Annotated in this window: 58 protein-coding genes and 1 pseudogene (1 of these 59 running past the window's edge); 27 read left to right on the top strand and 32 right to left on the bottom strand. The window is 45.6% G+C overall.

Annotated elements, in window-relative coordinates; translation table 11 throughout:
• From QT973_RS15580 to ubiG, 4 genes are all read right to left on the bottom strand, one after another.
• Nucleotides 1-175, bottom strand: partial view of an alpha/beta hydrolase gene (locus QT973_RS15580; RefSeq protein ID WP_333339653.1) — the 5' portion only. Its footprint begins 563 nt before the window's first position; the window shows 175 of its 738 coding nt (coding positions 1-175); it begins with the start codon at nt 173-175; the stop codon falls past the left edge of the window.
• Nucleotides 176-325: 150 nt separating this feature from the next.
• A complete protein-coding gene (gene fldA, locus QT973_RS15575) occupies nt 326-838 on the bottom strand; it encodes a flavodoxin FldA (protein WP_333055432.1) in 513 nt (170 codons plus the stop codon).
• A 162-nt stretch (nt 839-1000) separates the two neighbouring features.
• Nucleotides 1001-1327 carry a cupin domain-containing protein gene (locus QT973_RS15570; protein ID WP_333055435.1) on the bottom strand — a complete coding sequence of 109 codons (327 nt, stop codon included), beginning with the start codon at nt 1325-1327 and terminating at the stop codon, nt 1001-1003.
• Nucleotides 1328-1806: 479 nt separating this feature from the next.
• Nucleotides 1807-2652: a bifunctional 2-polyprenyl-6-hydroxyphenol methylase/3-demethylubiquinol 3-O-methyltransferase UbiG gene (gene ubiG / locus QT973_RS15565; protein WP_333055436.1), complete on the bottom strand. Its 846-nt coding sequence runs from the start codon at nt 2650-2652 to the stop codon at nt 1807-1809.
• Nucleotides 2653-3024: 372 nt separating this feature from the next.
• Between ubiG and QT973_RS15560 the strand changes: the two genes are divergently transcribed.
• Nucleotides 3025-3756 (top strand): TIGR04283 family arsenosugar biosynthesis glycosyltransferase, encoded by a 732-nt coding sequence (locus tag QT973_RS15560; RefSeq protein ID WP_333055437.1) that lies wholly within the window; start codon nt 3025-3027, stop codon nt 3754-3756.
• A gap of 14 nt (nt 3757-3770) precedes the next feature.
• On the opposite strand, the gene QT973_RS15555 is transcribed toward QT973_RS15560, so the two are convergent.
• The 6 genes from QT973_RS15555 to QT973_RS15530 all read right to left on the bottom strand — a co-directional run bounded on the left by QT973_RS15555 (nt 3771) and on the right by QT973_RS15530 (nt 7311).
• Nucleotides 3771-3926, bottom strand: a complete 156-nt coding sequence (locus QT973_RS15555; RefSeq protein WP_333055438.1) for a hypothetical protein — start codon at nt 3924-3926, stop codon at nt 3771-3773.
• A 455-nt stretch (nt 3927-4381) separates the two neighbouring features.
• A complete protein-coding gene (locus QT973_RS15550) occupies nt 4382-5068 on the bottom strand; it encodes a DivIVA domain-containing protein (RefSeq protein WP_333055439.1) in 687 nt (228 codons plus the stop codon).
• Entirely contained in the window at nt 4951-5529 is a 579-nt protein-coding gene (gene coaD / locus QT973_RS15545; RefSeq protein ID WP_333055440.1) for a pantetheine-phosphate adenylyltransferase, read from the bottom strand. Before coaD ends, QT973_RS15550 begins: the two co-directional genes overlap by 118 nt.
• 216 nt (nt 5530-5745) lie before the next feature.
• A complete protein-coding gene (locus QT973_RS15540; RefSeq protein ID WP_333055441.1) occupies nt 5746-6573 on the bottom strand; it encodes a M15 family metallopeptidase in 828 nt (275 codons plus the stop codon).
• Nucleotides 6574-6798: 225 nt separating this feature from the next.
• Nucleotides 6799-7023, bottom strand: coding sequence for a helix-turn-helix transcriptional regulator (locus QT973_RS15535; RefSeq protein ID WP_333209019.1), 225 nt, complete (start codon nt 7021-7023; stop codon nt 6799-6801).
• Between the two features lie 75 nt (nt 7024-7098).
• Complete coding sequence (locus QT973_RS15530; RefSeq protein WP_333209017.1) at nt 7099-7311, bottom strand: helix-turn-helix transcriptional regulator; 213 nt, start codon at nt 7309-7311, stop codon at nt 7099-7101.
• A gap of 237 nt (nt 7312-7548) precedes the next feature.
• Here QT973_RS15530 and QT973_RS15525 point away from each other — a divergent pair, with 237 nt between their 5' ends.
• Nucleotides 7549-7989, top strand: a complete 441-nt coding sequence (locus QT973_RS15525; protein WP_333209016.1) for a hypothetical protein — start codon at nt 7549-7551, stop codon at nt 7987-7989.
• An 82-nt stretch (nt 7990-8071) separates the two neighbouring features.
• Here the strand turns inward: QT973_RS15525 and QT973_RS15520 are convergent, their stop codons facing one another.
• The 3 genes from QT973_RS15520 to QT973_RS15510 all read right to left on the bottom strand — a co-directional run bounded on the left by QT973_RS15520 (nt 8072) and on the right by QT973_RS15510 (nt 10586).
• Nucleotides 8072-8254, bottom strand: coding sequence for a hypothetical protein (locus tag QT973_RS15520; protein ID WP_333209014.1), 183 nt, complete (start codon nt 8252-8254; stop codon nt 8072-8074).
• 6 nt (nt 8255-8260) lie between these two features.
• Nucleotides 8261-8443: a hypothetical protein gene (locus QT973_RS15515; RefSeq protein WP_333209012.1), complete on the bottom strand. Its 183-nt coding sequence runs from the start codon at nt 8441-8443 to the stop codon at nt 8261-8263.
• Between the two features lie 61 nt (nt 8444-8504).
• On the bottom strand, nt 8505-10586 hold the full coding sequence (locus QT973_RS15510) for a hypothetical protein (protein ID WP_333209010.1): 2082 nt from the start codon (nt 10584-10586) through the stop codon (nt 8505-8507).
• A gap of 264 nt (nt 10587-10850) precedes the next feature.
• On the opposite strand from QT973_RS15510, the gene typA reads away from it, so the two are divergent.
• Complete coding sequence (gene typA, locus QT973_RS15505; RefSeq protein WP_333209008.1) at nt 10851-12641, top strand: translational GTPase TypA; 1791 nt, start codon at nt 10851-10853, stop codon at nt 12639-12641.
• 73 nt (nt 12642-12714) lie between these two features.
• Complete coding sequence (locus QT973_RS15500) at nt 12715-12942, top strand: hypothetical protein (protein ID WP_333055450.1); 228 nt, start codon at nt 12715-12717, stop codon at nt 12940-12942.
• A gap of 52 nt (nt 12943-12994) precedes the next feature.
• Here the strand turns inward: QT973_RS15500 and QT973_RS15495 are convergent, their stop codons facing one another.
• A complete protein-coding gene (locus tag QT973_RS15495; RefSeq protein WP_333055451.1) occupies nt 12995-13120 on the bottom strand; it encodes a hypothetical protein in 126 nt (41 codons plus the stop codon).
• Between the two features lie 858 nt (nt 13121-13978).
• On the opposite strand from QT973_RS15495, the gene QT973_RS15490 reads away from it, so the two are divergent.
• Nucleotides 13979-14263, top strand: a complete 285-nt coding sequence (locus QT973_RS15490; RefSeq protein WP_333055452.1) for a hypothetical protein — start codon at nt 13979-13981, stop codon at nt 14261-14263.
• Nucleotides 14264-14430: 167 nt separating this feature from the next.
• The gene (locus QT973_RS15485) at nt 14431-15624 is read left to right on the top strand and encodes a JmjC domain-containing protein (protein ID WP_333055453.1); all 1194 of its coding nucleotides are present in this window, start codon (nt 14431-14433) and stop codon (nt 15622-15624) included.
• Here QT973_RS15485 and QT973_RS15480 read toward each other — a convergent pair.
• Both QT973_RS15480 and QT973_RS15475 read right to left on the bottom strand, forming a co-directional pair.
• Nucleotides 15579-16427 (bottom strand): hypothetical protein, encoded by an 849-nt coding sequence (locus QT973_RS15480; protein WP_333055454.1) that lies wholly within the window; start codon nt 16425-16427, stop codon nt 15579-15581. The genes QT973_RS15485 and QT973_RS15480 overlap by 46 nt on opposite strands.
• Nucleotides 16428-16517: 90 nt before the next feature.
• Complete coding sequence (locus QT973_RS15475; protein WP_333055455.1) at nt 16518-17576, bottom strand: M10 family metallopeptidase C-terminal domain-containing protein; 1059 nt, start codon at nt 17574-17576, stop codon at nt 16518-16520.
• 401 nt (nt 17577-17977) lie between these two features.
• Here QT973_RS15475 and QT973_RS15470 point away from each other — a divergent pair, with 401 nt between their 5' ends.
• Nucleotides 17978-18121, top strand: a complete 144-nt coding sequence (locus tag QT973_RS15470) for a hypothetical protein (protein WP_333209005.1) — start codon at nt 17978-17980, stop codon at nt 18119-18121.
• A gap of 511 nt (nt 18122-18632) precedes the next feature.
• Here QT973_RS15470 and QT973_RS15465 read toward each other — a convergent pair.
• Nucleotides 18633-18884, bottom strand: a complete 252-nt coding sequence (locus QT973_RS15465; protein WP_333391656.1) for a hypothetical protein — start codon at nt 18882-18884, stop codon at nt 18633-18635.
• 142 nt (nt 18885-19026) lie between these two features.
• Here QT973_RS15465 and QT973_RS15460 point away from each other — a divergent pair, with 142 nt between their 5' ends.
• From QT973_RS15460 to QT973_RS15450, 3 genes are all read left to right on the top strand, one after another.
• Nucleotides 19027-19992: a ParA family protein gene (locus QT973_RS15460; RefSeq protein ID WP_333391654.1), complete on the top strand. Its 966-nt coding sequence runs from the start codon at nt 19027-19029 to the stop codon at nt 19990-19992.
• Entirely contained in the window at nt 19989-20435 is a 447-nt protein-coding gene (locus QT973_RS15455) for a hypothetical protein (protein WP_333391652.1), read from the top strand. Before QT973_RS15460 ends, QT973_RS15455 begins: the two co-directional genes overlap by 4 nt.
• Nucleotides 20436-20503: 68 nt before the next feature.
• Nucleotides 20504-21880, top strand: coding sequence for a DPP IV N-terminal domain-containing protein (locus tag QT973_RS15450; protein ID WP_333314858.1), 1377 nt, complete (start codon nt 20504-20506; stop codon nt 21878-21880).
• 141 nt (nt 21881-22021) lie between these two features.
• Here the strand turns inward: QT973_RS15450 and hpsL are convergent, their stop codons facing one another.
• A complete protein-coding gene (hpsL, locus tag QT973_RS15445; protein ID WP_333055460.1) occupies nt 22022-23686 on the bottom strand; it encodes a hormogonium polysaccharide biosynthesis protein HpsL in 1665 nt (554 codons plus the stop codon).
• A 412-nt stretch (nt 23687-24098) separates the two neighbouring features.
• Here hpsL and QT973_RS15440 point away from each other — a divergent pair, with 412 nt between their 5' ends.
• Nucleotides 24099-24800, top strand: a complete 702-nt coding sequence (locus QT973_RS15440; RefSeq protein ID WP_333055461.1) for an alpha/beta hydrolase — start codon at nt 24099-24101, stop codon at nt 24798-24800.
• A gap of 282 nt (nt 24801-25082) precedes the next feature.
• Here QT973_RS15440 and QT973_RS15435 read toward each other — a convergent pair whose 3' ends face one another.
• The 4 genes and pseudogenes from QT973_RS15435 to QT973_RS15420 all read right to left on the bottom strand — a co-directional run bounded on the left by QT973_RS15435 (nt 25083) and on the right by QT973_RS15420 (nt 30741).
• Complete coding sequence (locus QT973_RS15435) at nt 25083-25979, bottom strand: CoA-binding protein (RefSeq protein ID WP_333055462.1); 897 nt, start codon at nt 25977-25979, stop codon at nt 25083-25085.
• 72 nt (nt 25980-26051) lie between these two features.
• A pseudogene (gene iscB / locus QT973_RS15430) lies at nt 26052-27324 on the bottom strand (RNA-guided endonuclease IscB).
• Nucleotides 27325-27655: 331 nt separating this feature from the next.
• A complete protein-coding gene (locus QT973_RS15425; protein ID WP_333055463.1) occupies nt 27656-28885 on the bottom strand; it encodes a succinate--CoA ligase subunit beta in 1230 nt (409 codons plus the stop codon).
• Nucleotides 28886-29223: 338 nt separating this feature from the next.
• Nucleotides 29224-30741, bottom strand: coding sequence for a glycosyltransferase family 2 protein (locus QT973_RS15420; RefSeq protein ID WP_333055464.1), 1518 nt, complete (start codon nt 30739-30741; stop codon nt 29224-29226).
• A gap of 246 nt (nt 30742-30987) precedes the next feature.
• Here QT973_RS15420 and ebsA point away from each other — a divergent pair, with 246 nt between their 5' ends.
• From ebsA to QT973_RS15395, 5 genes are all read left to right on the top strand, one after another.
• Nucleotides 30988-31362, top strand: a complete 375-nt coding sequence (gene ebsA / locus QT973_RS15415) for a type IV pilus biogenesis protein EbsA (RefSeq protein ID WP_190737140.1) — start codon at nt 30988-30990, stop codon at nt 31360-31362.
• A 1655-nt stretch (nt 31363-33017) separates the two neighbouring features.
• Nucleotides 33018-34115, top strand: a complete 1098-nt coding sequence (locus QT973_RS15410; RefSeq protein ID WP_333055465.1) for a phosphotransacetylase family protein — start codon at nt 33018-33020, stop codon at nt 34113-34115.
• Nucleotides 34116-34360: 245 nt separating this feature from the next.
• The gene (locus QT973_RS15405) at nt 34361-34864 is read left to right on the top strand and encodes a DNA recombination-mediator protein A (protein WP_190744281.1); all 504 of its coding nucleotides are present in this window, start codon (nt 34361-34363) and stop codon (nt 34862-34864) included.
• A 15-nt stretch (nt 34865-34879) separates the two neighbouring features.
• Nucleotides 34880-35296 carry an MAPEG family protein gene (locus QT973_RS15400; RefSeq protein WP_333055489.1) on the top strand — a complete coding sequence of 139 codons (417 nt, stop codon included), beginning with the start codon at nt 34880-34882 and terminating at the stop codon, nt 35294-35296.
• Between the two features lie 138 nt (nt 35297-35434).
• Complete coding sequence (locus QT973_RS15395) at nt 35435-35926, top strand: YajQ family cyclic di-GMP-binding protein (protein WP_333208994.1); 492 nt, start codon at nt 35435-35437, stop codon at nt 35924-35926.
• A gap of 91 nt (nt 35927-36017) precedes the next feature.
• Here QT973_RS15395 and QT973_RS15390 read toward each other — a convergent pair whose 3' ends face one another.
• From QT973_RS15390 to QT973_RS15370, 5 genes are all read right to left on the bottom strand, one after another.
• Nucleotides 36018-37664 (bottom strand): mucoidy inhibitor MuiA family protein, encoded by a 1647-nt coding sequence (locus QT973_RS15390; RefSeq protein WP_333208992.1) that lies wholly within the window; start codon nt 37662-37664, stop codon nt 36018-36020.
• A gap of 63 nt (nt 37665-37727) precedes the next feature.
• Complete coding sequence (locus QT973_RS15385; RefSeq protein ID WP_333055468.1) at nt 37728-38327, bottom strand: Uma2 family endonuclease; 600 nt, start codon at nt 38325-38327, stop codon at nt 37728-37730.
• 103 nt (nt 38328-38430) lie between these two features.
• Entirely contained in the window at nt 38431-39321 is an 891-nt protein-coding gene (locus QT973_RS15380; RefSeq protein ID WP_333055469.1) for a methylenetetrahydrofolate reductase, read from the bottom strand.
• 110 nt (nt 39322-39431) lie between these two features.
• A complete protein-coding gene (trpS, locus tag QT973_RS15375; RefSeq protein WP_333055470.1) occupies nt 39432-40442 on the bottom strand; it encodes a tryptophan--tRNA ligase in 1011 nt (336 codons plus the stop codon).
• Nucleotides 40443-40594: 152 nt separating this feature from the next.
• Nucleotides 40595-41794: an HlyD family efflux transporter periplasmic adaptor subunit gene (locus QT973_RS15370; RefSeq protein ID WP_333208989.1), complete on the bottom strand. Its 1200-nt coding sequence runs from the start codon at nt 41792-41794 to the stop codon at nt 40595-40597.
• 387 nt (nt 41795-42181) lie between these two features.
• On the opposite strand from QT973_RS15370, the gene QT973_RS15365 reads away from it, so the two are divergent.
• From QT973_RS15365 to QT973_RS15355, 3 genes are all read left to right on the top strand, one after another.
• Entirely contained in the window at nt 42182-42409 is a 228-nt protein-coding gene (locus QT973_RS15365) for a secretion protein HlyD (protein ID WP_333055472.1), read from the top strand.
• A gap of 169 nt (nt 42410-42578) precedes the next feature.
• Complete coding sequence (locus QT973_RS15360) at nt 42579-42761, top strand: hypothetical protein (RefSeq protein ID WP_333055473.1); 183 nt, start codon at nt 42579-42581, stop codon at nt 42759-42761.
• 135 nt (nt 42762-42896) lie between these two features.
• Nucleotides 42897-45107 (top strand): peptidase domain-containing ABC transporter, encoded by a 2211-nt coding sequence (locus QT973_RS15355; RefSeq protein WP_333055474.1) that lies wholly within the window; start codon nt 42897-42899, stop codon nt 45105-45107.
• A gap of 439 nt (nt 45108-45546) precedes the next feature.
• Here QT973_RS15355 and QT973_RS15350 read toward each other — a convergent pair whose 3' ends face one another.
• Nucleotides 45547-45939, bottom strand: a complete 393-nt coding sequence (locus QT973_RS15350) for a Fur family transcriptional regulator (RefSeq protein WP_333055475.1) — start codon at nt 45937-45939, stop codon at nt 45547-45549.
• A 143-nt stretch (nt 45940-46082) separates the two neighbouring features.
• On the opposite strand from QT973_RS15350, the gene purS reads away from it, so the two are divergent.
• The 3 genes from purS (at nt 46083) to QT973_RS15335 (ending at nt 48383) form a co-directional block, all read left to right on the top strand.
• Entirely contained in the window at nt 46083-46367 is a 285-nt protein-coding gene (purS, locus tag QT973_RS15345; RefSeq protein WP_333055476.1) for a phosphoribosylformylglycinamidine synthase subunit PurS, read from the top strand.
• A gap of 318 nt (nt 46368-46685) precedes the next feature.
• Complete coding sequence (gene purQ / locus QT973_RS15340) at nt 46686-47387, top strand: phosphoribosylformylglycinamidine synthase subunit PurQ (protein ID WP_333055477.1); 702 nt, start codon at nt 46686-46688, stop codon at nt 47385-47387.
• Between the two features lie 192 nt (nt 47388-47579).
• The gene (locus QT973_RS15335) at nt 47580-48383 is read left to right on the top strand and encodes a DUF4058 family protein (RefSeq protein WP_333055478.1); all 804 of its coding nucleotides are present in this window, start codon (nt 47580-47582) and stop codon (nt 48381-48383) included.
• A gap of 101 nt (nt 48384-48484) precedes the next feature.
• Here QT973_RS15335 and QT973_RS15330 read toward each other — a convergent pair whose 3' ends face one another.
• A complete protein-coding gene (locus QT973_RS15330; protein ID WP_333055479.1) occupies nt 48485-49051 on the bottom strand; it encodes a hypothetical protein in 567 nt (188 codons plus the stop codon).
• A 130-nt stretch (nt 49052-49181) separates the two neighbouring features.
• On the opposite strand from QT973_RS15330, the gene QT973_RS15325 reads away from it, so the two are divergent.
• On the top strand, nt 49182-51491 hold the full coding sequence (locus QT973_RS15325; RefSeq protein WP_333391650.1) for a calcium-binding protein: 2310 nt from the start codon (nt 49182-49184) through the stop codon (nt 51489-51491).
• A 319-nt stretch (nt 51492-51810) separates the two neighbouring features.
• The gene (locus QT973_RS15320) at nt 51811-52068 is read left to right on the top strand and encodes a hypothetical protein (protein WP_333391648.1); all 258 of its coding nucleotides are present in this window, start codon (nt 51811-51813) and stop codon (nt 52066-52068) included.
• A 251-nt stretch (nt 52069-52319) separates the two neighbouring features.
• Here QT973_RS15320 and QT973_RS15315 read toward each other — a convergent pair whose 3' ends face one another.
• A complete protein-coding gene (locus QT973_RS15315; RefSeq protein WP_333055482.1) occupies nt 52320-53243 on the bottom strand; it encodes a M23 family metallopeptidase in 924 nt (307 codons plus the stop codon).
• A gap of 304 nt (nt 53244-53547) precedes the next feature.
• On the opposite strand from QT973_RS15315, the gene QT973_RS15310 reads away from it, so the two are divergent.
• On the top strand, nt 53548-54768 hold the full coding sequence (locus tag QT973_RS15310) for an HhoA/HhoB/HtrA family serine endopeptidase (protein ID WP_333055483.1): 1221 nt from the start codon (nt 53548-53550) through the stop codon (nt 54766-54768).
• A 318-nt stretch (nt 54769-55086) separates the two neighbouring features.
• Here the strand turns inward: QT973_RS15310 and QT973_RS15305 are convergent, their stop codons facing one another.
• The gene (locus QT973_RS15305; RefSeq protein WP_006635907.1) at nt 55087-55434 is read right to left on the bottom strand and encodes a DUF760 domain-containing protein; all 348 of its coding nucleotides are present in this window, start codon (nt 55432-55434) and stop codon (nt 55087-55089) included.
• Nucleotides 55435-55476: 42 nt separating this feature from the next.
• Nucleotides 55477-55992, bottom strand: coding sequence for an SMC-Scp complex subunit ScpB (gene scpB, locus QT973_RS15300; protein WP_333055484.1), 516 nt, complete (start codon nt 55990-55992; stop codon nt 55477-55479).
• A 309-nt stretch (nt 55993-56301) separates the two neighbouring features.
• On the opposite strand from scpB, the gene QT973_RS15295 reads away from it, so the two are divergent.
• Both QT973_RS15295 and QT973_RS15290 read left to right on the top strand, forming a co-directional pair.
• Nucleotides 56302-56700, top strand: coding sequence for a hypothetical protein (locus tag QT973_RS15295; protein ID WP_333055485.1), 399 nt, complete (start codon nt 56302-56304; stop codon nt 56698-56700).
• 179 nt (nt 56701-56879) lie between these two features.
• Nucleotides 56880-57098, top strand: coding sequence for a hypothetical protein (locus QT973_RS15290; protein ID WP_333055486.1), 219 nt, complete (start codon nt 56880-56882; stop codon nt 57096-57098).
• Nucleotides 57099-57671 lie beyond the last annotated feature (573 nt).

Genomic DNA, 57671 nt, shown 5'->3' with positions numbered 1-57671 from the left:
AGTGATGTAGTAGCTCAACAGCGACATCTAAAGAGCAAGCTTCATCTTCCGTTTGTTCGTATTCCCATATTTGTATTGGTACTGAATGATTTAAGTAGTTAATGAGAGAAATATCGAATAATTGCAAACTCGGACTGGCACTTAGCCATAGCACATCATCTGAAGTATATCTCATCACTTTTAAGTTAGAAAAGGGAGCTATTAATAATTTTAACTGGTTCCCAGACTCTTCTTGGGAACCGATGTCCAAAGGCTTTGCATCGCGGAGTAAAATTGGAGGCAGATCCTGGTAACGAGTAATTGCAAAACCTGCCCACCATTAATCCTAGATCCCAAATTCTGTCTTGAGTTGAGATACCCAAGATTTTACCCGTGCTTCCGTCAGATCGGATTGGTTGTCTTCATCGATCGCAAGACCAAAAAATTTGCCATTAACTACCGCTTTAGATTCATTAAAATCATAGCCGTCTACCGGCCAATAACCAACAGTTTCGCCGCCCTGTTCCGTGATTTTCTCAGCCAAAACCCCCATTGCATCCATAAAATTATCCGGGTAGCCCTCTTGGTCGCCAGTTCCCAAATAAGCCACCTTTTTGCCGCTAAAATCAATATCATCAAGTTCTGGGAAAAAGCCTTCCCAGTCGCTTTGCAGTTCGCCGATATTCCAAGTCGGACAAGCGATAATCAGACATTCGTATTCAGCAAAATCATCATTTTCAATGCTGCCTATCTCGTGCAAAGTCACGATATCGCCACCAAATTCATCCCGAATCATTTCAGCCACAGACTCAGTTTTGCCAGTTGTAGTTCCGTAGAAAAGACCAATTGATTTCGACATTGTTACTCCGAAGGTAGAAGTTGACAGGGTTTGAGATTTCTTTTTTTTGAGTCAGGATTTGGCATTTCCTGCCTGCAATTCATGCAAAAACAGTAGACGCGATTGTGGCAAACCTGAGAAATCAGGGAGTCAAGACAGCAAGGACACTGTTTTTTCATTGGGTTAAATTTGAAAATTCATCAACCAAGCTGACTCGCTCATATCTGGGTCTGCTTCTCCGTCAATTAGTAACAGATTCAGCGTCGTTTGTACTTTTAGACTGCGCGGGATGCCTGCGGGTACAAACACAAATACTCCGGGTTTTAAAGTGACTGTTCGATCGCACACCGTGAGAGTTCCCCCTCCTTCTAAGACGGCGAGGGTTACATCTTTGGAGTTATCGAGGTCAGGTATTTCGGAATTTTTACCCAAACTCATCAGTTTTTGGCTGTCGGCGGGTTGTCCGTCGCTGATTCGATCGGCGGATGCGGAAACTATTGCTGCTGTCACGGTGATTGACCTCCAGGTACTGTTAACTTCCGGCACTTATTGCAATTAATATTCAATAAGCTACCATGCAATTTAGATAAATTGTCAAGAGTCTACCATTAAGATTTGTTACATAATGCTGTCAGACTAGGTTTAAACTCAGCACAAGCAGCCCCAAATTCACACGGAGCGGTGTTTGTGGACGCTAAGACAGCGCGACGCAAGGGCTTAACTTAAAAAATAGTTAGTAATTATTTGCAATTAGGTCTTAAAATTATATTTGTAGTGCGATCGCCAATATAGCAATTCTCAATTGCCCGCAATACAGTAAGGATACGGCGCAGTGCCTACGGAATATGTGTATTGCACTCAACAGGATAAGGTGTACCGCTGCGTGCGTACCCTAAAAAATGCAATAGAGGCGGGTTATAGCCGGATTTGTCGATCGCCCAAATCCGTCTCAAACTCGCCCCTAATGACAACAATCAACAATCAACCGACTAATTCTTCGCCCCAACGCCAACATACATAATCGACGTATCCTCATTGATTTGGATTTTAAACAACCCAGACTTTTTGTAATCAATATAGTTAGCGAAATTAACTGTTAAAAGTTGAGCCGCTTGTTTGAAAACTGCCCCGGAAGGAAACAACTGCTTTCCGCGTGTAAAATTCCCCCAAAAACCGTGCATCTGGGCTAAAACAGAACCCATTTCTCCAAACATATCAAAACCTTTAATTTCAATATTGCCAAAACCCGTATCTCGCATTACCGCAGACAGTTCCTCCGGCGTAATAAACTTTTCCCAATCGTGAACCCCCCGCCTAATTTCTTGCAAAATATTTTCCATCAGCCCAATCATCACAACTTGCGACGAAAAAGTTCGATTAATTGTATCAAAAAAGAACAATCCTCCGGGCTTCAGAATTCTGTGAACCTCAGACACAACTTGTTTGTAATCAGCAACGTGTTCTAGAACATCCACGCAAATTACCACATCAAAGGTATTGTCATCGTAGGGCATATTTTCGGCAAAACCTTGCCTGTAGTCAATCTCAAAACCGCTGGTAACTGCGTGATTTTGAGCGGCTACAATACATTTCTCCGATCGATCTATTCCAGAAACAATAGCACCTCTCTCGGCCATAAACTCGCAAGAAAAGCCGCCCCCGCACCCGACATCTAAGGTTTTCAGCCCTTGCCAATTAGTCGCGTGTCTGTCAAAAAACTCAAATCTGGGTTTATTTAGGTGGTAAAGAGCATAGATTTTAGATTTTTCGTCCCACCAATTATCAGCATTTTCGTCGTAAAATTCTAAATCATTTTTTACTTCTGTTTTCTGCACGATTTTTTCATTCCTGATTAGTGGAAAATATAGATGGCGATTGCACTTTTGCGTGATTTTATAGGACTGACGCCAAAAAAACCAATTTCTGTAGAAAATCGGATGTTTCGTGACCAAGAATTTCTTCATGTGGTACCCGCCACGTGATTTACCCGTGGAATCAATCCACAATCGAAAATAGAAAATCCTCAAGAAAGAGCATTTATCTCGCGCAAGTCAATCGAAAATCTACAATCGAAAATCGAAAATCGATTGACGAGTTCGCAGGCCGACACCAGGTTTCTGAATCCGCGCGCGTAAGTTCTATGTTCTCGTTAGTTGTGAATCGCCACAGTTTTTTATTATAATATCTCTGGCATAAATTTCAACCCGATGGATCGCGTTTCTATTATCATCCCAGCCCTCAACGAAGCGACTTGTCTGAAACGCACCCTCCGCCAACTCAGCATCCTTAATCCTCCCGCTTGGGAAGTGTTGGTGGTAGACGGCGGCAGTCAAGACGACACAACGGCGATCGCACTTTCCGCCGGCATCCGCGTTATTTCTAGCAGTATAGCCGGACGTTCCCTGCAAATGAACTTAGGTGCTCAAGTCGCCACCGGTGAAATTCTGTGCTTTCTGCACGCCGATACTTTAGTTCCCGACGACATTGTAGCAGTTATCCAGAAAACATTGTCCGATGCCGAAATTTCCGGTGGCGGGTTTATCTCCCTGATGGCTGGTTCGCAGCAAACAAAATGGGGTTTTTCCCTCCACAATTACCTCAAAACTTATTACGCGCCGCTGTTATTTCGACCTCATTTATTTTTCCAAGGATTGCGCCTGCTGTTTGGCGACCAAGTTATTTTTTGTCGCCGTACCGATTTTTGGGAATGCGAGGGTTTCGATGCTGCGCTGCCAATTATGGAGGAAGCGGATTTGTGTTTGAAGTTAGTGCGACGCGGGAGACTTAAGTTAGTCAATCGGGTAGTGGAAAGTAGCGATCGACGAGTTGCGAGTTGGGGCGAATTTAAAGCTATTGCGATCTATCTTGCGATTGGTTTTTTGTGGGGCTTTGGCGTTTCTCCCCGGTATCTCAAGCAGTTTTATGAAGACATCCGCTGAAACACAAAATTTGATTAAATTCCCAAAATGTACTGGCTGTAATTTTTGGGCAAAACTTTCTGCAACAGGTAAATAATCGCCCAACAACCTAACAAAGTCCCCGTAACTAAAAAGCCGAGCTTCAGCAGGGGATTTACCGCGTCAATAAACTTATAAAACACTAACAACACATATAGCAATCCTAAATGATTCAGATAAATTTGTTGGGGTAGTGCTAAGGATCGCGAATTAAATAACTTACAATTTTAATTGTTATTGTGGGATGGGCTCTTATAGCCCGTCCAAAACGGACGGGCGTCCCGCCCATCCCACTTTCAAGAGTGGAAGTTATTTAATTCTCATTCCTAAGAGTGCCTACCCCCTATCTATCGGGCAACCGGGCGTGGGATTGCCCCTACAATAATTATGCAAATGATGCGAGGAGTGCTATATAGCAATCCTAAAAGAGTCGTAAATTTTTTACCCCATCCCAACCCTCCCCGCGGTTTCGGGGAGGGAGTAAGAAATTCACAAATTATGCGAGGATTGCTATAGAGACTATTGCGAAAAAAAATCTACTGCGAAAAAAAATCTACCTAAATTAGGTAGACTTTTAGAAATGTTCAAGCAATGAGTTCACTGTGGGCTAACCGTTGTTGTGATGAATGTGGGACGCAGAAACACTATCCAACTGATCGCGCCCGTTGCGGATCACGCGCAGCATATCGCTCAACTTGTGCTCGATATTATCGAGCACTTGGTCGGCATAATCATCGGCTCCGTTTTGAATTTCCTCGCATTCAGCCATCGCCCTGACTCTCATCTCTTCCAATTCCTCTTGAGCCTGGTAGCGAATTTGTTCGACTTCCGCCAGCGTCGCCTGCTGAATTGCCTCGCAGTCGAGCAAAACTTGCTGGCGCAACTGATCTGCCTCTATCTTCGCCTGCTGGAGCAGGCCCATATCGTTTAAAATTTCTGCCGCTCTCTGTTCTGCTGCTTCTATCACTTCCTGAGCGTAAAGTTCTGCCTCTTGAAGCAAGTCGTCCTTGTGCCGGATGATCGTCTCGGCTTCCTGAAAGGCGATCGGCAAATTTAGCCTCACCAAGTCTAACTGATCGAGCAACTGTTCTTCATCCACCAGAGTGCGTCTGGTCATGGGAATTCGCGGGCTGTCGAGAACAATTTCCTCAAGCCGATTCAATTCCCGCTGGATGTCTACTCCTGCGGTTCGGGTGGGATCTCCGAAGGTGGCTGTGTTCTGAGGTGATTCGTTCTCAGTGCCGCGTCCGGTAATGTCGGGTTCGATGCGAGTTGGTTCCTGCTGGCGTAACATTTGTAAATATCTAGGGCGACGTGTTTCGGAACAAGATGATCTACGGAGCCACCAAACTTGGCTATTTCTTTAACTACACTACTACTTAAAAAGCTGTACTCGTTAGAAGTTGCCAAAAAAACTGTTTCAATTTCACCCAGAAGGGTTTTATTGGTGTGGGCCATCTGGAGTTCCATTTCAAAATCTGTTAATACCCGGAGCCCCCGCAGCAGCACTTTGGCTTGTCGAATCTTAGCATAGTTTACTGTCAAACCCTCAAAACTGTCTACTTCTACATTTGGCAAGTGTTGGGTAGAGCGCCGGATCTGCTCGATCCGTTCCTCTACGGTGAAGAGAGGGGTTTTGCTGGGGTTTCTGACTACGGTAACAATTACCCGATCGAACAGTTTAGATCCCCGCTCGATAATGTCTGCGTGACCGAAGGTAATGGGGTCAAAGCTGCCTGGATAGATTGCAATCACGAGTTTGGCTCAACGGAGTGGGGGGGAGTGGAGGAGTGGAGGAGTAGGGGAATGGGAGAGTAGGATAGTGGGGCAGTGGGAGAGTGGGGCAGTGGGAGATGTGGAAAATCTTCCTTCTTCCTTCTTCCTTCTTCCTTCTTCTGACGGACATCCGTTACATCCGTTACATCTCGCGCAAGCGAATCCGTTGCCGAACTTCCTTCTTCCTTCTTCCTTCTACTTTTTCATCGAATGAGCTTTGTAGAAAGTTTCGAGGCTTTGCTTGTCGCCCACAAACCGCCAGTGCCAAGGCTCGTAACTGACGCCTTGGCGATTGTTTCTGGGGAAGGACATTTCAAAGCTGAAGGCGACGGCGTTGGCTTCTAACCACTTGAATGCTTCGGTATTTTCAAAACTGGGGCTGAGGTTGTGTTCCGGGGCGCTGCCGTCGCCGATGTCGATCGCATAACCGGTGTGGTGTTCGCTGTAACCTGGTGGGGCGCTGACTTCGGCTCGCTTGCTGGCGTTTTGCCTGCGTTCGGCTTTCACATCAAAAAATACGTGCTGTTGGTCTTGCAGCGAGCGAAAGCCGGATATGGGAGCGAAATAGATGCCTGATGCTGCGGCGGCGTTGACCATTTCCTGATATTTTGCTGCTGCTGAGGTGCGGAGTTTGACGCTACCGTCGGAGGTGACGCTTACCAAGTCTTTGGCTGGTGCTTCTGGGTACGGCAAGTGTCCCAGCAGGTTTTCTGGGAGTGCGGGGACTTTTGGGGTGGTAGCTGGACTCGGGACAGACGGAGACGCGGAACTGGTGGGCGCTGAGTCTTGTTGAGTTTGCTCTGCCTGACTGGTGGCTGGGAACAAGTTAAAGTTGAGGTGCAGCCAGATGCTGACCCCAAAGGCTAAGGCGGCCAACCCTAGCAGTTTCCAAATCAGCCCTTTTTTCTTAGACTGACTCTGCCCTGCTTCTGGGTATGGGTGATCTCGCACTGCTTCTGGAATTTCGTCGGCGACAAGCTCCGAGGCTTGCGGGGGTTTTCTTGACAGACTAGCGTTATCCAAGCCAGCTCCACTCCTGCACTTCAATAAGGCTCAACGTTACAAATTGTAGATCGATATGGGCGATCGAACAGCTACAATTGCCGCTGAGAATATATCATCTCTTTCACACTTCGCCCCGTCCCATCCGCCAACTCTCGCATCTGTTGCTTGGGCCCACAGTCGATCGTCCCTGCGATGTCGCACTGGTTGGCGTTGGTGGCGCTGGTTTATTTTAAGTGTAATTTGTTACTGTTGTTCGACAAAATCCAACAATTCTTCGATCGACACATCAAACGTCCGCGCCAATTTTAGCAGAGCACCGATGTCAGCCATTGCCATACCGGGCGATCGGGCATAACTTTTAACAGTATTGTAGGATACTCCAGAGCGATCGGCTACTTCTTTGAGCGTCCAACCTTCCCTAGCCGCCAACTCTCTAATTCGCAATTTTATTAATTCGCCTCTTGACATGAGGGTGAAATCTCACCTATAATGTTTTATATACATAAACGTTAAATCCCCGACTGAGGAAACGCCGGTGCCAACCTATTCTTCCACGACCTCAAACAAGTCTTCAATCAACAGGTCAAAAGTTCGAGCTAATTTTTGCAAATGAGTAACGTCAACCGTTGCTAACCCGGGCGAACGAGCATAATTCTTAAGCGTGCTGTAGTGAACTCCCGATCGCTCAGAAACCTCTGTCAAAGTCCAACCCTTCTCGGCAGCCAGCTCTCGAATCCGCAACTTAATCAATCCCATTTATTGACAATAGACCAGTATTGGTCTTAAACTATTTACATCATAAATAGCGATCGCCCCCCGGCCTCGAAAACTGAAGAGCGAACAGCTATTTATTCAAATGACCGACAAATTGGAATTCACCAACAAAAAGTAGGATTCACCAACAAAAAGTAGGATTCACCCCAAATCAAGTCGGATTCACCCCAAACAAGTCGCAGTCACCCCAAACAAGTCGGAGTCACCGAGTCACCAACCATGATACCAAAACAAAACTCAGAAGCCAAGCAAATAAATCCACTCTCTCGCTTTGTAACCAAAGAAGCAGTGGCCAAAGTCTTGAAAGTCAAGCCCGAACAGATCCGCGAGATTCGCTGCTGGGCTTACGTCATCCACGTTGTGGGAGTTGGGATCAGTCGGTTTGTCAGCTACGGAGATATGCCACCAATTTTAGGAGTCGAACCGCCGACGCTGCAAGATTGCATTCGGTGGCGGAAACGCTGGAGAAGCAGCCAACATCAAGCACCGAGATTTTGGGTAGATTTTTATGAGGGGAAATTTCGCCAGTCTCGTAGTGTGGAAGAACTCTACAACTGGGGCAAATTAGTAGGTAAGATTAAGCAAGGGTTGTTAGCATCGCAGGTAAAGTGGCTGCGGAATATTTATTGTGTAGCGAAAGAGTGTTTAGCGGCTTTTTGAGAAGGGGCGATCGCATTATCCTCTCCCATAGCGCGTTAATGTGCGTTCATCTCCGGTTAATAAAAAGAGCGAGCTCCCAAAATCAAACCTTACTAACCTCAGCTAATTCTGCAACATCACTAACCGAACCTTCGTCTTCCCCTTTCTCCCCTTCATCAACCGCAACTGTTAACTTCAATCCCAAAACCTTCAGCCAATTAGCCAAAGCATAAATTGTCACGCTTCCATGATGCGACAGCAAAACAGCTAATTTTTCCAGATGCAATGAGGCCTACTCATCTGACATAATTGGTTCCCCAAGAGCCTCAAATACATCTCGAAGTGCTTTGAGCATGATTCCTAATTCCAAATCTCCTGATTCTTCCTCAAATATCTCTGTGAGGTAGCCAGCAGAAAAATTGGGGTCTTTGAGAGTTTTAATTTTAAACGGATGGTAAGGGACACTTTTAGGCATTTTATCGACCCCTGTATTCTAATGACTACAAGTCTTGACGGAGTTAAGGAAATTGAATCTACTAATATCCATGAGTATCCAAATATTGTTCAAAAGTCTCGTCGGTTTCGTCTGGATCGTAGCCGAAAACATCCTGCATTACCGCTCTATAATACTCTAATCCCTCGCCATCGGAATCGTGCACATCTACGTCCCTACAGCTTTCCACATCTAATGCCCTTTGCGATCTAGAGGGCTTCACGGCGCGAACCTTTCCCTTTGACAATTGCTCCAAACTTTTACCTACAGAGAGCCGCCAAGGATTCATTTCATTAGCTTGCCTCAGACACTCGATCGCATCTGCTGTTCTGTTCAACTTCGCCACAGCAAATGCTTCTCCAATTAGAAATATATCTTTTTCTTTTTCCTGTTTTAGTTCCTGAAATACTTGATTTGCCCGGTCGAATTTACCCGCGCCCAAAAAAGAGCAACCCATTAAAAACTTAGAAGTTTTTTGATCTACATTTCCTTTGTCATTTAGCGCTGCTTGTAATTCTTTTTCTGCTTGCTCCGATCTACCTAACAATATTAGTCCCAGAGATAAAGTATGAATTACATAGGAGTCTAATTTACGCTCTCGGTACTTTTCAATGATTTGAATAGCCTTTGCATACTCTTCTTTGGTGATGTAAAGTCTTGCCAGCCGTTCAGCGATATAATCTTTTTTTTGCCTTTGCTTTTCCTGAGAACGAGGCAAGTTGAGCGACTGAACTAAATACTTTTCCGCTTGGTCGCGATAATCAATAGCTTCGGGTTTGTCTGACTGACCGTAACCGCTCAAAATCCAGTATTGAACAAATGCCGTTTTGCCGAGAGAATACAACTTCTCAACACCCTCACAAACACCATTTATTGCAGTTGTGGCAGATTCACCCTCCGGCCTGTCACATTCCCAACATTTATAAAAATATCGCCACGCATTGTTAGCATTTTCTAAATCTTTGGGAACGTAAGTAATACAATCTTCCTCACGAATATTGTGACGCAATCTCAATGCAAAAACTGCTTTGTCCCACTCATTGACAATCATTTGATAGTAGGCAGAGCCGAGGCTGTATAGCGACTTGATATATTCTTTGCGACAACGGCTGCGCTCTCGGTTTTGCTGTGGATTGGTAGGATCTAGTGATTCCCAAATTTGGAGAGCTTTCTCGAAAGATTCAATTCCTTCTAGACGTTTTTGTTTTGCAAGTTCTAAATTTCGCTCTTTCCAATAGGTGTTAGGTAGGACTTCTGCAAGTAAATATCCCTTTCGGTAGTGGTCTTTGATGCGATTAGGAGCTAGGGAAATTGCCATATCGTAATATTTAATTGCTCGCTCTGCCTCTTGTCGAAGTTTTCCATCACGCCTATTTCTAGGTGTTTTTAGTTCCATCGCATTCTGATAGTGTAAATATGCTAAATTTGCTAAATAAGTAGGATTGTTCGGCAGTAATTCGACACACCGCAGGCGCAGCATTTCCGCTTCACTGCGATACTTACTCTTGCGATTTAAAAATTCAGTCTTTTCTGGCTCTTTTCGAGGAATATCTTCTACCGAAACCTCGGCTAACTTCCCACAGGCAAATCCGACTTCGCTCAAGATTTCGGCATCTGTCCATAGGGGGTGCTGGCTGAGACGATCCAGGGGGGAAAACTTGTTATATATACCGCCCCAATCACTGCGATTTTTCAACAAGTTAATTTCATTTGTTAGAGTTGAATCCCCAGAATTAGGTGGTTTCATTACAGCTCTCATTTGGTCGTTATCCAGCACACAGCAGAAAGGTAAATAAGCACCTTGTTCGAGCGCTCCTGCCCCGATCATTTGCCCCCGAAGACGTTTGTAAAAATCCCCCGACGTAATATTTAAATCAGCTACAACAGAAAACCGAATGATTACTTGCGTGTCTGTTCGATAAAACGAACTTACTCTGAGTTGTTTAGCTTTCCGAATATTCTCCTCTTTTTTCCAATAAATACCTATTACATCTTCAATAGAGTCAAGAGTGATAGCTGGGAAATTAGGGAACAACGCTACTATTTCATCTAAATATCTGCCTTGATAGGTGATTTGCCCTTGTTGAAACCGCGAATCGTCTGCTCTGGTTATAATTGTTACCACTTTTTAAACTCCTGGATACAAAGACCCTGCTTAGCTGAAGTTAAATGCTTTACATGTCAGCGTATAAGCTCTATAGCGCTGCTGAGCTACCGCGATCGCGATTCGCAGACACTGGTGCTTATTATAACTCAAATTATAAAAATGCGGGTCTCAGTAAGTCAGGCAAGAGGCCAATCCCGCAGATTGCCCGATCGCCCCTTGACTCCATGCGCTACAATTATTAAGAAATCTTTAGTTCGATCCGTTTAACGTTCCAGACGCATTATGAGTCTTCCCATTCGCAACGTCGCCATCATTGCTCACGTCGATCACGGCAAAACCACCCTTGTGGACGCTCTCCTCAGACAGTCCGGGATCTTCCGCGAAGGGGAAGAAATCCCAGATTGCGTCATGGACTCCAACGACATCGAGCGCGAACGCGGCATTACCATCCTTTCCAAAAACACCGCCGTCAGGTACGGAGAAACCCTGATCAACATCGTCGATACCCCCGGACACGCGGACTTCGGCGGAGAAGTCGAACGAGTTCTCGGCATGGTTGACGGCTGTCTGCTGATCGTAGACGCCAACGAAGGCCCGATGCCGCAAACCCGCTTCGTGCTCAAAAAAGCCCTAGAAAAAGGACTGCGCCCGATCGTCTTTGTGAATAAGATCGATCGCGAGCGAGCAGACCCCCACAAAGCCGTCGATAAAGTTTTGGATCTGTTCCTCGAACTAGGTGCTGACGACGATCAGTGCGAATTTCCCTACCTCTTCGGTTCCGGCTTAAGCGGTTACGCCAAAAAACACCTCGAAGACGAAGGGGTAGATATGAAGCCCCTGTTTGAAGAAATCCTCGACCACGTACCACCCCCCGTAGGCGACCCCAACAAGCCACTACAACTGCAAGTAACCACATTAGATTACTCAGAATACGTCGGTCGTATCGTCATCGGCCGCATCCACAACGGCACGATTAGAATCGGTCAACAAGCAGTCTTAATCACAGAAAGCGGCGCGCTTGTCAAATCAAAAATTACCAAATTGATGGGCTTTGAAGGCCTGAAGCGGATTGATATCCCAGAATCTTCTGCTGGTAATCTTGTCGCCGTTGCCGGTTTTGCTGATGCCTATATTGGCGAAACAATTACCTGTCCGAACGACCCGCAAGCGCTGCCTTTAATCAAGGTAGACGAACCAACTTTGCAGATGACTTTCTCCGTGAACGATTCGCCGTTCTGCGGTCAAGAAGGAAGTTTTGTGACATCTCGGCAAATTCGCGATCGGCTAATGCGAGAACTCCAAACTAACGTCGCCTTGCGCGTCGAAGAAACCGACTCTCCCGACAAATTTCTCGTATCCGGCCGTGGCGAACTCCACCTCGGAATCCTGATCGAAAATATGCGTCGCGAAGGATACGAATTTCAAGTATCCCAGCCCCAAGTAATCTTCCGCGAAGTCGGCGGTCGTCCCTGCGAACCCTTTGAATGTTTGGTGTTAGACGTACCCGAAGAAGCAGTCGGCGGCTGCATCGAACGCCTCGGTCAGCGGAAAGCTGAAATGCAAGATATGCACGTCAGCAGCACCGGTCGCACCCAAATCGAATTTTCGGTCCCCGCTCGCGGTTTGATTGGATTCCGAGGCGAGTTTATGCGCTTGACTCGCGGCGCTGGAATTATGAACCACAGCTTCCTCGACTATCGCCCCCTCGGTGGAGAAATTGTCGCCCGTCGCAACGGAGTATTGATTTCCTTTGAAGAAGGAGTTGCAACTACTTATTCACTGAAAAATGCTGAAGACCGCGGCGTGTTTTTCATTACCCCCGGAACCAAGGTTTACAGAGGGATGATTATCGGAGAAAACAACCGAGATGATGACATGGAGCTGAATATCTGTAAGTCGAAGCAGTTGACAAACCACCGCGCATCTGGCGGTGAAGAATTGGCGCAATTGCAAGCACCAGTCGATATGAGTTTGGAGCGCGCTTTGGAGTACATCGGTCAGGATGAATTGGTGGAAGTAACGCCACAATCAATTCGCTTGCGGAAGGTTTCTAAGAAGTTGGTCAAACGGTAAAACCATTCTAGGGTGGGGTGTAAATCCCCATCCTAAAAATCTCACTCTCAACTGTTAACTGTTTTTAAGGTCTATGGCAATAATTACGATTCAAGTTGATGACAATATTAAGACAGCGTTTGAAGAAGCCAGTCTTAAGACTCAGCAAGAGTTAAGTTCGATTATTCAATTGTTTTTTAGACAAAATTTACACAACAAAACTTTAACCCAGGTTATGGCAGAAATTTCTGACAGAGCCGCGCAGCGAGGCTTAACACCAGAAATTTTACAAGAGCTTTTAGCAGATAATAATGACGAGTAGATTTGTACTAGACACGAATGTTTTAATCAGTGCTTTACTATATTTTGAATAATTATGTTTCTATAAATTTTTCTGCATTCTCAACTTCTTCGATAGCTTCATGAATTCTTTGAAATAAGTCTGCATCAAGAATCTTAAGCAAATCCTTTTCAAAACTATTTTTAAATTCAAGATTCATGCTTGTTGTTTGAGAATTTGGAAGATTCGATAGCGACTGACTGTTTCAGTATTTTCGCCTTCTTGGATAGCATTTTCCATCCCTATATCTTCTAGGGCTTCTGTAAGAACAGTTAATTTACTGTTTAATACTTCTTTTTCCAGCTATTGACATAACTGCAATTTTTCTGGATAAGGCAGTTGTTTGACTAGGGCTAAGATTTGTTCAAAGTTTAGGGAAAGTTGATAGTTAGCTAGAGTCATTGTTCGTTATGTTGAGGGCTTGTCTATATTTTATCTCAAATCGCGGGTGGCCAGAAACCGGGTTTTTCCCTTGAATACTTCGCCGCACCTCGTAGAAACTCCCAAAAACCCGGTTTCTTTGCTTCTCGCGGGGGGCCCAGAAACCGGGTTTTTTCGAGCATACTCGCCGCACCTCGTAGAATCTGCGAAAAACCCGGTTTCTTAGATTTGCGGGGTGGCCAGAAACCGGGTTTTTCCCTTGAATATTTCGCCGCACCTCGTAAAATCTGCGAAAAACCCCGTTTCTTTGCTTCTCGCGCAATCAGAAACCGGGGTTTTCCCTTGAATACTCGTCACACCTCGTAAAATCTGCGAAAAACCCCGTTTCTTTGCTTGTCGTGGGGTAGCCAGAAACCGGGTTTTTCCCTTCATTGACCAATAATTTCAAAGGTGGTACTCGCCACGTGATTTATCCGTGGAATCAATCCAAAATCCAAAATCTAAAATCCTCAAGAAAGAGCATTTATCTCGCGCAAGTAAATCTAAAATCTAAAATCTAAAATCTAAAATCGATTGACTTTTTCTAAAAATTGTCATATACTACCGTAAAATATGCCTTTTAAATCCTTACCAGGTTATGTCATACCTCAAATCTTCCAATTTACTCTTGGCTTGTCTTTTAAGTACCAAAGCTAGCTTGTTCTTAATCGCTCCAGTTCAAGGAGCTTTGAGTGCTTATTCACAAGATAATACCGCAAATTCTCGCATAGAAATAGAAGTTGTTAACCTCGCAACCAACGACTCAGACTCCTCAGATTACTTAATGTTAGTTGCTGATGCAGGTTACGATCGAGGTCAGGATTACGATCGAGGTCAGGATTACGATCGAGGTCGTCAAGGCCGTCAAGCCCGGCAGGCATAAAATCTGCCATCAAATACAGGACAAAACTTTTTTTATATGGGATCTTCTTCTGGAAGCATCCCATATTTTTCAAAGCATGAATTCTGCGGTCAAATGTTCTCAGTTCGATGAATTGACCTACCTGGAAACAACTCACAAATTATTATTTGCACGGCGGGATATAATTTATGAAACTTTTACAAGTTCTGCTGCATCCCCATTCCGTAGATAAATTTTTTCAAGAATTTTGGACAAAGCAAGCTGTATTTATCCCAGGTAACAATTCGGCTAAATTCCAGCATTTATTTGATTGGAAAAAGCTGAATAATTTGTTGAACTACCAGGAAATTAATTATCCCGATTTGCGGTTTTCCCTGGATGGAGAATCTCTACCATCAGCCAAAGCGGAGCGATGGCTGGAAATGCTTCAGCAAGGAGCAACCTTAATTATTAATAGCGTACACAGTCGGGTTCCAGAATTAGGGGAATTTGCCGCCCATATCCGTCAAGAAATAGGTTATCGAAGTCAGATTAATCTTTATTGTTCGCCCCGTTCCCAAAAGGGATTTAATTGTCATTACGATACCCATGAAGTGCTGGTTTTGCAAATAGAGGGCGAGAAAGAATGGTGGATTTTTCCAGAGACGATCGCCTCTCCTGTTTCTGCAATGCGATCGGCACAACAAATTCCTCCCGATGAACCCCCTTATCTCCAATGTACCCTCAAACCGGGAGATGTTTTATATATTCCTAGGGGACATTGGCATTATGCGATCGCCCGTACTAATCCGTCAAGTGATGAATCTTCTCCTTCCCTGCATTTAAGTTTAGGAATTGATTGTCAAACCGGGTTAGATTGGTTGAATTGGCTGGGAGAAGAATTGCGGCAAAATTCAGAATGGCGGTCAAGTTTACCGCCGATCCGTCAAGGGGATGTTGCAGCAGTTCAACCTGATTTAGAAAAGTTGCGCGATCGCCTGATTTCCTGGCTGCAATCCCCGGAGTCGATCGATCGCTATCTCGATTATTTAGACTACAGCGATCGCCCACCGCTGCCATTTTCTTTTCCCTATCAACTGGGCAGCAATATTTTCGATCGAGGACTGGAAACCCGGTTTATTTGTTCCAACTTACATCCGGTTCAAATTTTACCCAGGGGGGAAAACGAAACTAAAATTACCATCGCCTCCAAACAAGCGAATATCAAAGGAATTCCTGCGGATTTAACAGCCAAACTATTTCAGCCAGAAGGATTTAGCCTGCTAGATTTAGCAGACTTGTGTCCCTCCCTGGATGTAGAAACAGAAGTCATTCCGCTTTTAACTCGGTTAGTGACTCAGGGGATTTTACTGGTAGAAGCTTCGGCCTCTATTGAAGAGTAAAATTCCTGGCGAACTTGAGAAACTAACCAACCGCCAAATTCCCGGAAAAATACGATTAAACCCGGGCGATTTTGACTAGGTTCTAGGGCTAATTCTACAGTCTTTTTCATCGCACTCTGTTGCTGGGGAAAATAAGCAGAAAACCTTTCGTAGCAATAATATAAATCTACGGTATAGCTTTGGTCTTGTTCCATAACCAACTCAAACCCCGTTCGGATCGCGCGCCTCGCAATCCAGGCACATTGTTTTTTTACTTGAGCCGAAAAATTCAACCGATCGGGGGATAACTTTTGTAAAATATCCAGAGTTTTGGCTAAATCTGCTTCCCAAGTAACAGCATAGTCGATCGGGGAATTTCCCGGCTTAAATTTGGGAAAGTTGAATTTGATATCTCCGGCTATTTTCAAGCTGGCTGTCTGGATAACTGTTTGCCAAATCGAATCAGGTTGCTGGATATTTGACAAATCTAATAGCTGAATTTCTACTTTTTTACAAAATAGGTAACGCTGATTGAGTCGATGGCCAATCTTCCGAGACAAAGTAATATCTTTGTCGGTGATTTCGCCGGACAAAATAGCAAAACTGTCTAAATCGGAAACCAGCCGAATTGCCAAACCGCGAGGTACAGAACCGCGCAAATAAAGCCCCTGCAAGCGATTTGACCAAACTTTCAGACAAGCTTGTTTCAGTTCTTCTACTAAAGCTTTCCAAGGCGGCAGTATTTTATCGGCATGGCAATCATTGATGATAAATCCTGCGGCATCCGTCGCGAAGAGTTGACCCCAAGGCAAAATTTCAGTCATCTATTATCCACAATTCATTTATTACAAGATCGGGGTCAGAAGCAGAAACTCGGTTTTTTTGTTCTCTGACCCGTTGACTTATTTTAGGATTTAGGCAAAAAAATCATTGGCACTAAGCATCCCAGGAGTGACGTTATCAACAATTCCCAAAATTAGATTGACTCGATTCGATCGAATCACAGTACCTCCGTCAATTATTTCTAAACTGAGGTCAGCAAAAGTTAACCCCGGACTAAGTTGAATGCGGTCAATACCTGTTTCAAAATCAACAATGCGATCGGCAATATCTAAATTAGCGGCAGCACTTGCGGATGACAAGACAAAGATATCATTCCCGGCTCCTCCCGTGAGAAAATCTTGTCCCATATCCCCTCTGAGGATATCGTTTCCTCCTCCTCCATCCAAAGTATCTGAGCCTTTTCCTCCGAAAATGGTATCGTTTCCTAGATTGCCAAATAGCCGATCTTGGCCGCGCTTTCCCGTGAGGATATCATTACTTTCTCCACCGAATAAGTTATCGTTACCCTCGCTGCCAATGATATTGTTCGCAGAATTCGGAGGCAAGTTTTGTACGGGTGGTGGCGAGTCGGTACGGGTAATGCTAATAGCATCAAAATCTTCTAGATCGTCGCGATCGCCAACGACAGTTACTCGATCGCCGATATTTAAATTCACCTGGTTTCCGTTCCTCGGTGCGACCAAAATTTCGCCGGTATTATCTCGGAGTAAAAATTCATCTTCACGGAAACCCGATACAGTGCCAGCAATTGTCACGATGACATCTTCTCTAACTGGCAATCCTCCAATATTTTGCAGGGAATTGTTGTTCAAATTAGCTGATATCGGAGGAGTATTTGATGCTGGCGGTTGATTGTTCGCAGAATTCGGCGGCAAGTTTTGTACGGGTGGTGGCGAGTCGGTACGGGTAATGCTAATAGCATCAAAATCTTCTAGATCGTCGCGATCGCCAACGACAGTTACTCGATCGCCGATATTTAAATTCACCTGGTTTCCGTTCCTCGGTGCGACCAAAATTTCGCCGGTATTATCTCGGAGTAAAAATTCATCTTCACGGAAACCCGATACAGTGCCAGCAATTGTCACGATAACATCTTCTCTGACTGGCAATCCTCCAATATTTGTCACCATGCTCTCGATACCTCTTATTGTTGTCTTGTTTTTTATTATAAAACTATTTCTCTAAACTTATGCAACACTTTTCGATCCCCTAACCATCCATTGCAAAGGGAAAAGACGAGAATACTGTTGCATTTTTTTTTAAATTGGTATAATCTAAGATAGGGAACAATTGCGATAAAAAAATTACTCGGGCACAAACTCGGGTAGAAATTGCCGGCGATCGAGGCAGCGATCGAAAATTTTCTATTGTTTTAAGCGAAAGCTATTCATCCCCGTTAGAAGTGGTATGGTGCGTCGCTAAAAAAATTTTGAATCCTCCCACTGTTGCGCGCGGTAGCGCCCCCGCCCGATGAAGCGGAAGCGGTGTTGCGCGCCCTCCATCAGGAACTGCTTTACGTGCACCGTCGCTTTTGGGAAATCCTCGCTTGCCGCCGGAGTGCGCGATCGAAATCGAGGTGGGCGATCGCGATGTGGCGCACGTTTCGGGGGGGAAATCCGAGTTGTTGGATTCGATCGACTGCGGTGTATTTGCGATCGAACTGAATGCGATTTAAATTAATAAAAAACGGAATCAGACGCGAATAAGGCGACTCGATATTTCGGATTCCGAAGCCGATATCCGCGAGAACAAGTCCTCGATTTTTTCGACTAGCAAACAGTGGCAAACGAGGTGCGCCGTCAGACTCCATCTGAAGCCATCAAACAGCGCCCCGCCAATCGGACACATACACCCGCAATTTAAATGGTGAATTTTCATAAATCTTCTGTCGCAAATTCGACTTTTGGGAGCGATCGACTTTAGACAACTCTAGGAATACTTCCGCGTAATTGCCTCTTTATAGAGAAGGATTGCTGCTGTGTGCTTGATGTTACTTTAATAAAACTTCGATCGCGCCCGATCTATCGCATATCATATACGTAGGTTGGGTTAAAGAATAAACCCTCCGCAACGCGCTTGCACAAAAAAGACTTCAAGTTGGCGTTGGACCCAACCTACATCGATCGACTATTCAGAAAAACCCGGTTGATAAGCGTAAGTCGTGTTTCAAAGTAGCGATCGAACTATCATCCATCTTCCTGCTGCTGTGTTTCGATCGAACTAAGCAATGCCTCATCCGAACAGGAATTTTCCCAATCGCCCTCTAGCCGAAGCCGCACGGATTTTGCGCCGCCCGCCGGAGTGCAGACAACCCAATAAGCATCATCCGAGCCTTTTACTTGAGCTTTTTCCCGGTTCTCCGGCTTGTCAGAAATACCCGAATATGCCTCTACACAACTCCAAACAATCCCTTCTGAATCTGTAACTTCTCGCGTCATACCTTGCCTGATGATTCTGCAATTTCAGCTTACGCATTCCGATCTATTTGTGCATCTATCTCTGTAAATATTTACTTGCCGGTTATTTGACATAATCTGATGTTTATTTTATTATTAATTTCTCGCTCCCAGTCTCCCTTTCATGTCAGTTGACACATCGGGGCGATCGCGCGCTGAACAAAGTCACACAATATGTTTTAATTTATATTTGAGCAAAATCCAAACAAAGCCAGCCATGAGTCCTAAATCAATAGCCGTGATCAACTTCAAAGGCGGTGTCGGAAAGACCACCGTCACTTGGAGTCTAGGAAATATTATATCCCAAGGAACAGACTTAGAAGTCTTGATGTTAGACTTAGATCCGCAAATGTCGCTCACAGAGGCGATCGGGCTTAACGAAAATACGGGTCATTTAGATGATAAGTTTGGTAAGTGGTACGAAAAATCTCTCAAGCATAGACTGACAATTTACGACGCTCTAGAAGTCTTTAAAAAAGCCGGACAGAATTTTAAATTTCCCGTGGGTTTCGACACCATTTATCAGATTGACGAACAGTTGCATTTTGTCCCTTCAGTTGAAGAATTGTATTGGTTAGATATCGATGGATTTGAGGGGAAAAGTGTTAAAGACTTCATCCGCAGATTCATCGGCAAAATCGCCAACTCTGCGAATCTCCCCAAATATGACTTGATGCTTTTTGACTGTTCGCCTTCCTTCAGTCTCCTCACCTACAGCGTACTCTCTTGCTGCGACTTAATATTGATTCCCGTCAATCCCGATTATTTTGGTTCTAGGGGATTGAGTTTAGTTTTAAACTCGCTTCAGAAACGGATTGAGCCTTATCCGTTTCCCAAGATAGCAGTGTTTATGAATAAAGCTAAAACCTATGGAGGATTGCTGACAAATGAAGTTCAGTTTTACATGAGAGAAGTAAAGAGACTTTGCGATGAGATATCAAAAGATAATAACATAGAAGTTAGATTTTTAGAATCGACGATTCGCGAAAGCGTCGGGCTAAAACGGGCGATTAATGAGGGAGAACTGCCGCGAGAATTAGTTAGAGAATTTGAAAAACTCTGGCGCGAGTGTGAGGAGTATCTGAAATGAGTAAAAAAGAAATTTTGGCGGCTTCCCAACAAGAAAGCGGGGGGTTAGTTGAGGAAATTGGCGAACTTAAGGAAATCTTGCGGGACGTTGCTCGAAAATTAACCCGGCTTGAGACTCAAGTCAAGCGGGGAGTGATGTCTGCTGGCTCAAAAGCTTCGGATATCCCTAGGGGTGCTGATGTTAATAAACCTGCTAATTTATCGGCGGCTAATGTTCTAGAAGTTTATGAAGAACTGCGTTTACAAGCTAAGAATGGTAATGAAGAAGAGGTGAGGCAAAAGTTGTTGGCCATGAGTGCAACTGACTTGAACTTAATGTGTTGCGAGTTAGGGATGCCACCCAGCAGCAAGAATCCGTCCCGCAAAAAAATGTTTGAGCTAATTATTGGCAGAATTAAACAGAGTTTGAGGCTGTCGCGGCATATAGACCGACAAACACTTTGAAAATTAGCAGAGGAATCGATAAAATGCGTTTTAACTTGCATTTCCCTCTGCGATATGGAACAGGCAAGATGCCCGTTCCACAAAAGCTTGTTCCACAAGATTTTCAGTTGAGTGTGGGGACTAGGGGTTGGGAATCTTGGCCGCCCCTGAAAAGCTTGTGGCAAATTCTGCAACTTTTCAGCTTCCATAAATTATGGCCGATAAGTGCGATCGCCCTCATCTCCCTAACAGTCTTAATCAGCTTGTTTTTGAGCCTTCACAGCCCTCCCCCAACCGCAGCCCAAAAACCAAGGATACTAGCGTTTACCGCCCTCCAGATGCGGGGCAGCGAGCCCAGAAACAGTTTATTTGCCCTCAATGCTACCAGTTCCGGTCGCCGCGAACTTACACCTAATATAGATGTTAACAGTCCCCTCGTGTGGTCGCCCAACGGCCAGCGACTGGCTTTCGTTGGCGGATACAGCGACATCTATACAGTCAATGCTGACGGTTCTCGACTAACTAAACAGTTTGCTGAGGGTGGTTGCAAAGCACCTAATTTTGAAATAGCTTGGTTTTCCAACAGCCAGAAACTTGTTTTTGCCCGTTCTTGCGACGGTTTTACCTCTGATGCTCCCGGTAGCCAATCACTTTATACAAGCGACACTTCTGGCATCCAAGGAACTAAATTAGTTCGGGAATTGGAAGTAGGAGGAGAGCCACCTAAAACAGAAATTTCATCAGAATTTTACCTTTCGCCGGACGGTCAGCAAGTAGCATTTGTCAAGGATAAAAATATCTACAAAATGAATGCCGACGGTTCGGTAATGACCAAACTAACTAAAACTCCCGGCGAATATATATCCGGCGGCAGTCAACTTGCTTGGTCGCCCGATCGCACAAAAATAGCTTTCCTGTTCGGCGCTTATCCGAAACAGCAAATTTACACCATTAATGCCGATGGAACCAACCTCAAAAATTTGACAAACAACCCGCAACATCAGGTTTACAACGTCAAATTATTTTGGTCGCCAGACAGCAGCCGCATTGCTTACTATTACAATAAACCAGGCGATTCAGCAGGCGAACAGCAAGATATTTACCTGCTCGACATTAACCGGGGGACAGCCAAGAACCTCACCCAAAAACCCAGAAACTACGACGAAATTTCGTGGTCGCCGGATGGCAAATTTATTGCTTTCGTCGCCGGAGAGTTCAACAATCAAAAACTCTACACAATCAATGCTGACGGCAACCAGCTAAATCAACTAGCTACCAGGCTAAAACCGTCACAAATTTCAGAATTAGCTTGGTATTCTGACAGCAACCAAATTGCTTTTATATATAATGAAACCGAAGGCAAAAAAAGCAAGTTGTATGTAATTAATCTGGACGGTTCAGGATTGACTAAATTGACAAACGACAAAGATTTGTATCCTGGCAATCCGGTTTGGCAACCGCAGTAAACTTAAGAGCCACAATATGCTGTAGGGGTGGGTTCGATCACAGATAAACCCAGCAGGGCGGGCTATATTGGCATTCCCCCGCAGCGAAAGCGGGTTACTTAACAAGAAAAAATCCACCAAACTCAACACTCAGAATAATTCTCAAATTGGGGAAGATGAAAGAATTTTTTTCTCCTTTAATGGCTGGTGAACTTGCAATTCATTTGACTCAACTTCCTGCTGTTTTTCATCCTGTACCTGTTTATCAATTTTGGGCAACTTTAAAATCGCTCCAGCTAAAACCCAATAATACACCGACACTGGATCTACATCCAGCGGATAGTATTGAGTATTGATCGTAATAAAGGCAACAAACACCCAAAAACTAGCTCCGTAACTCCGCAAACTTTTGTCCTTGACAGATCGGTAAGCTCTAAAAGTTAGAAAAGCTAAGTGTAAAAGCATCATCTGAAAACTAATCATTCCCGGATAACCTAGTTCGTATATCAACTTAGGTTGAAAAGTTTCAATTAGCTGCGTTGCACCAAATATTCGCGTTGAATTAGTTGCTCGTCCCACACCTCTGCCCAGAGGTCTATCAATGATAAAATTGTTGCTCTGCTCGAACTGATTAAAGAGAAACTGTTGGGGCGGTGCAGCATTCCAGCGACTAACAAAACTATCCCACCGCTGCTCGATAATTCCCGGGTTAATAGCTGCACCGACAAATAGCAGAATCGCCAGTCCTGCACCAATGGGAATAAATCGTTTTAAATTAACTAATTGACCGGTGAGAACTAGCAGGATTGCTGTAGCAACTGGAACCATAACTAAAGCAGCTCTTTGACCGGAAATAACTGCATTGGCAAATACTAATGCCATGCCAAATAAACCGATAACTCGCCACCAGAAGGAAGGGTCGCAAAAGGCAGAGGCAAAGGTTAAAAAAGCATTAGAAATTAAAAACCACGCCCACTGCCAAGGCGCGACAAAAGTTCCCGGCAAGCGGACAAACTTGACTTCTGGACTGAACACCAAGGAACCGCCGACAAAACATCTAGCTTCCAACGTTGCTTTATATAATTCTGCTCCGATCATGCCTCTGGTTCCCGCACACTTTCCACTTTGCAGCAACAGGTACTGAATCAAACCGAGAAGGCAGCAAACGATCGCCAAAACGATGTGCATTCGACTAAAAAACACCAAATCCTTCTTAGTGCGGAGCAGATAATAGGTACAAGCAATCAGCGGTATGTAACCTATCAATACTTTTAAGCCGAGAATTCCTTGCAGAATTGGTTTGTCGCCGCCCCTAGGGTTGAGCTGCATCTCCCCGTTGACAAAAATTAAAGTCAGCATTGCCATCATCAACAGGATGCTGAAGGTAGAAAGCATTTGTTTGGGAATGAACAGGGGCAACTGTTTATTTTTGCAGCTTTGAATTAGGGCGATGAGAGCTGGTATGTAGAAAGCATCTTTGGCTACTTGAAATGCAGGATTGCCGCCGCCAATTGCGTAGGTAATTGTACCACTGAAAGGCAGGTAAATTAGAAAAGTCCACAAAGCTTGACGGGGGTATTTGTAGGAAAGCAGCAAGATGGCTGCGGCTGCGCCTCCTCCAATAGCAATCTTAGGGCCGGCTACGAAAAACAGGGGAATGCTGAGAGCAAAGGTGATTAAGCAGCTTATGGCGATCGCCTGCACCACTTCATTGCGCTTTTGGGAAATTTTGCGTTTTTGTGCAGTTACTTCTTTTTTGCTGAGCGCTGTGGTTTTTTCGCTGTGCTTGTGTTTGGATTTCTTGGATTTGCGCTTGGTTTTCAACATAATTTCTAAAAGGCACTTATGTAGAAGGCTGAAGGCACTCTGATGTAGAAGGCACTCTGATGTAAAAGGTAGAAGGCAGAATGAAGAGAATCAAAAATAGGTCGGCAGATATGGTTAGGGATGAGAATTAAATAAAATCCACTTTTCATGACTGTTGTGGGATGGGCCTAAGAGCCCGTCCTTTCTGGGCGGGCTCTTAGGCCCATCCCACAAGAAAAAAGGGAAATGATTTAATTGACGATCGTTACTTATTCTTAAAGTCAAGATAAGAAAAAGTCTCGGTCGAGATTGTCGGTGTGACGCGGGCACAAATTAGACTGGCGACCTTGTAGAATATAACTGCTGCATCTATACTGTACAATGTACAAAAATGTACAAATCTCGAAAAAATAATTTTAATGTTGCGGTGAATATGAAATTAACAAAATTTGTATCGATCGGCATTGCCCTAGTTTTAGGAGCAAGCGGGAGCATATTATCTAGCAGCAGTAGAGCATTAGGGGCCGAAAAAGTAGTCCTCACATTTGGCCCGATCAGACAAGCCATCAATGTCAGCGACTTAGAAGAATTTGCTAAAAACGGCACGACGACGCCAACCCTCCAACAAATTATCCGGTTCTCCAAAATGGACGCGCAATTACTGCGGGGGTTCATGGGTTTAGAAATTGGTTTAAAGCCTGCTAATCTGGCGAGGGTAGTTTACAGCACCCCAGGAGAAAAGATCACTGACGACATCGGTCAAGCAATTCGGACTCAGCGCCGCACAGAAAGCGGGAAAGCTTTGCGGGCAGCGGTGATCCTGGCATCCGGGGATGACGGTAAGGTATCGCTGCTAGAAATCCTGAAAAAGTATCCTCTCAAGGAGGTTTACGTAGATGTTGCCAGCCTTCGCACCGCTGTTGGGAAAGTTCAGAGTATAGCTGGAACTCTGCGAAGCCTGCTTGAAGATGTGACGCGATCGACAACTCGCACAACTGAAACAAATCCCACCGAAAGGCCGATCGAACCTCGCCCCAGCGTGCAGCCAACAACTCCGCCTCCAGCGCCGCGCCGCGCCGCGCCATTGCCAGCACCCCAACCGCAGCCTGTGATGCCGGTCAGAGGGCTTTGGTAAAAAAATCCTAAATTTGTCCTAAAGGCGGGTTGAAGCCGCTGTTGTGGCATTCTGCAGACACTTTTGATATCAAATCCACTCTTCATCGGAATAGTAAATCCGAGTTCACTGTTCACTGTTCACTGTTGACGGTTCACGGTTCACGGCGTCAACAGTCAACCGTCAACCGTCAACATCATGTATGAGTGTTACCGGAAATGATATGAGACCAAACCCGCCCCCGCCCTACCCTTATCCCAACCCCCAAGAGGGTTAGGACTTGTGTGAAAACTCCCAAAGCAATCAATTTTTCTTGAGCAATTTTTTGAGCAACTTAGGAATCTCGGAAGGTCGAGCCGCCACAGGTATGTCCGCCTCTTCAAAGGCAGCCATTTTGTTTGGGGCCGAAACTCCAAAGGCTTTCTGGGCAGCAGCCCTAGAACTGATCAGGATGCCGGCGTGGCCCAAAGACGGCCCCTTGGGAGCGTAGCGGCCGGCTAGATAAGCAACCACGGGTTTGTCGATCGCCGAGGCGATGTAAGAAGCTGCAGCTTGTTCACTCCACCCGCCAACTTCCCCCACCAAAACTATCGCTTCCGTACTGTCGTCTTCGTCCAAAATTTGCAGCCACTGCATAAAAGAAGAACCGACAATCGCGTCGCAACCAATACAAACCGCCATCGACTGTCCCAACCGGGCCTCCGTCAGTTCTAGGGCAACTTCGTAAGTCAAAGTGCTGCTGCGACTGATCACTCCCACCGGGCCGGGAGTGTAAAATTCCTTGGGGTGAGTTCCCAGCAGCAGTTTGTCGGGCACAATAATCCCCGGACTGTTGGGCCCGATTACCAAAGTTTCGGTGGCTTCTGCTTTTCTGACTAAGTGCACCATATCCAGAGGAGGCACTCCCCCTGTGACGATCGCGATTTGCCGAATTCCTCCGGCGATCGCTTCTAGAGCAGCATCCAGCACGGAGTAAGCGTCTACCAAAATTACCGCAGTGTCAACCTGACCCACTGCCGCCACTGCTTGTTCTACCAAATCAAAAATCGGAATTCCCTCCACTTCCTGCCCCCCCCGACCGGGACTAACACCGGCGACTACATTCGTGCCGTATGCTTTCATCATCAGGGCGGCGCGGGTGGACGCGGGAGATTCTGTAATGCCCTGTACTAGGACTTTGCTTTCAGGAGTTAAATTCATCTTTCTTCCCCCTTGGAGACTCCCGCTGTACCTGTACCCAGGTCAGCGGCGAGAGGAAAAGGGGGGCAAGGTTTATGCTGCATACGAATAACCATCTTTTCTGTGAATAACTGAACAATACTTGTGGCTAATCCCTGACACTAATTCGCTCGGCGGAAATATTGAATGAGCCACTGGTTCTTACGGCAACACGTCCAACGTATGTACCAATTTTCTTGCCAGAGGTTACAATCGCTTTGACAATATCTCCCGTTTGAAAACCTTTAACAAACTTAAACCGGGGAACATAGCGAGATGGAAAGCCGAATTTGCCAGTGCGGCACATTTGACGTGTCCCGTGACCAGTTGCTTTGATCGATAGTGGCTTGCTTGTTAAAATCTTCAATGACTCAACCTTTCCGACACAAGCTGCATCTAGCCAATGAGTTTTAGGTAAATTTAATTGAATGCGGTTGAACTTCGTTAAGCCACCACTACCTGTAGAAACAGGCAAGCCAGTTGTACGGAGTCGATTAAATAATGTCCAACGAGTCGAATTGACGGCTGCTGCGTCTTTTAACGGACGTTTTGCTTGAGATAGAATCCGCTTCAAAATCTCTGGCTTTTTAGACAAGAATTGCTCAACATCTTGAGTACCTTTCTTTTTGTTGCAAGCATCGCAAGCAAGGCAAAGATTAGAAATGCGATTAGCTCCGCCTTTGGCTTTGGGATGAATGTGCTCGACTTGTAATGGTGTATTTATTTCACCACAGTAAGCGCATTTTCTCTCCCATTTGTTCAACAAATACTCGCGGATATCATAGCCATGCAAAACGCCTTGTTGGTACTCGATTCCAGAAATTTCTGGGTTTTCTAATTGCTGTAAGTCAAATCGGACAAGCTCTTGAGCAATAGAAGCAATGGGGGCGAGTTTCATCAATCTAGTCACCCATGTCAGTGTTGTTTCGACGCGGTGCTGCAAACTTGGGGCTAGCCAACCTTTAGGGCGAGTCCTGTTTGAGAATCTAGCCCGACGATAGCGGGTATGGCGATTTCTCCTGACTCTACGCAATGAAAGGCGAGATTCAAGGCTGGCTTTAATAGCTTGTCCTCGGTGTGTTAGCTCTGCACCAAAGATTACGTTTTCTCCTTGTATTAACGCAATTCCAGTAGTTCGAGAGCCAGGATCTATTTTGAGAGTGATTGGTTTTTGCGGTACTGTTACCTCTACTTTCAAAATTAGCGTAAATGGATACCTTTTGAAGACAGCAGCTTTGCCAATAGTTAGCAATTTACGTGCCAATCCTGGGCGGATTGGATTGAGCGGTCGTTTTTTGGTATCAAGTACAAAAACCAAATTAGACATTTAAGTCCTCCCTTACGGGGTAATGTTTGCTTCGTCAATGTTTAAGGTCGGTAACTATCTTAAAAGCACTGGCTTAACCCTTACACCTGTTTAACTTTTAAGTTCTAGAGCGGAAGACTAGCACGCATCCTCCGGTAGGTACTTCAACACTTACCTTAAACGTAGTGGGCGAACCACTTAGACTGGTCAACTAGGCAATTTCTGTGCCCGCGCTGTCTCGGTACTCCGAGCAGCGCCGGGTGATTGACTTTTTCCCACTTGACACTCGATCTGTAAAAAGCAGAAGGCCTTCATCTGTAAAGAAATCTCATTTTTTGCCGATCGACTGCCCCTACTTGGCGGAGGATACAGAAGCGGCCGCAGCCTCATCCAAAGTGCTAGCTAGCTGCACCGGCAACTGTCCCAAACGCTTTTTAACAGCATCAGCATCGATCTCTACCAGTCGCAGCACAACTTGGATGTGGCGGTTAGCGCGAGCTTTCCGTTCCAAATAGCCGGCTACTGCAGCGATTATTTCCTCAGTCTTGGAGGCGCTGCCCAAAATATTTACAAGTATCACCTTAACGCTTTTATCCTGAGCGACTAACTCCAGACCCAACTCCACGCGATCGCGCAGGGCATTTGCTGCATAGTAGCGGTCTAGGGAACCAATATTCACAAAATTAGCTGGTTTTCCTCCTTGGTGGGTTACAGCATCTAGAGTTGCCATTGTCAGGCCCACTCCGTTGCACAAAATCGCAATATTCCCGTCTAGTTCGATTAATTGCAGGGATTCGGAATTCGAGATTGGGGATTTAGATTTGGGGTCAAACTCCGGCGACTGCTGAACCTTGGACTGGGAATGGGAGCGATCGCCCCCAGCATGGGGACTTCTTCTTTCCCGTGCCAACCCGCCCAAGAGCTTCTTCTCCGAGAGTGCTGCCAAATCTGGATGTCGTCCCAAGGCATCGTCGTTGGCGGTGACTTTACCGTCTAAAGCCATTACCTCTCCCCTTGGACTGATGCCGAGAGGATTGATTTCTACTAAATCTAAATCTTTTTCGACAAACAGTCGGTACATTTTTTCGACAATAGTGCTCACCGATTGAATCAAGTCTCCCTGCAATCCCATTTTCAGCGTGAGACGCCTCGCGTAGAATGGGGAAAATTCTTGATCTACGGCAACTTGCTGCATTTGGTCGATCGACCCTTCGACATCCATACCTCCTTGGCTCGACCCCAGAAGCACCGGGCGTCGCGCTACGGGGTCTAGGAGTACCGCTAAGTACAATTCTTGGTCGGCGTTGTACTTTGCTTCTGCCAGCAGGACTTGGGGATATTCATCCTCGATCGGCAAATTAAAAATTGTTTGGGCTGCTGCTACTGCATCGATCGTATTTTCTACAAACTTGATACCGCCGGCCCTGCCCCGTCCCCCAGCCCGCACTTGCGATTTGAGTACAACGGGGTAAGGAATTTTCAGTCCTTTGAGGTCAGCGGGATTGTCAATCCGCTGCGACGGCAAAATCGGAATTGCCATCTGGCGAAATAATGATTTAGCTTGGTACTCTAACAAATCCATTTATCAATTACGGGTGACGGGTAGTTGGCAACAAGCAATTCGTCCTAATTGGCAATTCATAATTAATAGATAGTAATTGGTTTTTTGTCAAGTTAAAAGTTAAAAATTCTCGCTTTTATCTTTTAATTTTAGACTTTTGTATGGCCGATTACTTATTCGCTATTACCGCTCGCCGATTACCTATTACCTAAGCTGTTTCAAAGTGTTTTTTTCTCGAAATTGCCAAATTTTACTCTTAGGATCTGGCAGGGAGATATTTGGCGAGCGTTGGTGTTTTTTTGTCTCGCAAAATCTTCGGACTTTCGGCCATACTGTGCCGAGATATTTCTGCGAATTGTTTACTTGAGGCTATTAACAGCGCCTTGATGGACGGTTTTGACCCATTTGAGCCGCTTGGGCCGTACCGCAATCCGAGCCGTTACAGTCCCTACCAGCAGCCAGTGGAACATATACACAGTACCCCGCAGCGTTTGCAGCCCGGTGAGAAAAACTCGCCTTACGTCAAATTTGGTTTCTTTGCGAGTGCGGCGCAAACCGACAAACATTCCCACCACCGACAATGTAAGGGTCATAAAAGTTATGGGACTGGCGATCGGCATCCGGCGCAGCGCAATTGACATCACAAAGTCGGGTAGGGCTACTGTGGGTAAGAAATATTGAGATACCCAAAATCCAAATAAATCCCAAGTTTTCCCAGTTCCCATGCGGTTCCGCAAAATTAGCCGCCAGTAGTCAAGATAACGCTGATAGCCACCTTCTGCCCAGCGATTGCGCTGATGCCACAGAGCGCGAGCGTTAGTGACTCCTTCTTCTGACACGGCTGGGAAAGAGAGAAATTCAATGTCCCAGCGGTCTAGGTGCAGCCTCACCGTCAAATCCAGGTCGTCGGTAATCGTCTCCTCGTTCCAGCCTCCGCAGCCTTCCAAGGCGGTGCGGCGCATGAATTGGCCGTTACCGCGCAATTCTCCAATGCCGCCGATCGCAATCCGCTGCTGCTGGAAAAAACTGTCGAGAGCCATTTCTGCTTCTTGGCCGCGAGTCCAAAAATTTACCGAAGCATTGGCGATGGCTTTTCTGACTTGCACAGCCCCTACCTTTTCTGCATCGAACACCGGCAGTACCAGGCGCAGCAAGTCTGGCGTTACCGTCGCGTCGGCGTCAAATATTCCCACAAATTCCCCGCGAGTCAGCGGTAACACTTGATTCAGTGCTCCCGACTTGCCGCCGCTGGCATTTGCTCCTCTGCGAAATACTTTGAGCTGGGGGTACTTTTTGGTTAGCTGTTCCAATACTAGCGGCGTGGCGTCGCTGCTGTGATCGTCGATCGCCCAAACTTCGTAGCGGTCGATCGGATAATCTACATTGCAGATGGATTCTACGAATCGGGCAATCACCGCTTCCTCATTTTTCGCCGCTACCAGCAGCGACACATAGGGCCAATCCTCTCGACTTTCATCCGCAAGAGGCGGCAGTGCGGGCTTGGGCTGGGCAAACAAAACTCGAAATGCTTGCATCCACAGCAGTCCCGTCAACCCCCACACTACCCACGCACCCCAAGAAATCAAGTGCAGGGCGATCGTGCCGGCCCAAATCGCAGCCAGCACTGCGGCAGCTTTTCCGCGCCTTCCCCGGTACAGATTTTGAGGAAAGGAGGGAGTTCCCGGCACAGACACCGCCACCGGGAGCTCTGCTTTTGTTTCCGCGTCAAACACCCTGTCGCCAATGTCTGATATAGCAAATACTTTGCTGAGCTTCGAGTTCGAGGTCAAACTCTTGAGCTCTTCTTGAGCTAAATCAGAGATGTCCAAGTTAAGCTCGCTGCGAGCGTCGTTTTCTGGCCAAGAACTCTCCTGCATAGGTTACTTGATTCAACCACCAATAGTTTTTGATTTTAGATATAAGCATCTACTGTATCAGTTTCTGGGCTTTTGTCGAAAGCGGACGGGAGGACAACCAGCGGGTTCGGTGATTGTACGGCCCTGGTAAACGGGTACTGCATAGAGTATTTAGCTTGACTTTTGCTTGCGATCGACCTGGAATATCTGCTAGTTTTTTCAGGGGATCTAAACTATCTGTTAGTAATAATTGTCTGAGGTGGAAATATGTCTATTCCTCAACTCAAGCCAGCCGATGACAAAGAAGTGAAAGTCTACGCGCCTTTCTGTCAAGAGCCCAGGCGTAAGTTTTTACCGCACGCTATTGGCCTCTACAAGCTCAAAACCTTGGAGGGAGCAAGAAAAATTGACGGCGGGGAGAGCGTGCCGTTTGTCGCTAGTTGGAATATCTCGTCGCTGCCGATCGACTTAACCCGCTGTCGGGTGTTGTTTGACGGCAATGCTGAACTCAGCTACGAAGTGACTATGCAAAGCTCTGAGTTTGTTAGTTGCTTAATTGAGGTTCTCCTGACTTTTCAGCGAACTCGTACTGTCGATTTTTCTAAAACGTTTTACCGCAAGCTGATGCGAATGGATGAATAACTTTCACCGCAGTCGCACTCCCGAAAGTCCGCAATTGACAATCAAGCAATTTAATCCGGGGCCCCCGGATTGATTCGTGGATCGAGAAAAAAGCTCCTCGCTCCCGATCGCCAGCCCCCGGATTTATCAGTGGGCTTGCTTTCTTCAATCTAAAATCTCAAATCTAAAATCTAAAATCGATAGTCGCACTCCCGAAAGTCCGCAATTGACAATCAAGCAATTTAATCCGGGGCCCCCGGATTGATTCGGGGATCGAGAAAAAAGCTCAGAATCCCGATCGCCAGCCCCCGGATTTATCAGTGGGCTTGCTTTCTTCAATCTAAAATCTCAAATCTCAAATCTCAAATCGATTGACGGGCGCTATAACTGACCCACCAATAGTGTAAAGCCACGACGGCAACATTACATGATTGGGGAGCCAATTTTATTTGAGAAGCGGAAATAGTAAGTGAGTTGTTGGATCGTTCTCAATAATCCCTTTGGGGGTCAGCACTTATCCCCATTGCTAAAGTAAATCTACCGCAGTTTTCAGTTGAGCGTGATACAGAGTTCGCTACCTGTATTTCATCCAATTGAAAACTACTGTACTTTGTTCTGGTAAAAGTCCAAAAGTCTATTTCGGACATGGGTGCTGTGCGAGTAAGCGCGAGCGAAGCTATCGCCGTTAGGCGAATCGCGCCGTCCGATTTCGTTCAAATTTTGCGACTCGGTAGCTGAGAGGAAAGCGCTGTAGATCCGCCCAAGGAAAATTAATCTACAGCCCTTGACGGCGATCTGCCTAGCATCGCAATCAGCCCAAAGGCTGCCGAAATTCCAGCCCGCGCCGCCCGACAATTTATGTGTTTAGAAGCTAGAATCCCGATTATAAGGAGCTTATTGCTCGCATTGCCAGTGTTCAGCTTTAACGCGGGCGATCGCACTAATAATGAATAACTAATAATACATATAGCAACCCTAAATCATTCGCGTAATTATTGTAGGGGCAATCCCACGCCCAGTTGCCCCGATAGATAGGGGGTAGGCACTCTTAGCACTACCCCTACAAATTTACATGAATTATTTATGATTGCTATATCGATTGTCGATTATATGCAAGAATGATCGGGCAAGCACCGGGCTTGATTCCTACAAAATACCTGTATTATAACAATCCTTGCAGGAGTCGTATTTTTTTTACCCCACCCCAACCCTCCCTTACGAAGCGGAGGGGGTAAGAAATTCACAAATGATGCGAGGATTGGTATATACCCAACAAAAACTGCACCAAGCCCTATTAATAGGTTATTCCTAGTCAAATTCCCACTTATACCCTGTTATATTTATTTGATAAAAGTCGGTATTAATATCTAATTATAGCAAGAAACATGACTAAAAATTTATAATTTAAAATTTTTGATTAAAAAAATATCAGCGATAAATAATTATCAAAAACTGCTGGCAAAACAAACAATTTAAAAACTGGTTTTCCAAAATCAAGTAAAAAGAATGGGAAGAAAATGGTTGCGAACAGGTAAATAAAAAATTTTCGCCAAAAAACAATCTGCCCAAAAGCGACAAAATCGAGTATAATCGAGTATAATATATTATTTCTAAATTGAGGCTCAGTTCAGAAATACTGTTGAAAAACTAAATTTATTGAAATAGACAGGTGCACATTGAGGATTGAAGGCGTACCCAAATTGACTAAATATTTGCTGATCGGTTCCACAAAAGCTTACAGTGGCAAGTCTGCCATCGCCCTAGGGATGGCACTCGGACTCCGGGGAAAAGGACTGGCAGTCGCCTACGGCAAACCTCTGGGAACCTGTTTGAGCTCGCCCGGAGCTGGGATAGAGGACGAAGACGTGCGGTTCGCCGTAGAGACGCTGAATCTCTCAGAAAGTCAGATGCCGTCAACACTGCTGTATTTGGATGAAGAGACGGTTCACAAGCGTTTGCGGGGAGAAGACAAGACAGATTACCGCCAGTCTTTAGCGCAATATTTGCAAGCTCCCAGCGGAGACTTGGCGCTGTTAGAAGGCCCAGCTAATTTGGAGGAAGGCAGTCTGTTTGACTTGTCTTTGGCTCAAATCGCTGAGACAGTTGATGCCTCTGTGCTGTTGGTAGCTCGCCCGATCGATCTGTATATAGACGATTTGCTGTCGGCTAAACAGCGTTTGGGTTCGCGGTTGCTGGGCGTGGTACTCAATGACGTTCCCTCGGACAAACTCGAATCGGTAACGGCGACTGTGCGGCCTTTTCTGGAGGCTGCGGGTATTCCAGTTTTGGGAATGCTGCCGAGAAGTGCTTTGCTGCGAAGTGTCAGCGTCAAAGAATTGGTGCACCAATTAAAAGCTGATGTGCTGTGCCGTCGAGACCGTTTGGACTTGATGGTGGAAACCTTGACAATTGGCGCGATGAATGTTAGTTCGGCTATGAAGTATTTCCGCAAAGCGAGAAATATGGCGGTGGTGACGGGGGGCGATCGCACGGACATTCAGCTAGCTGCTCTGGAGAGCTCGACTCAGTGCTTAATTTTGACAGGCCACTTGCCTCCTTCTCCCCTAGTGATTGGCAGGGCAGAAGAAATGGAAATTCCGGTTTTGTCTGTTGATTTGGATACCTTAACCACGGTAGAAATTATCGACAGCACCTTTGGCAGCGTGCGCCTGCACGAACCGATCAAGGTGGAATGCGTTACTCAGCTAATGGCAGAACATTTTGACCTTGATGGCATGATGGCATCCTTGGGCCTGGGCGATCGAGTCCATTAAGAAGAGAGCCGGAGCTGAGAGAAGAAGGTATTCGGCAGAGAGAACTTTTTGTTTAAATAAATAAAAAGGTAAAATTCTTAAATTCTCAATTTTTCTTGAATTCTACCTTGATCTCTGGCTTCCTCAACTCTCCCGCTCCTCTAGTCTGATCCCGTAAATCAGCAATTCTTAACTTCTTTTTGGCGGCAATGGCTAGTGAGTCTGCTAAAATCCACAACGTAGTTTTATTTAATTTAATAAATTCTTTGAGTCAATCAATTGAGCTACCCAGAGTAGATGATTTTTTACAAGAACTTGCGGCGATCCAGCAAACCGGCTCCAAGCGGATTGCTCTTTTGGGTTCTCGCCACGTTCCTATTACCCACCAGCAGCTAATTGAGATGCTGAGCTACGCCATAGTTCTGGGAGGCAATCAGCTCATCACTTCTGGCGCTACAGGCACCAATTCAGCCGCAATTCGGGGGGCAATGCGAGCAGATCCTAATCTGCTGACGGTGATTTTGCCACAAAGCATGAGTCGCCAGCCTCGGGAGTCTCGCGACCAACTCGAACAAGTGATACATTTGGTAGAAAATCCCAAAAATGATAGCTTGTCTCTCCCGGAAGCAAGCGCCATGTGCAATCAGGAGATTATTTCTCGCTGCCAGCAACTGATATGTTTTGCTTTTCACGAAAGCCACACTTTGCTGAAAACTTGCCAGGATGCGGAGGAACAGCGCAAGGTGGTTACTCTGTTCTATTTTGATTGAACTGCGAGGCGGATGATGCTGTTGGGATTACCTGTGTCGGTTATTCTGCTTGATTGTATTGCTGCTGCGGCTGCGCTGGTGTACGCACCGTTTTTGGTGGTGGCGTTCGCCCGCTTGCAGCTAGGCTATGACCAAGCAGCCCCCCGCGCTATGTTTGAGAGGTTGCCTGCTTACGCTCAGCGGGCAACTTGGGCTCACCAAAATTCGTTTGAGACGTTTATGCTGTTTTCAGCGGCGGCTTTGATGGCTTTTGTGACGGGGGTAGATTCGGAACCGGCGGGTTGGGCTGCGATCGCTTTTACGATCGCCCGGTTGTTGTTTTCGGTTTTCTATATTCTCAATGTGCCACTGGGGCGATCGCTCATGTTTGCGATTAGTTCTTCTTGCACTGTTTCTTTATTCTATTTCAGTTTAATGGCTGTTAACGGCTAATTTTCAGTAGTCATTGGTTATTGGTTATTGGTTATTGGTTATTGGTTATTGGTTAGTTGTTAATGCCCAATGCCCTGTTTGGCCAATGCCCAATGCCCAATGCCCAATGCCCAATGCCCCATTACCAATTACTAATTTATGGCTGCTAGTTATTCCTTTGATATTGTCAGCGAGTTCGATCGGCAAGAATTAGTCAATGCTGTTGACCAAACTGTGCGGGAAATTCAAAGCCGCTACGATTTGAAAGATACAAAAACCACTCTAGAATTGGGCGCTGAAGCAATTACTGTCAATACGGACAGCGAATTTACTCTCGACGCAATTCACACTGTTTTGCAAACTAAAGCCGCCAAGCGCAATTTGTCTCTGAAAATTTTTGATTATGGGAAAATTGAAGCTGCTAGTGGTACTAGAGTACGCCAAGAAATCAAACTGAAAAAAGGGATTGACCAGGAAATTGCCAAGAAAATCACTAAATTAATTCGAGATGAGTTTAAAAAGATTCAAGGCTCGATTCAAGGTGATGCAGTGCGGGTTTCGGCTAAGGATAAGGATGAGTTGCAGTTGGTGATTCAACGCTTGAAGCAAGAAGACTATCCGATGGCTTTGCAGTTTACCAATTACAGGTAAATTTGATAGTTTATCGGGACTTCAGTCCTCATACGTGGTGACGAATCAGGACTTTAGTCCTGATTAGAAACAACTTTTTACCTACTTAATATTAAATATCTAAACCCGTGACAGTTAAGTCGGGAGGATGTTCGACAACAAACTGGTAATATAACTCTTGCTTTGCTTGCGGCGGCAGAGACATTATCCATTCTAGCAGTCCCATTTCACCTGCTACTATCTTCGGATTAGTGAGAGTCGATCGCACTTTAATTTGTTCATTGCGGCTGACTGGCAATTGCTCTTGTAGTGTCAGGTGTACCTGCACCTGCTGCAAGTTTGTCACATTTAAGCGATAAGCGTAACTCGTGCGCCTCTGCTGACCGATCAGTTTTTTATCTACTTGTCTTTCTACTAATTCCCGCTCTATTTTTAACCGTTCATCTATTCCTAAATTCAGTTTATATTCTTGGCCGGGGGAAACATTTTCTAACTGCAAACTGCCGACAAAAGTGTTATCGCGAAAGATATTTGCTTTACCGGGAAGCAGAGTTGCACCTGTCAGCGGATTCACAACAACTGCTTGCAAATAGGCAAAACTGACTAATCGCGGGACGGCTATATATTCAGGTTTAAACGGATAATTTTCGCCGAAAATAGTAACTTTGTGCGGTGTGCCGTCGCTGGGAATCTTGGTATTTCCGCCTACTTGAAATGAGACGGTGCCGCCTTCTTTCGATATTTGGGCTGTGGCGGTTTGAGCTTCTATGGGTTCGGGTGCTGCAGAAACACTAGGCTCAGTCATCATGGCTAATGCTACTTCGTTTGCACCTGATTTAGAATCGTATGATGCCATACTTCTTGTCATTCCCGCTCTGTGAAATTCTGCTGGAGGCGATTTTGAGCGAAGAATATCGATATACCAGGATTCTAATTTGGGGGGTAGCATTCCCATTCCGGGTTTTGCTGTAGATAAAGTCAGCGCTACTCCCGTCCAATCTTCGCCTGTATTTTGATTGACTTCGGCTAGGTAATTGAGATTAATTTGGTTGTTGTTAGTGTTGACTCGCAAGTCGTAAAGGGGAGTCCAACGGGCTCGCATGACTACATAGGAAACTTCTAGTTCAAAATTGCCGATGCCGCTGGGTTCAATGGCAACAATGATGTTAAAGCTTTGCTGAGAATGGGGAGTTTGTACTTGGCGCAACTGTTGCTGCAAAGCTTCTATTTGCTTGTCTAATTCGCGCTGCTGTTTTTCGTGTTGGGCGATCGCACTTATGTATTTTAGGTAATTAGTTCCTAAAAAGTTGAGCAATTCGCCAGTTTCGTTTAAACCTACCTGCTGTTTGGCGATGCTGCTGGAAAAGAATCCGACGCTTTTTTCGCTCAAACCTTCCACAAATTTGAGCTGAATTTTTCTGGCGGTTATTTTGTCGTTAATTCCCCGTCTTTGGGTTTGTAACTCCTGAATTTGTTGGGTTAATTCGGCGGTGCGATCGCCCACTGGTTCGCTGCTAAACACTGTTTCGGTTCGCACTCCCAGCAATCGCACTGCAACTGTACCCGCACCCGTGGCCCTGACTGACTCTGTGTCGAGGGTTGCGGGTACAGAGGCGATCGCCAATTCTCGCTCGTTTCCCGTCAGAGATACCGTACCGCGGCGCGTCACCAAAGCGCGATCGGTGTAAACTGTAACTTCGGATATGCTAGTATTTAGTGTTTTAATGGTATCAGAATTAAGTATTTCTGAGTCAGTCATTGCCAGTTGCTCCTATTTAATAACCGTTTAGTCGATCGAGCTATTTCAAAAGTAGTTGGTCGATTAATTTTCCCGATCGCCCATTCCTCTAGAAAATTCCTCAAGCGCATCCAAAGGCGAAGCAAACAAAATACAGCGCTTCAGCAAAGACAACTCTAACTCCGGCAGTATTTCGCTGCTAGCAATGCGATCGTAACCTTCCTCTCGCAGATGGTAAAGCTCTAGAGTGCCATCTTCCCAAAACCAGACTTCCGGGACTCCCATCAGTCGATATTTCTGAAGTTTAATCGGACTACCGCTAGTAATGACTACCTCAATACACAAATCGGGAACATCTTTATCTGTTCCGAAACAATAAGACAAATCTGCCTGATACTCGACTTTCCCCTCAACAATTTGACTGTAACTGCCACTCGGAAAAAATTGTATTCTATTAAATTGAAAAAAATTGCTCAGTAGCGCTGCAATCAGACATCGAGTTGCCTCGTGAGGTTTACTGATTCCCACAATTTCTAGAACTCCATCACAATAAAATAAGCGTACATTCGGCACGTCTTCAAAACTAGCTTGAATTGCTTTGAATTGATGCCATGTCAAACCGCGCCAAGTAAAACGCTGTTCGGCCGCAGGAGAAATTGTTGGATTGTCTACAGTTTGAAGCATGATTTTTTTATTGATGTTCAAAATGGTAGCGGGGTGGGCGGGTTTACGAGATCGTTAGTTTTAGAACATTGATGGTTGCTCAAACCCGCCCCGTGGGTTAATTTTAGCTTAGTGGCTCGATTCCCGCCAAATCCAAAATTTGAGGAATTAAATCTTCTCGTTTGACGGCCATCATGTGAACTCCTTGACAAATCTGCCGCGCTAGCTTGACTTGTTCGGCAGCAATTTTTATGCCTTCCTGCAAGGGTTCTGGAGCTTTTGCTAAACGATCGATCGTCTCTTGTGGGATGTGAACTCCCGGCACGTATTTTTTAATAAATTCAGCATTTTTAGCTGATTTAAACAAAAATATTCCTGCTAAAACTGGCTTGTTGCAGCCCGCAGCAATATTGTGCATAAACTTATCTAAAAGTTCAAAATCTGTTATTAATTGACTCTGAAAAAACTGTGCTCCAGCCTCTACTTTTTTCTCAAATCTACTTTGCAAACCAGACCAACTGGGGCATTGCGGATCGACGGCAGCACCGACAAATAAATCGGTAAATCCGTCTGTTAAAGGTTTGTCATTCCAGTCTTTGCCGCCATTCATTTTTTGAATGACTTGCAACAGTCGTACTGATTCCAAGTCGAATACACTTTTTGCTTTAGGATGGTCGCCCGCTTTGACGGGATCGCCTGTAAGTGCTAATACATTGCGGATGCCTAAAGCGTGGGCTCCCATGAGATCGGCTTGCAGACCAATTTGATTGCGATCGCGACAAGCAACTTGACAAATTGGCTCAATTCCGTGCTGCACTAAAATTGCCGAAACTGCTAGGGGGCACATTCGCATCACTGCGCGACTCCCGTCGGTGATATTAATGGCGTGCACTCTGTTTTTGAGGCGTTGGGCCATTTGAATTGTGTGAGTCATGTCGCCACCTTTTGGCGGGGCCACTTCGGCGGTAATTATAAATTCTCCGGGGGTGGTGCAGGCTGTGCGAAAACGGTTCATGATTATTTTTCTGTTATTGGTTATTTGTTATTTGACAGTTGACAGTTGTTAGTTGACAGTTGGCAGTTGTTATTCTTAACCAGTAACCAATAACAACTAACCACAAACCACTAAACAGGTAAAGAATAACCGAAAGCTGTCTTAACCTTAGTTAGAGTTTGATTAGCAATAGCTTCTGCTTGTTCTCTTCCACGACGTAGTACAGACTCTAAATATCCCCGATCGTCCATTATTTCCTTGTATTTATCCTGAATTGGTTTGAGGGCATTAATTGTCGTCTCTGTCAGCAAGGGTTTAAAATCTCCCCAACCCATGTTTTCACACTCCGCTGCTACTTCTTCTTTAGATTTGCCGGAAAGCAGGAGATAAAGTGTCAGCAAATTTCTAGCTTCGGGGCGATCGGGGTCGTCAAAAGTCAAACCGCGCACGGCATCGGTTTTGCAGCGCTTGATTTTTTTGGCGATCGCATCTGGCGAATCCAATAAATTAATTCGACTTTGTTCGGAAGGGTCAGATTTCGACATTTTGCGCGTGCCATCTGTCAAACTCATCACCCTCGCACCGTCAGTCCGAATTAAGGGTTCGGGAAGTTTCAATACGGGCTTTTCGGGTGTGCCGAATTGGTGATTTAATCTGATGACAATATCGCGGGTGAGTTCCAAATGCTGTTTTTGGTCTTCTCCCACTGGCACTTTGTCGGCATCGTAAAGCAAAATGTCTGCTGCCATTAACACCGGATAATTTAGCAAACCAGCGTTGACATTTTCGCCTTGTTTAACTGCTTTTTCTTTAAACTGAATCATATCTTCGAGCCAGTTAATCGGCGTAATACAGTTGAGCAGCCATGCTAGTTCTGTGTGCGCCGTGACGTGGGATTGCACGAAAATAGTAGAATATTCTAAATCGATGCCGCAAGCTAAATAGAGTGCGGCGATCGTGTAAGTGTCGGAGGCTAGAGTTGCTGGATTGTGCGGTGCGGTAATTGCGTGCAAATCGACTACGCAGAAGTAATTTTCGTACTGACTTTGATTTTCTACCCAGTTGCGAATGGCACCGAGATAATTGCCTAGGTGAAGATTGCCGGTTGGCTGAACTCCAGAAAGAACGCGCTGTTTGCCCATGAGGAAAGAATAGAATTGAACTCACATTTCTATATTGACACGTTATTTCAATTTCAGAGCCACTAATTTTCTGGCGGTTGACTGCTGACTGCTGACTGCTGACTGTTGACTGACAACTAACAACTGACGACTGACAACTGACAACTGACTAATTACCAATCTGTCAGCAACCTTGCTTTCCGCAAAACAAATGTCAGAATAGTTTCTTCGCCGGTAATAATATCGGCTCTGCCTTCCATTCCCGATTGAATCGAATACTGGCGGGGGACATTAGCCTGGGGGTTGCCGAAGAATTGGCCCTTGGCGGATTTGAGTTTTGTTAAATAAGTTTGTTCGGGCTTAATTGCCACTTCGTAATAAGCTGTACCTAAATTATTAGTGGGATTTTGAGGGGCGATCGCATCTGGGGCGATTTCGCTGACAGTGCCTTTTAATGTGCCGTAATCGGGGAAAGGTAAAGCCGAAATCCTGATCTGTACGGGTTGACCGATTTGGATGCGGGCGATGTCTTGGGATGTCACCTTGGCTTTGACTACCAGGGGTACGTCGCTGGGGACGATTTGGGCGATCGCACTGCCGGCTTGTACGGTTTGACCAGTATTTCGTACTTCCAATCTGAGAATTGTACCATCCGTGGGCGTGCGGATCACGCTATTTTCGAGTTTTAACTCAATTTGATTTAGTTCTTTTTTAGCTTGAATTAATTGTTGTTGAATGGACGATCGCTTGACGAGCAAAACCCGCCGACTTCGGCCCAGTCTCTCGGCGACATCCGGCAGCGGTGTGGCGATTTTTACTAAAGCGGATTCGATTAATTCCTGTTGGGCGGAAGTTTCACTTTGGATGCTTTTAAATTGGGCGCTGGCCAAAATTTGATTTTCTAAGTCGCGAAGTTGCTGGTTGATTTGCTGTGCTGTGGTTTGAGACTGATTAATTATTTCTTGTAACTGCTGTTGTTGAGCGCCCAAACGCGAAGCATCTACAACTGCGATCGCATCTCCTTCTTGTACTCTCTGATTCTCGCTGACAGCAATGCTTTCGACGGTTCCTTCGGTGGCGGCTTGCACGACGCGCACTTCTCCGGCTGGACGGACGATCGCGTCTGCTTTGACTGTAGCGCTGTATTTGGTGACGCTAGCAAGGGCGATCGCCCCGCCAAAGGTCGCCACCATCAAAATGCCCCCCAAAGTCGTCCAGCGGCTGACAGGGGGCAAAAACTGGTCGTTATCAAAGGTTTCAGCGGGTGTGGCTTCGGGAGTCAGAGACATGGCGGCAAGGGGGAGAGGGGAATAGTTTGGAGTTTGGAGTTTTGAGTTGGGGAAGAGGGAGAGATCGCTGATTTCTTTTGTCACTTTTACTCTCACCTTTCCGGAAACCAAGAATAGGTTTAGAAGTCTAAATCAAAATTCACAGGGTAAAGGTAAAAATCCGCACAGCTTTGCCGTTCCCACCCACAAAGTTCGCCAAATATCAAGAGGAGTGAAGCCAGCGGGCTACTGTCATTCGATTTTAGATTTTAGATTTTAGATTTTGGATTGACTTGCGCGAGATAAATGCTCTTTCTTGAGGATTTTCGATTTGGGATTGATTGCACGGATAAATCACGTGGCGGGTATCACATGAAGAAATTCGCGGTCATGAAAATACGGCGTTTCCGCCATAACTTTTGGCGCTGTTACCGGGTTTTTACTGTATGCGTAGGTAGTAAGTAAGTACATAGGTATCAATAGGAGTTATTTATGCCAGAAAACCAACAAGGTTCACTCTTCATCGAACTAACCGATGGAGAATCTGCTACTGTCAACGGTGGCTGCATTACCAGCGGTGTTAGTAGCGCTAATAACAACAGCGAGACGGATAACAGCAGCAGCTATGGCCTGAATATGCTGTTTTTCCTGCCACCGCCTAGGCAGTTTTATCTGTACGATCCGAGCCGCGATCGCCCTTACCCAACCCTAGTGGTTTAGATAGCTGAGTCAAGTTGTGCGATCGAGTAAATTTTGAAATTTTATCAGTAGTATTCCGGAGGTCGTACAGAACCACAAGAAGTATTACTCAGTATTTACACTAGGGTCTAGAAATTAAATAATATTTCTAGTTTTCCTTCAATTTTATTAAGTTAAACGGAGTCCAATCATGAAAGAAACAAAGGACAATTCACTGTTTGCTGAACTTACATCTGAAGAATCAGCTAGCGTCAACGGCGGTCACTATTATGCCAATCGATACAATTGTCACCGGCAGCGGCGCAGTTGGGTCGTGTACCGCCGGAATTACGACGGTTCATACAGAAGAGTAGTCCGCTACGCCTACTACTAAAGTTTAGTGCTAGTCAATTCAGATTTATAACTGTGGAATCGAGAAAGCACCCATAACTTTATGGGTGCTTTTTGCTGATTGGGTAGTTGGTGATGAGTAATCTTCTTTATGCTCTACCATTATTCATTTTGCAAAATGTTAAAGAACATCCCTTTGATCGGCAAAGTGCCATTATTCGGACAAGTTAACAGGTTTAAGAAATATCAGGTTGTTCTCCAGCAGAGCGAAGAAGATTGCGGGGCGGCTTGTTTGGCTTCGATCGCGAAATTTTACGGACAAAATTTTACTATTAGCCGCTTGCGAGAATGTGCGGGCACCGACCAAAAAGGGACGAGTTTACTTGGCTTGAAACAAGGTGCTGAGGCGATCGGCTTTAATGCTCGATCGGTGCGAGCAGCCGCTGCAATTTTAGACAAGCTCGATGATGCCCCTCTACCGATGATTATTCACTGGAGCGGCTCTCACTGGGTTGTTTTGTACGGAAAACAGGGCAACCAATATGCGATCGGCGATCCAGCCGTCGGTATGCGCTATGTTTCTAAAGCAGAATTAGCAGCAGCTTGGACAGATTGGCTGTGCTTGCTAGTAGAACCCGATGCTGAGCGGTTTTTTGCAGCAGCAGAGGGTCAACCGCCCGCCAATTCTTTAGAAAAATGGATGCGCCGGATTGGGATTTATCGCCCGCTTTTAATGGAAGCATTTTTGCTAAATGCAGTGTTGGGTTTGCTGTCAATTTCTTCGCCTTTTCTAGTTCAAATGCTCACCGACGACATCCTGGTGCGGGGAGACAGACAACTCCTGGCAAGCGTGGCGATCGCAGTTATAGTTATGAACCTTTTTAGCAGCAGTTTAGGATTGGTACAATCGAACTTAATTGCTCAGTTTTCCCAGCGTTTAGAATTGGGATTGGTGATGGAATTCGCGCGCAAATTCCTGCGATTGCCTTTGAGTTTTTACGAAACTAGACGCAGTGGCGAAATTGTCAGTAGATTACAAGATATCCAAGAAATCAATAAATTAGTTTCTCAAGTCGCTATCAGCTTGCCTAGTCAATTTTTTATAGCTGTAGTTTCTTTTATTTTTATGTTATTTTACAGCAAGGAGCTGACGTTAGCCGCTACAGCTATAGCTCTGTTAATGACTGCCTCTACAGTGGTATTTCTGCCCGCATTGCAGCAAAAAACGCGCAGTTTATTGGTGTTGGAAGCCGAAACTCAAGGCGTTTTAGTAGAAACTTTTAAAGGCGCGCTGACGGTCAAAACTACTAGCAGCGGCCAGCAACTTTGGGAAGAATTTCAAACCCGCTTCGGTCGCTTAGCAAAGCTGACTTTCCGCACTACACAAATTGGCATTCTCAACAATATATTTTCGAGTTTTGTTGCCTCTGCTGGCAGCATTACTCTGCTGTGGCTTGGTAGCGGTTTAGTGATTGACAAGGTATTGAGTATCGGTCAGTTGCTAGCGTTTATTAGTATGAATCAAAACGTTACTAATTGGGTAAATTCGCTAGTAGGATTTACTGATGAAATGACTCGCGTGCAGACAGCAACTCAAAGGCTGTCGGAAGTGATCGATGCTGAACCGGAAACTAAAGACAATACGAATAAACCTTTTGTAACTATTCAAGACCGCGACGGTATTGTTTGCAAGAGTGTTAATTTTCACTACCCCGGCAGACTTGATTTGCTGGAAAATTTTTCTGTCACATTTCCCGGCGGTCAAGCAATTGCTTTAATCGGCCATTCCGGCTGCGGAAAAAGTACGCTAGCCAAAGTAATTGCTGGTCTGTACCCGCTGCAAGCTGGTAATATTAGAATAGGCGGTTACAACTTGCAGGATTTGTCTCTTGACAGTCTCAGACAGCAGGTAGTATTGGTTCCCCAAGAAGCGCATTTTTGGAGCCGTTCGATTCTAGAAAATTTTCGATTGGGCAGTCCAGATATCAGCTTTGAACAGATTGTGAAAGCGTGTAAAATTGCGGGCGCGGATGAATTTATTAGCCAATTGCCGGATAAATATCAAACTGTTTTAGGGGAGTTTGGAGCGAATATTTCTGGCGGACAAAGACAGAGATTGGCGATCGCCCGCGCCATTCTCAACAACCCACCCGTATTGATTTTAGACGAATCTACCGCAGGGCTTGACCCCGCAAGCGAAGCGGAAGTTTTAGAACAGTTGTTGATGTATCGGCACGGGAAAACGACGATTTTTATCAGTCACAGGCCGCGAGTGATCGATCGCGCCGATTGGATTATCATGTTAGAACGGGGTAGGTTGAAAATGCAAGGCTCGGCTGCAAAATTGCGATCGATTCCAGGAGACCATTTAGAGTTTTTGCATCCTTGAGCTAGTTAATAAAACAACAGGTTGAAATCTGTCCCTACACAAACAAAACCAGCCTCGGCGGTTTAACACCCAGTCAATCGATTTTAGATTTTAGATTTTAGATTAAAGAATTGAAGCATTGACCCCACCGATAAATTCGGGGGCTCCTTTATCGGATACAGGTTTTTTATTTCACCGGTCCTGAGTCTGCTTTCGGAATGAATCACGTGGCGGGTATCCTGGATGCTTTCGGTCAACACTCAGCAATCAACAGTCAACAATCATTTCGCTCGTGCAACCGGAATTGATATCACTCATGACTAATAACTTCTCTAAGGAATGAGAATTAAATAACTTCCACTCTTGAAAGTGGGATGGGCGTCCCGCCCGTCATGAGTGGACGGGCGGGACGCCCATCCCACAATAACAATTAAAATTGTAAGTTATTTAATTCGCGCTCCTAAGATTCTTGAGCCAAAGTACATCGATCGCACAATCCAAAAAACTCCAAAGTGTGATAATAAATCTTGAAAGAATGAGATTGTTGTAGTTGGCTTTCTAAGTGGTGGACGGGGCATTCGTCGATCGTAATGGACGCGCCACATTCCAGACAAGTTAGGTGGTGTTGGTCTTGGTGGGCGGCACCGTAGAGAGACTCGCCACTAGCGAGAGTTCTGACGTGAACGAACCCCTCTCGCTTTAAACCGTCGAGGGAACGGTAAACGGTTGCTAGGCCCATGCTTTGGTCGCTGTTACGCAGTTCTAAGTAGATATCTTGCGCTGAGAGCGATCGATTCAAGTGCTTGAGCAAGTGTAAAATACGCTCCTGACTGCGGGTGCGGTTGGTTCTCATAATTTTTTTGTGTAATCTGCTGGAATCACATCTGTCCCTGTTTCTAGGCTATCTTACTTGGGCGAACCAAATGGCGATCGGCGCGCAGCTCGGTTGTAGAATACAATGGGGCTAACTTTCACATCACCTACCGCAACATTCCCGTGACTCAGAAATATCTTGCCCAAATCTATGTTACCCTCCGCCCTTCTGTTTTAGATCCCGCCGGCACTGCCGTACAGTCTGGTTTGCAACACATGGGATACGACAATGTTGAGCGTGTGCGAATCGGGAAATACGTTGAATTGACGCTGACTGCTGCTGGTGAGTCCCAGGCCCGCGAACAACTCGATCGCGTTTGCGACCAACTTTTGGCCAATCCAGTGATTGAAAATTATCGCTTTGATTTGACTGAAATTCCTGTTGCTGTGGAGACAGCGGCGGCCTAAATTCGATCGCCCGTAGCTCTTCGATCCCCCCTAACCCCCCTTAATAAGGGGGGGACAAGAGGGTTCTGAAAGTCTTTGCTAAAAAGCGGGGACAAGAGCATTCACAGTCTTCGTTAAAAAGCGGGGATTCGGAACACTCAAAGTCCCCCTTCTTAAGGGGGATTTAGGGGGATCGAGACTTAGATACAAGCGAGAGAAACATAAGATTTCAGTCTTAAGTTTACACCTCTTCCCTCTTCCTTCTTCCCTCTTCCTTCTTCCTTCTTCCTTCTTCCTTCTTCCCTCTTCCTTCTTCCTTCTTCCTTCTTCCTTGAGCTTATGAAATTTGGAGTTATTGTTTTTCCGGGTTCAAATTGCGATCGCGATGTGGTGTGGGTGACTCAAGGGTTACTGCACCAACCAACTCGCATGATTTGGCACGAAGATACCGATATTTCGGATATTGATATCATTGTAATTCCCGGTGGTTTCAGTTACGGAGATTATTTGCGGTGCGGCGCGATCGCCCGTTTTTCTCCGGCGATGCGGGCTACGGCGGAACACGCTAAACAAGGAAAGCTTGTATTAGGCATCTGCAACGGTTTTCAGGTGTTGACTGAAGCTGGTTTGTTGCCCGGTGCTCTGGTGCGGAATGCGGGATTGAATTTTATTTGCGATCGCGCTTCTTTGAAAGTCGAACGCGGTAATACTCGTTGGACTGCGGCTTATACTACGGGTGAAATCATCGATTTGCCGATCGCCCACGGTGAAGGCAATTATTATGCTGATGCGGATACATTAGCAGAACTAGAAGAGCACGAGCAAGTGCTGTTTCGCTACTGCACAGAGGCGGGCAAAATTAGCGATGCTGGGAATCCCAACGGTTCGTTAAATAATATTGCCGGTATTTGCAATCGCCAAGGCAATGTATTAGGAATGATGCCGCATCCTGAGAGGGCTTCCGATCCGATGTTGGGCGAAACTGATGGGGTCAAATTGTTTCAAGGGTTGCTGATGGCTACTGTGGCGGCTGTTTTGTAGTTGATATTTACGACATTGTTGTAGATACCGTAGGGTGCGTCGCTCTTGTAGGGACACGGCATTGCTTTTGGAGGGACACGGCATTGCCGTGTCCCTACTTTTGAGGGACACTCGAAAATCTCGCAGCGACGCACCCTACAAAATTTAAAATGCTAAAATGATTTGAGAGTCAATACATCGGAGAACAGTCCTATGCCTTCACCTTTTCCTGGAATGGACCCCTACTTAGAACACCCCGATTTCTGGCAGGAAACTCACAATCGATTGATTATCGCGATCGCTGATACCATCATGCCTCAAATTCGGCCTAAATATGAGGTTGCAATCGACAAACGAATCTATGAAATTACCGATCCAAATGACAGTAACAGCGACTCCCTTTTAGTAGGTATCCCCGATGTCGCGATTAAGCGTCAATCTAATAACCCGAATATTCCTACAGGTTCAGTTGCCACTGTAAGTATAACACTTCCGACTACTGTTAAAGTGCCTGCTCCTGAAAAAATTAAACAGACTTACTTGGAAGTGCGAGAAATGGCAACGAAACAAGTTGTCACTGCAATTGAGATTCTTTCTCCTGTCAACAAACGTAGTGGAGAAGGAAGAATTACTTATCTGAAAAAACGCCAGAGTATTTTAGGTAGTTTAACCAATTTAGTCGAAATCGATTTACTACGAAAATGGGAATCTATGCCCATTCTTAATAATTCTATTCAAAGCGATTATCGGGTTTTGGTCAGTCCCAGTAATCGCCGTCCGTTTGCCGAACTTTATGCTTTTAATCTTCGCGATTCTCTACCTATATTTCCGCTTCCCTTGCGCGAGGAAGATGTAGAACCTATTGTTAACTTACCAGAATTATTTGCAGGTGTTTACGATCGCGCTGGCTATGATTATCGGATCGATTACGAGCGAGAACCCGTACCGTCTCTATCGGAAGAAGATCGGGTTTGGGCTACCCAACTTTTGCAAGAAAAAGAACTTCGAGATAATTAATTATATTTTACTTTATATCCTAGGGTTAGTCGCGATCGACAATCTCTAAATCAACTAGAAAATCTCCCAGCGACGCACCCTACAAATATCTCGCATCTTAGCTATGATAATTCACGCAATATTGTTTCTATCGTCACATCTGGCAGACCAAGCAACTGAGCGATTTTGCAGGGTTCGATACCTTGACTGTGCAACTTACAAACGACATCAGCTACATCAATTTCGAGCCGTTCGATCTGAGTTGTGAATCTGCTGGATTCAGTGGCGTATTCGTTGTTAGATTTGCTAGGCAAAGAAGGACAGGGGTTGAGATTGAGGGTGTGGACGTATTCGACGTATTGAATATAATCTCTGCCGAAGTTTGAGGTATTGCTAATATTTCTGCGATCGATCGCAGCTTTGAGATTGCCTTTTTGCATCTCTTCATTCATCACTGCGGAGAGACTTTTGAGTAGCTTGTAGCCGACTTCTCGGACATATTTTGTAGTGTAGCGGGTGTCGCGGGCGATCGCTTCGTAGGTTTTGCCATCATACATTCCCTGCAACACTAACTGCTGTAGCGTGTTGAGATGTTTACCTGTTTTTTCAAATATTAGACCATCGACCAATTTCAGCAATTCGTTATCGTCAGGGACGGCTTGCAACGGGCGATCGTCGTTGGGCTGCATGGGTTAAGTGAAGAAATATAAAGTTAAGGAAACTTCGGGCTTTTTCAGTCTTTTTCGGGCTTTTTCAGCCATGACATAGATGAGACAGGTGAGGTAGATTTCTTAAATCACCAACACAAAGCAACAGTATATGCCTGACAATTTAGCTTTGCTGGACAAGAACGATGACATATTGAACGGTAGCAGCGCCAAGAATCAAGCGGATTGCGGCTGTGGCTCGAAAAAAGCCACGACTCAAGAGACGGTATCGAATGCTCAGAATATCCAGAATATCTTTAGCTTGGGAAGCAACGATACGCTAGAAAGTTCGATCGCGCCAGACTTTTTGAATGGTAACACGGGAAAGGACTTTATCTCCGGTAGTGTTGATGGGGATATCGGGCGATCGGCTTCTCAAGTCAGCGATGGCTCACTTTCGAGCGATGGTAGTGCTTACATTTTAACTGAGGGAAGCGACACATTTACGATCGCGATCGGCTTGCTCGATACTCTCATCGGCGGTTTGCGGGGTTTAGGCGGTGCGGATTCGATTACTGGTTCGGAATCTGGGGATGTCGTCTATGGCGACGAAGGAAATGACCGAATTGAGGGCCTCGGTGGTGCTGATTTGCTCTACGGTGGCTTGGGAAACGATTTTCTGAGTGGCGGTGCGGGCCAAAATGGTCTGCTGGGCGGTGAAGGTGCAGACACCTTGCAGGGCGGTGAAAGTGCTGATGGTGTCAACGGAAACGCAGGTGATGACGTAATCTTCGGTGCAGGCGGAGACGACTTTTTGCGGGGTGGTCGCAATAACGATATTGTGAATGGGGAAGATGGCGATGACTTCCTGATTGGCGATTGGGGCAATGACACTCTGACTGGTGGTGTGGGTCAAGATATATTTTTTCTGCGCTCTGAGGCGGCTTTAGGCTCTCCTACGTTTGACTTAATTACCGACTTTCAAAGAGCAATTGATTTTATCGGACTTAGTACAAATCTTAAGGAATCAGATATTGTTTTGGAGTCGAAAGTGCAGCCTTCTGGTGGTTCGGCTGTGGATATTAAGGTGGCTGCAACAGGGACTTTGTTAGGTACTGTTCTGGGAGTAACACCAGATGATTTAAAAGGTCGTTTCAGACCTTATGATGTCGAACCAGAGCGTCCTGAAGATAAAGTTACAATTGATTTACCGGAAGTAACAGAGCTATCTGAAAACAGATTTCAGATGGAATTTCCGGCGAGTGATGGTAGCAAATATACAGTAGTTTTTCAAGATGATGCTGACGGACGTTTCGTAGAGTCAGTTATATTTGTACCCAATCGCACAACGGGTGTTCGTGGTAGTACAACGCGCTTGAGTCGAGATGGTACAAGTGCGGATATCACTGTTGAAGGGTCTAATGAAACGGCGCGAATTGAATATCAACAGAGCAAAGAAACTGGAAAGCAGGATCGAGGTGTTATATCGCGGCTCAAGGATGGTCAGATTATTGACTCTGTAACTTTTCCTGTGCCAACCGAGCCATCTCCAGTATCTCCGACTCCTGAGCCACCAGTTACTTCTCCTCCAGCTACCAATCCAGATTTTGCGAAAGCTTGTGAGTCCCTTAAAAAGTTCTGTGAAGGAGCTAACAAAGTGGGTGGAGTGGTGGATTTTGCTGCTAACGTTGCAATCGTTGGTGGTTTAGCCTTTGCTCCGCTTGAACTTGTTGGATTAGGATTGAAGGGAGTATCGACTGCGTTAAAAGTCGTTAATTACAGTTGTATAGCGCTTACGGGTGATGATAAAGACGTTGCTGGTGCAGTAATTCAAGAATTGTTTGGAAAGGCAATTGAGAAAGTGGCCAAATCAGGAGAACTTGCAGGAGACTTAGCAGAAGGTACAGGAAAGAAGTTAGATATAGCTGCATCTACTGCTGGACTGATTGATTTATTTCAGAAAAAGGAGCCAACAGCCTCTAAAACAGACTTTTTACCTAAGCTCCGAAAGTCTCTGGGGATAGACTTTTGCGACGAACCTTCGACTACTCCTCAACCAGCAACAACTTGTTCGGAGCAAGTCTTTAACGCAGAAGTCATCCCTTCAGTTCTCAATTATGGACAAACGGCAGAAGTCAAAGTTACCTACTGCGATCCACAAAACAAACTAAACAATATACTCGTAGAACTTAATACAAGGAGTGGTAAACAAACTAAAAACATTCCCATTTCCTCTCCGAGTGGTACGGTAAGTTTTGAGATCCGAAATAAGTCAAACGCTTTTGGGGACTGTGATGATCTTGGTTTTGCGGCTACTGGTAGGCCAGGAATATCGGGTAGTGTTGTCATTACAGGTATAAGAGACAACGCTAATGGATTCGCTTCATTCGGGGCTCTGCCTGACTTTTTTCTCACTGGTGGATTAACCCAGATCCCTACTCAATTCGACAGTAGAGCGGTGTGTGGTGTGGAGTTGGTTTAAGGGCGATCGGGTTTTTTGTGGATGGGCGATCGGGTTTTTTGTGGATGGGCGATCGGGTTTTTTGTGGATGGGCGATCGAATTTGATTTGTTAGTCCGTTAGTTAGGAATGAAAAATAAATAACTTGCACAATTAAACCCCTGAAGCCTCGATCCAAGCTAAACTATTGCTCTATTAGTCACCTTATTTATTTTTCATTCCTTAGTCCGCGCCAGGGGCTAGTTGGTTCGTTGCCGAGTCCGCCAGGGGTTGAAACCCCTGTCTCATAGCGAAAGTCCTCTGAAAGAGGACTGAAGAGTTAGTTGATGTGTATCGGTTTCATGCGAATTTTCAGTCGGTTTCAACCGACTTTAGCTCTCTCGACGGGGGTTTCAACCCCCGGCGGGCTGTGTCACAAAGCAGACAAATTTTCAGTCGGTTTCAGGGCGATCGAATTTGAGAGAAATGTGCGATCGGATTTTTGGTTTATGGGCGATCGACTTTTTGGGAAACGGGCGATCGAGTTTTTGGTTGATGGGCGATCGAATTTGAGAGAAATGTGCGATCGGGCAATAAGTTGTTCACCAATAAGTGATTAATGGAAACCCGATTAGTGCGATCGTTACTTGTTTCTCAGATTGTATCAGGTTCAAAAAGATTGTGAGTAAAATAAACGGGGTTTGCGTCAGTTGTTTTTGTAATTGAGCCTGGTAAAATGTTGGTAAAATATTTTTTGGGATAGGCAATCGTGTAATAATTCTGCTGCCTATCTTTTTTAACCACAACACAAATCAATCCTTATCCAGTCTGGATTTGGGGCGGGTTGTCACCCCCCAGCACACTAACAATCCTATTTTTTAATAGTCGCTTGCAAATAAAGCAGCGGGTCTTCAGCAACCCAACCCAAACCCGAATTGTACCGAACTTCAAAATGCAAATGAGATGGCGGAATGTCCCGTTTTCCCGTCGTCCCGACAGTTCCCAAAACTTCTCCAGACTCCACTTTTTGACCGACTTTGACCGCAATATCTTTCAAATGAGCGTAGCGCGTTTGCTTCCCCGCTTCATGGTTCACCACCACTAAATTCCCGTAATCCCCCTGCGGCCCGGCAAAGGCGACAGTCCCCTCGCCTGCAGCCAAAACCTGCGTACCCTCCGACGCCAAAAAATCTACGCCGCTGTGGAAAAAAAATTCGCGCCGCGCCGGATGCAATTGCCGCCCGTAACGCAAAGCTGCTACTGCTGGGGCAGGCAGCGGAAATCCTTGCACCGATGGCGTTGCATCGGGATTGATAGAAGGCCCGATCGACCTATTCACCGCTGGCACAAACACCGTTTTCCCCAAAGGCCTGCACCCATTCGCCTCAAATAGCAAATCTGCGGGCACTTTGTAAGCTTCTGCCAGTTTTTGCCAATTCGAGCCTGCAGGCACTTCTACCTCGATGCCACTGTACGGAGGAATGATGATCGCACTTCCAGCAGATACTCCACCGCCCCGCAACGTCGGATTTATCCCGATCAGCGCCGCAGGAATCACATTGTACTGCCGCGCGATGCTTTCTATTGTCTCGCCCTGGGCCACAGTGTGGCGACGCAACCGAGACATAGCCGGACTCGGGCAATCGCGGGCGGGGTCGGGGTTTTCTACAGGTGTACCTAAAGGAAGATTTGCAGGTGGGATTTCGGTATTTGCCGCCGTTTTCTCAACGGGTGCGATCGACCAAATTAGTGCAAAAATCAGCGGAAATAAGCGTTTAAAAGTCATTATGTACATAAAAAAGTATTCATTTCGGACAGTTGACAATTTTAAAATCCTGTAAAATTGCATATTTACAAGCTCTAGCCACCCCCCAGACTGTAAATCCCAGGCTAAGCCAAGTTAGGATGAGAATTATTAGTTTGATTCGCTCTTGGCAAATCCGGCAAAATTGCCTGTGATGCCGATGGGCGCCTGCCTGTTAACAGCTATGTTCTTGAGGAAGCGGTACGCCCCGCCCCGCTTCCTTCCCGTCGCCAAGACAAAAATGCTTGATTCGGAACCTGTCTGCGGGGATGAGGTATTTAGCGGGAGTTATTAAATGAGTTTATCTTTTAAGCAAGCGACCCTTTATGTGACTCTGCTGTCAATCGGCGGAGGTATGGGATGGTTGGGAAATCGCTATCTGCAAGGCTCAAACAATCTGGAAACCGGATTGGTTTTGCCAGTAGTACGCCAGCAAATCCCCCCGTATCCCTCTCCTTCAGTTCAGGAAAATCGGGCAGTCGATCGCAGCAATCCCAATTTTATTGCTGAAGCAGCGGAAAAAGTCGGCCCGGCTGTAGTGCGGATTGACGCATCAAGCAAGGTGGCGAATCAAGTGCCGGAAGCATTCAAAAATCCTTTGTTTCGTCGGTTTTTTGGGGAGAATTTGCCACAGCCGGAAGAACGAGTCAAGAGAGGTACCGGTTCCGGGTTTATTCTCACTTCTGACGGCCGCATCGTTACTAATGCTCACGTTGTCTCCGGGACTGATACTGTTAAGGTGACGCTCAAAGACGGCCGCGAGTTTGAGGGTAAGGTGCAGGGAGTCGATCCGCTGACGGATGTGGCTGTGGTTAAGATTAATGCTAAGGAACTGCCGCAGGTGGCTTTGGGTCGATCGGACAATATTGTACCGGGACAGTGGGCGATCGCGATCGGCAATCCTTTAGGTCTCGACAATACCGTGACTGTGGGCATTATCAGCGCTACGGGTCGATCGAGTTCCCAAGTCGGCATCCCCGACAAGCGAGTCCGCTTCATCCAAACCGATGCTGCCATCAACCCCGGCAATTCTGGTGGCCCGCTGCTGAATGACCAAGGCGAAGTAATTGGCATCAATACCGCTATCCGCGCGGACGCTCAAGGCTTGGGATTTGCAATTCCGATCGAAACCGCCAAACGAGTTTCCGATCAGCTATTCGCCAAAGGTAAAGCCGAACATCCCTATCTCGGCATTCAAATGGTCAGCTTGACTGCCGCCACCAAGGCAGAACTCAACAAACAGCTCGATAATAATAAAATTACCCTCGATCAAGGCGTAGCCGTGGCGCGAGTCGTGGAAAATTCCCCCGCTCAAAAAGCAGACTTGCGTCCCGGAGATGTCATTCAAAAAGTTGACGGAATTGCGGTTAACACTCCCGGTGACGTGCAAGAACGGGTGGAAAACACGGTTGTGGGCAAAGAACTCGAACTGGAAATTAACCGTTTGGGTCAAGTTCAGAATATTAAAGTACGTCCGGGTGCTTTTCCCCTATCGGGTAGCTCCGCCGGTGGGTAATACCATTTTCGATTTTCGATTTTCGATTTTCGATTAAAGAATTAAGAATGACTTACTGCATAAGGATTTGGAGCTTATCTGCAGTTGCATTCTTTTTTGAAATTGGTATTAGTTGCAAGGGTGGAGGATGGAAGATGAATCTGATGCTTTATAGTCCTGGAAGCAGTAACCGGGTTTTTTCACCAAAATCCTCGGTGTAGCGCGAGGGATTGCCGGTTAACAGCCCGGTTTCTTAATTCCCTGTGCCTCCATGATTCAGGATTATGGATTTTTCTGAACAACTTTCATCTTTCTGGCTTCCCCAACCCGTTGACCTTTTTACTTGTCTTTGGGTGAGTTTGGTTGAATCGAGCTGGTGCTTGCTAAATTTTCTTCGAGGTGCATCCTTTGCTCCATTTGCCTCAAAAAATAGCCTGTCATCATCGCTGAAGCTAGCAAACCTGCTAAGTTTTCGCGATCGGTGGTAATTTCGACGTTAAAATTTTCTGAAGGCAAAACGCCGACAAGTCCTTGAACGTTATGAGAGATTATTTCTCTGATGTCGGGGCTGACAGACTTGGCGACGCGGGCTAGCACCTCCGGGGATTGGTGTTGGAGGTACTTCAGCAGTGGATTGACTGCGGTTTGTTGGGCATTGGATGTGTCAAAGTCAGGGTGAAAAACCATTTGGCGATTCTTAATTTCTGGCTGGTTACATTCTACTTCAAACTACTCGTCATTGCTTGGGTACAAATTTGCCTGAAAGTCAAGTTGCAATTGTTTTGGCAGTTGGTCTACTTGAAAGTACCGATGAAATTTCTCGGTAACTTGTAACCAATATGACCGCCCCTCACTCGGTCGCCGTTTGCGGACGAAACCCATCTCTACAAGTTCCTGCACTTGTTGGTAAGCGCCTGAACCTCGCAAGTTAACTAAGTCTGGCTGAGCGATGCCGCCTTTGAGGGCGATCGCAGCCAGCGTTCGCAAAGCTCCCACACCTAATTCTGGAGGTATTAAAGTTTGCATTAAACTGGCAAACTCTTCTCTGAGTTGCAGGCTGTATCCTGTGGGGGTTTCGACGACTTCTAATGCACTGTCGCGGTGGGACGAGTCAGACATGAGTTCGATGATGGCGTCTTCGGCTTCGGCTCGATCGCACTTGGCAATCTCGGCAATTTCTGCGATCGACACTGGCTGACCTTTTAGGTAAAGTATGGCTTCTATTGTTGTGGCTAAGCGAGTCATTTGGGAATTAGTAACGAGGAATTGGGAGGTTGAAAGAAGAAGGAATAAGCAAAAAAGAAGAAGGAATCAGGAAAACAACAGTTATCCGTATTTCCGTAACTTCCGTGTCGTGAAGAATGAGAGTTAGGAATAAACATTCCCCTTACACAAATTATTAATAGTGTAGGTTAGGTTGAGAAACAAAACCTACACTATTAATTTTCTTTTTTTATATCAATCCGAGACGCAGGAATATATAACGTTTCTAGCTCTCCTGAGCTTATGGTAAAATATATCAACCAATACAGATGACGGGGCTAGAACCGATTTTTGGTAAAAAAATATGGGGTCAGTCTTGTTAAGAAGCCCCATCAGTTAAAAATGTTACCTCAATCATACCAAATTTGTTTCCAACAGCAGCTCAAAAACACCGAATACTTGACTGTGACTATTTTAGTTTTTCTGCTCCCAACCCATAAACAAGTGAGTATTGAGTTATTGGCGAAATTGATGCGATACCCAATCATGTTTGAGAGCGGACGACGTTCTATTCAACGATTTCTCAAGCTACCTCTGCTCAAGATTGAAAAGCTTTGGTTTCCTGTGCTTAAATATATCTGGAGAAGTCAATTTAAAAAGAAACAAGAGTTGAAGGTCGCCATTGATAGAACGCCGTGGCGAGATAAAAATCTGTTGATGATTAGCCTGATTGGGAACAAGAGAGCTTGACCGTTGTACTAGCAGATATTGCCTTCGCTGTGGCTGTAGCAACATCCGAGAACAACAAAGCTTAATCTGCAGCATTCTTGGTCTGCTAAAAAAATATAAAATGGTCCTTTTAGGAAACGCCTGAATTTGCGATCGTTAAGCTGGCAAGTGGGCTGTGTGAAAAGAACATAAGGTGTGTTTTGAGAGTAAAACAGGGACGCTATATTCAAGAAGAAGGAGAAGAATTTAAGCGGTTGAGTGAGGGTGGTTTAGTCGCAGGTACGAGCTTTTATGTGACAGGAGTTAAAATCAGCAGCAAGGATTGGGCTGTTTTGATGTCGCTGGTTATGGGCAACGAAAATATCGAAATAGTGGCGAAGATGAAGACTGGTATTGACTCACCAATATCGCCAAATTGAAACAAGCTGTAACAGCGTTTAAATGTCGCAGTGGTATCGAAGCAATGTTTAAGGACTGTAAAACAGGAGGCTATAATCTTGAAAAAAGTTACCCTTGTGACGACCGCCTCAAAACTTTCTCAAAACTTTAATATTATAAAACTTTAATATTTTTAATAGCTTTAGCTTAGAGTTGCTGATAGTTGTGCGATTTTACAAGGACACAAGCTCAAGCTTATGGGAATTCCGAAATAGATCGGTAGCCTTACGGTCGTCGAGGCGATCGCAACGCCGTCATAGTAGCTTTTGAATGATTATACGGTAAATCGTGGGCGCAGCGAAGCGGAGGGAGTAGGGAGGGAGCTTTGCCATGCACCTATTGCGGAATTGATGAAAATTAGACGCAATCAGCTCCTATTCCCTCAGATTAGCAACCCGGAGTTTTAACAACGGAAAAAGGAATAGTATCCCAGTGATCCCACTGCGTCTTTGTAGAGACGGAAAAAAAATAAGGGTAAAAAACCCTGAAGACTGCAGAGAATTAAGTCATCATCATCACCATGTAGAAAGAGAGGTCAAGCCCTCGGTCTATTA

This window comes from Microcoleus sp. Z1_A1 (genome assembly GCF_036700305.1).
In the GTDB taxonomy this organism is placed as follows: domain Bacteria; phylum Cyanobacteriota; class Cyanobacteriia; order Cyanobacteriales; family Microcoleaceae; genus Microcoleus.
This window is presented reverse-complemented; position numbering and strand designations above follow the sequence as displayed.

Coding starts and splice junctions, on each gene's coding strand:
- QT973_RS15460 (WP_333391654.1), top strand. CDS start 19,027: ATGTCAGTTGACACATCGGGGCGATCGCGCGCTGAACAAAGTCACACA.
- scpB (WP_333055484.1), bottom strand. CDS start 55,992: ATGACTCGCTTAGCCACAACAATAGAAGCCATACTTTACCTAAAAGGT.
- QT973_RS15530 (WP_333209017.1), bottom strand. CDS start 7,311: ATGGGATTGATTAAGTTGCGGATTCGAGAGCTGGCTGCCGAGAAGGGT.
- QT973_RS15515 (WP_333209012.1), bottom strand. CDS start 8,443: ATGCCTAAAAGTGTCCCTTACCATCCGTTTAAAATTAAAACTCTCAAA.
- QT973_RS15335 (WP_333055478.1), top strand. CDS start 47,580: ATGCCTTCACCTTTTCCTGGAATGGACCCCTACTTAGAACACCCCGAT.
- QT973_RS15400 (WP_333055489.1), top strand. CDS start 34,880: ATGCTGTTGGGATTACCTGTGTCGGTTATTCTGCTTGATTGTATTGCT.
- QT973_RS15440 (WP_333055461.1), top strand. CDS start 24,099: ATGAAATTAACAAAATTTGTATCGATCGGCATTGCCCTAGTTTTAGGA.
- QT973_RS15525 (WP_333209016.1), top strand. CDS start 7,549: ATGATACCAAAACAAAACTCAGAAGCCAAGCAAATAAATCCACTCTCT.
- QT973_RS15355 (WP_333055474.1), top strand. CDS start 42,897: ATGTTAAAGAACATCCCTTTGATCGGCAAAGTGCCATTATTCGGACAA.
- QT973_RS15330 (WP_333055479.1), bottom strand. CDS start 49,051: ATGCAGCCCAACGACGATCGCCCGTTGCAAGCCGTCCCTGACGATAAC.
- QT973_RS15450 (WP_333314858.1), top strand. CDS start 20,504: ATGCCCGTTCCACAAAAGCTTGTTCCACAAGATTTTCAGTTGAGTGTG.
- QT973_RS15365 (WP_333055472.1), top strand. CDS start 42,182: ATGCCAGAAAACCAACAAGGTTCACTCTTCATCGAACTAACCGATGGA.
- ebsA (WP_190737140.1), top strand. CDS start 30,988: ATGTCTATTCCTCAACTCAAGCCAGCCGATGACAAAGAAGTGAAAGTC.
- QT973_RS15485 (WP_333055453.1), top strand. CDS start 14,431: ATGAAACTTTTACAAGTTCTGCTGCATCCCCATTCCGTAGATAAATTT.
- purQ (WP_333055477.1), top strand. CDS start 46,686: ATGAAATTTGGAGTTATTGTTTTTCCGGGTTCAAATTGCGATCGCGAT.
- QT973_RS15495 (WP_333055451.1), bottom strand. CDS start 13,120: ATGAATCTTGAATTTAAAAATAGTTTTGAAAAGGATTTGCTTAAGATT.
- QT973_RS15535 (WP_333209019.1), bottom strand. CDS start 7,023: ATGTCAAGAGGCGAATTAATAAAATTGCGAATTAGAGAGTTGGCGGCT.
- fldA (WP_333055432.1), bottom strand. CDS start 838: ATGTCGAAATCAATTGGTCTTTTCTACGGAACTACAACTGGCAAAACT.
- QT973_RS15320 (WP_333391648.1), top strand. CDS start 51,811: ATGCGAATTTTCAGTCGGTTTCAACCGACTTTAGCTCTCTCGACGGGG.
- hpsL (WP_333055460.1), bottom strand. CDS start 23,686: ATGTTGAAAACCAAGCGCAAATCCAAGAAATCCAAACACAAGCACAGC.
- QT973_RS15550 (WP_333055439.1), bottom strand. CDS start 5,068: ATGTTACGCCAGCAGGAACCAACTCGCATCGAACCCGACATTACCGGA.
- QT973_RS15325 (WP_333391650.1), top strand. CDS start 49,182: ATGCCTGACAATTTAGCTTTGCTGGACAAGAACGATGACATATTGAAC.
- QT973_RS15475 (WP_333055455.1), bottom strand. CDS start 17,576: ATGGTGACAAATATTGGAGGATTGCCAGTCAGAGAAGATGTTATCGTG.
- typA (WP_333209008.1), top strand. CDS start 10,851: ATGAGTCTTCCCATTCGCAACGTCGCCATCATTGCTCACGTCGATCAC.
- QT973_RS15455 (WP_333391652.1), top strand. CDS start 19,989: ATGAGTAAAAAAGAAATTTTGGCGGCTTCCCAACAAGAAAGCGGGGGG.
- QT973_RS15350 (WP_333055475.1), bottom strand. CDS start 45,939: ATGAGAACCAACCGCACCCGCAGTCAGGAGCGTATTTTACACTTGCTC.
- QT973_RS15385 (WP_333055468.1), bottom strand. CDS start 38,327: ATGCTTCAAACTGTAGACAATCCAACAATTTCTCCTGCGGCCGAACAG.
- QT973_RS15395 (WP_333208994.1), top strand. CDS start 35,435: ATGGCTGCTAGTTATTCCTTTGATATTGTCAGCGAGTTCGATCGGCAA.
- QT973_RS15490 (WP_333055452.1), top strand. CDS start 13,979: ATGTCATACCTCAAATCTTCCAATTTACTCTTGGCTTGTCTTTTAAGT.
- QT973_RS15420 (WP_333055464.1), bottom strand. CDS start 30,741: ATGCAGGAGAGTTCTTGGCCAGAAAACGACGCTCGCAGCGAGCTTAAC.
- QT973_RS15360 (WP_333055473.1), top strand. CDS start 42,579: ATGAAAGAAACAAAGGACAATTCACTGTTTGCTGAACTTACATCTGAA.
- QT973_RS15465 (WP_333391656.1), bottom strand. CDS start 18,884: ATGACGCGAGAAGTTACAGATTCAGAAGGGATTGTTTGGAGTTGTGTA.
- QT973_RS15480 (WP_333055454.1), bottom strand. CDS start 16,427: ATGACTGAAATTTTGCCTTGGGGTCAACTCTTCGCGACGGATGCCGCA.
- QT973_RS15435 (WP_333055462.1), bottom strand. CDS start 25,979: ATGAATTTAACTCCTGAAAGCAAAGTCCTAGTACAGGGCATTACAGAA.
- QT973_RS15315 (WP_333055482.1), bottom strand. CDS start 53,243: ATGTACATAATGACTTTTAAACGCTTATTTCCGCTGATTTTTGCACTA.
- QT973_RS15500 (WP_333055450.1), top strand. CDS start 12,715: ATGGCAATAATTACGATTCAAGTTGATGACAATATTAAGACAGCGTTT.
- QT973_RS15390 (WP_333208992.1), bottom strand. CDS start 37,664: ATGACTGACTCAGAAATACTTAATTCTGATACCATTAAAACACTAAAT.
- QT973_RS15560 (WP_333055437.1), top strand. CDS start 3,025: ATGGATCGCGTTTCTATTATCATCCCAGCCCTCAACGAAGCGACTTGT.
- QT973_RS15310 (WP_333055483.1), top strand. CDS start 53,548: ATGAGTTTATCTTTTAAGCAAGCGACCCTTTATGTGACTCTGCTGTCA.
- QT973_RS15305 (WP_006635907.1), bottom strand. CDS start 55,434: ATGGTTTTTCACCCTGACTTTGACACATCCAATGCCCAACAAACCGCA.
- trpS (WP_333055470.1), bottom strand. CDS start 40,442: ATGGGCAAACAGCGCGTTCTTTCTGGAGTTCAGCCAACCGGCAATCTT.
- QT973_RS15380 (WP_333055469.1), bottom strand. CDS start 39,321: ATGAACCGTTTTCGCACAGCCTGCACCACCCCCGGAGAATTTATAATT.
- QT973_RS15425 (WP_333055463.1), bottom strand. CDS start 28,885: ATGGATTTGTTAGAGTACCAAGCTAAATCATTATTTCGCCAGATGGCA.